Source organism: Streptomyces sp. NPDC043896 (assembly GCF_056435605.1).
In genome coordinates this window covers 99,073-153,728 of sequence record NZ_JBWKEE010000013.1, presented here as the reverse complement: position 1 = coordinate 153,728, position 54,656 = coordinate 99,073, and the positions used below count along the sequence as shown (strand labels likewise).

56 protein-coding genes (1 of these 56 running past the window's edge) are annotated in these 54,656 nt (G+C 73.1%); 27 read left to right on the top strand and 29 right to left on the bottom strand.

The genetic code is table 11. The features are described 5' to 3' along the window. Window positions 1-638, bottom strand: the 5' portion of a protein-coding gene (locus tag AC069X_RS20590) for a menaquinone biosynthetic enzyme MqnA/MqnD family protein (RefSeq protein ID WP_478730041.1). It extends 226 nt beyond the left edge of the window; the window shows 638 of its 864 coding nt (coding positions 1-638); it begins with the start codon at window positions 636-638; the stop codon falls past the left edge of the window. 236 nt (window positions 639-874) lie between these two features. Between AC069X_RS20590 and AC069X_RS20585 the strand changes: the two genes are divergently transcribed. Both AC069X_RS20585 and AC069X_RS20580 read left to right on the top strand, forming a co-directional pair. Further along, window positions 875-1,078 (top strand): cold-shock protein, encoded by a 204-nt coding sequence (locus AC069X_RS20585; protein ID WP_007265804.1) that lies wholly within the window; start codon window positions 875-877, stop codon window positions 1,076-1,078. Between the two features lie 239 nt (window positions 1,079-1,317). Next, entirely contained in the window at window positions 1,318-1,800 is a 483-nt protein-coding gene (locus AC069X_RS20580) for a hypothetical protein (RefSeq protein WP_478730040.1), read from the top strand. 99 nt (window positions 1,801-1,899) lie between these two features. Here AC069X_RS20580 and AC069X_RS20575 read toward each other — a convergent pair whose 3' ends face one another. Beyond that, window positions 1,900-3,612 carry a lytic transglycosylase domain-containing protein gene (locus tag AC069X_RS20575; protein WP_478730039.1) on the bottom strand — a complete coding sequence of 571 codons (1,713 nt, stop codon included), beginning with the start codon at window positions 3,610-3,612 and terminating at the stop codon, window positions 1,900-1,902. A 267-nt stretch (window positions 3,613-3,879) separates the two neighbouring features. Between AC069X_RS20575 and AC069X_RS20570 the strand changes: the two genes are divergently transcribed. The 4 genes from AC069X_RS20570 to AC069X_RS20555 all read left to right on the top strand — a co-directional run bounded on the left by AC069X_RS20570 (window position 3,880) and on the right by AC069X_RS20555 (window position 9,040). Then, a complete protein-coding gene (locus AC069X_RS20570; RefSeq protein WP_478730038.1) occupies window positions 3,880-4,683 on the top strand; it encodes a thioredoxin domain-containing protein in 804 nt (267 codons plus the stop codon). A 189-nt stretch (window positions 4,684-4,872) separates the two neighbouring features. Continuing rightward, window positions 4,873-5,535 carry a hypothetical protein gene (locus tag AC069X_RS20565; RefSeq protein WP_478730037.1) on the top strand — a complete coding sequence of 221 codons (663 nt, stop codon included), beginning with the start codon at window positions 4,873-4,875 and terminating at the stop codon, window positions 5,533-5,535. Between the two features lie 105 nt (window positions 5,536-5,640). Further along, a complete protein-coding gene (locus AC069X_RS20560; protein WP_478730036.1) occupies window positions 5,641-6,423 on the top strand; it encodes an SDR family oxidoreductase in 783 nt (260 codons plus the stop codon). 40 nt (window positions 6,424-6,463) lie between these two features. Continuing rightward, complete coding sequence (locus AC069X_RS20555; RefSeq protein WP_478730035.1) at window positions 6,464-9,040, top strand: bifunctional FO biosynthesis protein CofGH; 2,577 nt, start codon at window positions 6,464-6,466, stop codon at window positions 9,038-9,040. A gap of 57 nt (window positions 9,041-9,097) precedes the next feature. On the opposite strand, the gene AC069X_RS20550 is transcribed toward AC069X_RS20555, so the two are convergent. Further along, complete coding sequence (locus tag AC069X_RS20550) at window positions 9,098-10,180, bottom strand: tyrosine-protein phosphatase (protein ID WP_478730034.1); 1,083 nt, start codon at window positions 10,178-10,180, stop codon at window positions 9,098-9,100. 579 nt (window positions 10,181-10,759) lie between these two features. Here AC069X_RS20550 and AC069X_RS20545 point away from each other — a divergent pair. Next, window positions 10,760-11,791 carry an ADP-ribosylglycohydrolase family protein gene (locus AC069X_RS20545; protein ID WP_478730033.1) on the top strand — a complete coding sequence of 344 codons (1,032 nt, stop codon included), beginning with the start codon at window positions 10,760-10,762 and terminating at the stop codon, window positions 11,789-11,791. A 296-nt stretch (window positions 11,792-12,087) separates the two neighbouring features. Here the strand turns inward: AC069X_RS20545 and AC069X_RS20540 are convergent, their stop codons facing one another. Continuing rightward, window positions 12,088-12,873 carry a hypothetical protein gene (locus AC069X_RS20540; RefSeq protein ID WP_478730032.1) on the bottom strand — a complete coding sequence of 262 codons (786 nt, stop codon included), beginning with the start codon at window positions 12,871-12,873 and terminating at the stop codon, window positions 12,088-12,090. 114 nt (window positions 12,874-12,987) lie between these two features. Here AC069X_RS20540 and AC069X_RS20535 point away from each other — a divergent pair, with 114 nt between their 5' ends. Further along, complete coding sequence (locus AC069X_RS20535; RefSeq protein WP_478730031.1) at window positions 12,988-13,848, top strand: LLM class F420-dependent oxidoreductase; 861 nt, start codon at window positions 12,988-12,990, stop codon at window positions 13,846-13,848. Window positions 13,849-13,976: 128 nt separating this feature from the next. Further along, window positions 13,977-14,459 (top strand): hypothetical protein, encoded by a 483-nt coding sequence (locus AC069X_RS20530; protein WP_478730030.1) that lies wholly within the window; start codon window positions 13,977-13,979, stop codon window positions 14,457-14,459. 50 nt (window positions 14,460-14,509) lie between these two features. Here AC069X_RS20530 and AC069X_RS20525 read toward each other — a convergent pair whose 3' ends face one another. The 3 genes from AC069X_RS20525 to AC069X_RS20515 all read right to left on the bottom strand — a co-directional run bounded on the left by AC069X_RS20525 (window position 14,510) and on the right by AC069X_RS20515 (window position 17,490). Beyond that, window positions 14,510-15,691, bottom strand: a complete 1,182-nt coding sequence (locus AC069X_RS20525) for a DUF4241 domain-containing protein (protein WP_478730029.1) — start codon at window positions 15,689-15,691, stop codon at window positions 14,510-14,512. A gap of 10 nt (window positions 15,692-15,701) precedes the next feature. Further along, window positions 15,702-16,991 carry a DUF4241 domain-containing protein gene (locus tag AC069X_RS20520; protein ID WP_478730028.1) on the bottom strand — a complete coding sequence of 430 codons (1,290 nt, stop codon included), beginning with the start codon at window positions 16,989-16,991 and terminating at the stop codon, window positions 15,702-15,704. Between the two features lie 61 nt (window positions 16,992-17,052). Then, window positions 17,053-17,490, bottom strand: coding sequence for an ATP-binding protein (locus tag AC069X_RS20515; protein ID WP_478730027.1), 438 nt, complete (start codon window positions 17,488-17,490; stop codon window positions 17,053-17,055). A gap of 128 nt (window positions 17,491-17,618) precedes the next feature. On the opposite strand from AC069X_RS20515, the gene AC069X_RS20510 reads away from it, so the two are divergent. Both AC069X_RS20510 and AC069X_RS20505 read left to right on the top strand, forming a co-directional pair. Next, a complete protein-coding gene (locus AC069X_RS20510) occupies window positions 17,619-18,458 on the top strand; it encodes a helix-turn-helix domain-containing protein (protein ID WP_478730026.1) in 840 nt (279 codons plus the stop codon). Then, window positions 18,455-18,697 carry a DUF397 domain-containing protein gene (locus tag AC069X_RS20505; RefSeq protein ID WP_478730025.1) on the top strand — a complete coding sequence of 81 codons (243 nt, stop codon included), beginning with the start codon at window positions 18,455-18,457 and terminating at the stop codon, window positions 18,695-18,697. The genes AC069X_RS20510 and AC069X_RS20505 overlap by 4 nt, the downstream gene beginning before the upstream one ends. Here the strand turns inward: AC069X_RS20505 and AC069X_RS20500 are convergent. From AC069X_RS20500 to AC069X_RS20490, 3 genes are read right to left on the bottom strand one after another with little or no spacing between them, the layout of a single operon-like run. Continuing rightward, window positions 18,694-19,029, bottom strand: coding sequence for a hypothetical protein (locus AC069X_RS20500; RefSeq protein WP_478730024.1), 336 nt, complete (start codon window positions 19,027-19,029; stop codon window positions 18,694-18,696). The genes AC069X_RS20505 and AC069X_RS20500 overlap by 4 nt on opposite strands. Window positions 19,030-19,082: 53 nt before the next feature. After that, window positions 19,083-20,168: a serine hydrolase domain-containing protein gene (locus AC069X_RS20495; RefSeq protein WP_478730023.1), complete on the bottom strand. Its 1,086-nt coding sequence runs from the start codon at window positions 20,166-20,168 to the stop codon at window positions 19,083-19,085. A gap of 54 nt (window positions 20,169-20,222) precedes the next feature. Then, entirely contained in the window at window positions 20,223-20,888 is a 666-nt protein-coding gene (locus AC069X_RS20490) for a DUF4097 family beta strand repeat-containing protein (RefSeq protein WP_478730022.1), read from the bottom strand. Between the two features lie 239 nt (window positions 20,889-21,127). Between AC069X_RS20490 and AC069X_RS20485 the strand changes: the two genes are divergently transcribed. From AC069X_RS20485 to AC069X_RS20475, 3 genes are all read left to right on the top strand, one after another. Then, a complete protein-coding gene (locus AC069X_RS20485; RefSeq protein ID WP_478730021.1) occupies window positions 21,128-21,853 on the top strand; it encodes a helix-turn-helix domain-containing protein in 726 nt (241 codons plus the stop codon). An 88-nt stretch (window positions 21,854-21,941) separates the two neighbouring features. Then, window positions 21,942-22,589: a dihydrofolate reductase family protein gene (locus AC069X_RS20480; protein WP_478730100.1), complete on the top strand. Its 648-nt coding sequence runs from the start codon at window positions 21,942-21,944 to the stop codon at window positions 22,587-22,589. A 54-nt stretch (window positions 22,590-22,643) separates the two neighbouring features. Further along, complete coding sequence (locus AC069X_RS20475; protein WP_478730020.1) at window positions 22,644-23,027, top strand: VOC family protein; 384 nt, start codon at window positions 22,644-22,646, stop codon at window positions 23,025-23,027. Here AC069X_RS20475 and AC069X_RS20470 read toward each other — a convergent pair. After that, the gene (locus AC069X_RS20470; protein WP_478730019.1) at window positions 23,024-23,752 is read right to left on the bottom strand and encodes an ArsR/SmtB family transcription factor; all 729 of its coding nucleotides are present in this window, start codon (window positions 23,750-23,752) and stop codon (window positions 23,024-23,026) included. The genes AC069X_RS20475 and AC069X_RS20470 overlap by 4 nt on opposite strands. A 68-nt stretch (window positions 23,753-23,820) precedes the next feature. Here AC069X_RS20470 and AC069X_RS20465 point away from each other — a divergent pair, with 68 nt between their 5' ends. Then, on the top strand, window positions 23,821-24,489 hold the full coding sequence (locus tag AC069X_RS20465; RefSeq protein ID WP_478730018.1) for a flavin reductase family protein: 669 nt from the start codon (window positions 23,821-23,823) through the stop codon (window positions 24,487-24,489). Here the strand turns inward: AC069X_RS20465 and AC069X_RS20460 are convergent. Then, window positions 24,486-25,001 (bottom strand): GNAT family N-acetyltransferase, encoded by a 516-nt coding sequence (locus AC069X_RS20460; RefSeq protein ID WP_478730017.1) that lies wholly within the window; start codon window positions 24,999-25,001, stop codon window positions 24,486-24,488. The genes AC069X_RS20465 and AC069X_RS20460 overlap by 4 nt on opposite strands. A gap of 78 nt (window positions 25,002-25,079) precedes the next feature. Here AC069X_RS20460 and AC069X_RS20455 point away from each other — a divergent pair, with 78 nt between their 5' ends. Further along, complete coding sequence (locus tag AC069X_RS20455) at window positions 25,080-25,478, top strand: VOC family protein (protein WP_478730016.1); 399 nt, start codon at window positions 25,080-25,082, stop codon at window positions 25,476-25,478. Here the strand turns inward: AC069X_RS20455 and AC069X_RS20450 are convergent. Then, the gene (locus AC069X_RS20450) at window positions 25,442-25,864 is read right to left on the bottom strand and encodes a winged helix-turn-helix transcriptional regulator (protein WP_478730015.1); all 423 of its coding nucleotides are present in this window, start codon (window positions 25,862-25,864) and stop codon (window positions 25,442-25,444) included. The two genes, AC069X_RS20455 and AC069X_RS20450, sit on opposite strands and share 37 nt — an antisense overlap. A 59-nt stretch (window positions 25,865-25,923) precedes the next feature. On the opposite strand from AC069X_RS20450, the gene AC069X_RS20445 reads away from it, so the two are divergent. Then, complete coding sequence (locus tag AC069X_RS20445) at window positions 25,924-26,079, top strand: hypothetical protein (protein WP_478730014.1); 156 nt, start codon at window positions 25,924-25,926, stop codon at window positions 26,077-26,079. After that, a complete protein-coding gene (locus tag AC069X_RS20440; RefSeq protein WP_478730013.1) occupies window positions 26,076-26,510 on the top strand; it encodes a nitroreductase/quinone reductase family protein in 435 nt (144 codons plus the stop codon). The genes AC069X_RS20445 and AC069X_RS20440 overlap by 4 nt, the downstream gene beginning before the upstream one ends. Window positions 26,511-26,514: 4 nt before the next feature. Here AC069X_RS20440 and AC069X_RS20435 read toward each other — a convergent pair whose 3' ends face one another. From AC069X_RS20435 to AC069X_RS20405, 7 genes are all read right to left on the bottom strand, one after another. Beyond that, the gene (locus AC069X_RS20435; protein WP_478730012.1) at window positions 26,515-26,817 is read right to left on the bottom strand and encodes a hypothetical protein; all 303 of its coding nucleotides are present in this window, start codon (window positions 26,815-26,817) and stop codon (window positions 26,515-26,517) included. Window positions 26,818-27,041: 224 nt separating this feature from the next. Next, a complete protein-coding gene (locus tag AC069X_RS20430; RefSeq protein WP_478730011.1) occupies window positions 27,042-28,619 on the bottom strand; it encodes an APC family permease in 1,578 nt (525 codons plus the stop codon). Between the two features lie 2,235 nt (window positions 28,620-30,854). Then, entirely contained in the window at window positions 30,855-32,324 is a 1,470-nt protein-coding gene (locus AC069X_RS20425; protein ID WP_478730010.1) for an aldehyde dehydrogenase family protein, read from the bottom strand. Then, window positions 32,321-34,057 carry an N-acyl-D-amino-acid deacylase family protein gene (locus AC069X_RS20420; RefSeq protein ID WP_478730009.1) on the bottom strand — a complete coding sequence of 579 codons (1,737 nt, stop codon included), beginning with the start codon at window positions 34,055-34,057 and terminating at the stop codon, window positions 32,321-32,323. Before AC069X_RS20420 ends, AC069X_RS20425 begins: the two co-directional genes overlap by 4 nt. Window positions 34,058-34,609: 552 nt before the next feature. Then, window positions 34,610-35,740, bottom strand: a complete 1,131-nt coding sequence (locus tag AC069X_RS20415) for an LLM class flavin-dependent oxidoreductase (RefSeq protein ID WP_478730099.1) — start codon at window positions 35,738-35,740, stop codon at window positions 34,610-34,612. Window positions 35,741-35,851: 111 nt separating this feature from the next. Next, a complete protein-coding gene (locus AC069X_RS20410) occupies window positions 35,852-36,649 on the bottom strand; it encodes an SDR family NAD(P)-dependent oxidoreductase (protein ID WP_478730008.1) in 798 nt (265 codons plus the stop codon). Window positions 36,650-36,658: 9 nt separating this feature from the next. Then, complete coding sequence (locus AC069X_RS20405; protein WP_478730007.1) at window positions 36,659-37,606, bottom strand: LLM class F420-dependent oxidoreductase; 948 nt, start codon at window positions 37,604-37,606, stop codon at window positions 36,659-36,661. Window positions 37,607-37,783: 177 nt separating this feature from the next. On the opposite strand from AC069X_RS20405, the gene AC069X_RS20400 reads away from it, so the two are divergent. After that, window positions 37,784-38,041: a hypothetical protein gene (locus AC069X_RS20400; RefSeq protein WP_478730006.1), complete on the top strand. Its 258-nt coding sequence runs from the start codon at window positions 37,784-37,786 to the stop codon at window positions 38,039-38,041. Between the two features lie 8 nt (window positions 38,042-38,049). Beyond that, window positions 38,050-38,418 (top strand): PIN domain-containing protein, encoded by a 369-nt coding sequence (locus AC069X_RS20395; protein ID WP_478730098.1) that lies wholly within the window; start codon window positions 38,050-38,052, stop codon window positions 38,416-38,418. 75 nt (window positions 38,419-38,493) lie between these two features. On the opposite strand, the gene AC069X_RS20390 is transcribed toward AC069X_RS20395, so the two are convergent. Together AC069X_RS20390 and AC069X_RS20385 are read right to left on the bottom strand one after the other, a co-directional pair. Beyond that, window positions 38,494-39,423 carry a L,D-transpeptidase family protein gene (locus AC069X_RS20390; protein ID WP_478730005.1) on the bottom strand — a complete coding sequence of 310 codons (930 nt, stop codon included), beginning with the start codon at window positions 39,421-39,423 and terminating at the stop codon, window positions 38,494-38,496. Between the two features lie 23 nt (window positions 39,424-39,446). After that, window positions 39,447-39,848 (bottom strand): sensor histidine kinase, encoded by a 402-nt coding sequence (locus tag AC069X_RS20385; protein ID WP_478730004.1) that lies wholly within the window; start codon window positions 39,846-39,848, stop codon window positions 39,447-39,449. Window positions 39,849-39,899: 51 nt separating this feature from the next. On the opposite strand from AC069X_RS20385, the gene AC069X_RS20380 reads away from it, so the two are divergent. The 3 genes from AC069X_RS20380 to AC069X_RS20370 all read left to right on the top strand — a co-directional run bounded on the left by AC069X_RS20380 (window position 39,900) and on the right by AC069X_RS20370 (window position 42,771). Further along, window positions 39,900-41,129, top strand: coding sequence for an ABC transporter permease (locus AC069X_RS20380; RefSeq protein WP_478730097.1), 1,230 nt, complete (start codon window positions 39,900-39,902; stop codon window positions 41,127-41,129). A 74-nt stretch (window positions 41,130-41,203) separates the two neighbouring features. Then, entirely contained in the window at window positions 41,204-41,644 is a 441-nt protein-coding gene (locus AC069X_RS20375; RefSeq protein ID WP_478730003.1) for an NUDIX hydrolase, read from the top strand. Window positions 41,645-41,847: 203 nt separating this feature from the next. Next, window positions 41,848-42,771, top strand: a complete 924-nt coding sequence (locus AC069X_RS20370; RefSeq protein ID WP_478730002.1) for a hypothetical protein — start codon at window positions 41,848-41,850, stop codon at window positions 42,769-42,771. 9 nt (window positions 42,772-42,780) lie between these two features. Here AC069X_RS20370 and AC069X_RS20365 read toward each other — a convergent pair whose 3' ends face one another. Further along, complete coding sequence (locus AC069X_RS20365; RefSeq protein ID WP_478730001.1) at window positions 42,781-43,704, bottom strand: EamA family transporter; 924 nt, start codon at window positions 43,702-43,704, stop codon at window positions 42,781-42,783. A gap of 69 nt (window positions 43,705-43,773) precedes the next feature. Here AC069X_RS20365 and AC069X_RS20360 point away from each other — a divergent pair, with 69 nt between their 5' ends. Beyond that, window positions 43,774-44,640 carry a LysR family transcriptional regulator gene (locus AC069X_RS20360; protein ID WP_478730000.1) on the top strand — a complete coding sequence of 289 codons (867 nt, stop codon included), beginning with the start codon at window positions 43,774-43,776 and terminating at the stop codon, window positions 44,638-44,640. A gap of 17 nt (window positions 44,641-44,657) precedes the next feature. Here the strand turns inward: AC069X_RS20360 and AC069X_RS20355 are convergent, their stop codons facing one another. Beyond that, on the bottom strand, window positions 44,658-45,494 hold the full coding sequence (locus AC069X_RS20355) for a trypsin-like serine peptidase (RefSeq protein ID WP_478729999.1): 837 nt from the start codon (window positions 45,492-45,494) through the stop codon (window positions 44,658-44,660). Window positions 45,495-46,111: 617 nt separating this feature from the next. Between AC069X_RS20355 and AC069X_RS20350 the strand changes: the two genes are divergently transcribed. Then, window positions 46,112-46,438 (top strand): hypothetical protein, encoded by a 327-nt coding sequence (locus tag AC069X_RS20350; RefSeq protein WP_478729998.1) that lies wholly within the window; start codon window positions 46,112-46,114, stop codon window positions 46,436-46,438. A 529-nt stretch (window positions 46,439-46,967) separates the two neighbouring features. Here AC069X_RS20350 and AC069X_RS20345 read toward each other — a convergent pair. Together AC069X_RS20345 and AC069X_RS20340 are read right to left on the bottom strand one after the other, a co-directional pair. Next, a complete protein-coding gene (locus AC069X_RS20345) occupies window positions 46,968-47,210 on the bottom strand; it encodes a DUF397 domain-containing protein (protein ID WP_478729997.1) in 243 nt (80 codons plus the stop codon). Continuing rightward, window positions 47,207-48,052: a helix-turn-helix domain-containing protein gene (locus AC069X_RS20340; protein ID WP_478729996.1), complete on the bottom strand. Its 846-nt coding sequence runs from the start codon at window positions 48,050-48,052 to the stop codon at window positions 47,207-47,209. The genes AC069X_RS20345 and AC069X_RS20340 overlap by 4 nt, the downstream gene beginning before the upstream one ends. A gap of 211 nt (window positions 48,053-48,263) precedes the next feature. On the opposite strand from AC069X_RS20340, the gene AC069X_RS20335 reads away from it, so the two are divergent. After that, window positions 48,264-49,364, top strand: coding sequence for an alpha/beta fold hydrolase (locus AC069X_RS20335; RefSeq protein WP_478729995.1), 1,101 nt, complete (start codon window positions 48,264-48,266; stop codon window positions 49,362-49,364). A 12-nt stretch (window positions 49,365-49,376) separates the two neighbouring features. Here the strand turns inward: AC069X_RS20335 and AC069X_RS20330 are convergent, their stop codons facing one another. The 3 genes from AC069X_RS20330 to AC069X_RS20320 all read right to left on the bottom strand — a co-directional run bounded on the left by AC069X_RS20330 (window position 49,377) and on the right by AC069X_RS20320 (window position 51,399). Further along, window positions 49,377-49,793 carry a PIN domain-containing protein gene (locus tag AC069X_RS20330; RefSeq protein ID WP_478729994.1) on the bottom strand — a complete coding sequence of 139 codons (417 nt, stop codon included), beginning with the start codon at window positions 49,791-49,793 and terminating at the stop codon, window positions 49,377-49,379. Then, entirely contained in the window at window positions 49,790-50,044 is a 255-nt protein-coding gene (locus AC069X_RS20325) for a type II toxin-antitoxin system VapB family antitoxin (protein ID WP_478729993.1), read from the bottom strand. The genes AC069X_RS20330 and AC069X_RS20325 overlap by 4 nt, the downstream gene beginning before the upstream one ends. A gap of 134 nt (window positions 50,045-50,178) precedes the next feature. Beyond that, on the bottom strand, window positions 50,179-51,399 hold the full coding sequence (locus AC069X_RS20320) for an amidohydrolase family protein (RefSeq protein WP_478729992.1): 1,221 nt from the start codon (window positions 51,397-51,399) through the stop codon (window positions 50,179-50,181). A gap of 154 nt (window positions 51,400-51,553) precedes the next feature. Here AC069X_RS20320 and afsR point away from each other — a divergent pair, with 154 nt between their 5' ends. Beyond that, complete coding sequence (gene afsR / locus AC069X_RS20315; protein WP_478729991.1) at window positions 51,554-54,631, top strand: SARP-family global regulator AfsR; 3,078 nt, start codon at window positions 51,554-51,556, stop codon at window positions 54,629-54,631. Window positions 54,632-54,656: the final 25 nt, after the last annotated feature.

Genomic DNA, 54,656 nt, shown 5'->3' with positions numbered 1-54,656 from the left:
GAGGCGAGGAAGGCCTCGTGGATCTCCCGCACGAGGACGGGCTCGCGCTCCAGGTAGTCCTTGCGGGCGGCCCAGAGGGCGAAGACGAAGGGCAGTCCCGTCCAGTCCTTCCACATCTGGCCCAGGTCGTGCACGGCCAGCCCGAGGCGGGGCGCGTCGTGCAGCGAGGCGCGCAGCGCGGCGTCCCCGATCAGCACCGCCGCGTCGGCCTCCTGCATCATCAGCCCCAGGTCAGGGGGGCAGGTGAAGTAGTCGGGCCGCACGCCGTACCGCTCGGCGAGGAGCAGCTGGGCCAGGCGTACGGAGGTGCGGGAGGTCGAGCCGAGGGCGACGCGGGCGCCGTCCAGCCGCTCCAGCGGAACCTGCGAGACGATCACGCAGGACATGACGGGGCCGTCGCAGCCGACCGCCAGGTCGGGGAAGGCCACGAGCCGGTCGGCGTTGCGGAGGAACTCGACGAGGGTGATGGGGCCGATGTCGAGATCGCCCTGGACGAGCCGCTCGCTCAGCTTCTCGGGGGTGTCCTTGGTCAGCTCCATGTCCAGCAGCGTGCCGGTTCGGGCCAGCCCCCAGTAGAGGGGCAGGCAGTTCAGGAACTGGATGTGGCCGACACGGGGCCGGCTGCGATAGACGTCCACATCGCGAGACTAGCCGCGGTTCTCCGTCAGCGATCGAGCGGGCCTCAAACGTCCGGGTGACGTGATCTTTCCCTCTGGTCTCGGCCCGAGGGTGCGTGCTAGGCTCGACGCAAGTTGCAGTTTGGTTTCCCTTGCAGTACGAGGCCTGCGGAGCATGTAACCCGCAGGCTTTTGTAGTTTTCAGACTTCTTAGCAGGTTCTGGAGCAGGGCGACCCTTTGGCCCATAGGAGGGCTCATGGCTACCGGAACCGTGAAGTGGTTCAACGCTGAAAAGGGCTTCGGCTTCATCGCCCAGGACGGCGGCGGCCCGGATGTCTTCGTCCACTACTCCGCGATCAACGCCTCTGGCTTCCGCTCCCTCGAGGAGAACCAGCAGGTCAACTTCGACGTCACGCAGGGCCCGAAGGGTCCGCAGGCGGAGAACGTCACCCCGGCCTAGTCGCCAGGCCGACCGGATCGCGGTCGGATTCGCAGTACCCAAGGAGCCCTGCCCTCCTCCGTGCGAGCGGAGGGGGCGGGGCTCCTGCCTTTTTCCGTGCGGACCTCCGGCGGCAGCGCCGTTCGGGGCGTGCCGTTGGTCTCCCTGAGTGACCGTTCATCACGGTATGTGTGCATTTCGTCTGGCTCGGGGATGGTCGGTCCTGGTACGAGGCCGCCACGGGAAAGGACGCACAGCACATGAGGAAGCTCGCTTGGGCCGCACGAGGTATCTCCGCCGCTACGGGGGCCCTGCTCCTCGGAGCCCTGATGGTCCCGTCCGCGGCGGCCTCCGGTGGCCCGACCCCGGAGCCGGAGCACGGCAAGAAGAAGTGCGGGCCGGTCGCGCGGCACGTCGCCTCCGCCGCACCCGACTTCTCCTTCGCGCTCGGCACGGTGTTCCGCCTGGCGACCGACCGGGACGGGCACGCCTTCCTCAACGACAGCCGCAACCAGGGCGTGTGGATCGACCTGAAGGTGGTCCCGAACGCGCCGAAGTGCGTCGTGGACGTGGCCGTCTCCGTGGAGGAGAACAGCGGCGGCAGGCTCACGCTCTCCCTGCTCAGCAAGAGCGGGGTGATCTACGAGGCCCGCTGCACCACCAGCTCGACGGCCTTCAGCCCGACCAACCTGCCGGGTACCTGCGGCGTCGGCTTCCAGGCCCTCCAGGCCACCCCCGTCTGACGCCCCCCGTCCGACGCCCCCGTCGGACACCGCCGTACGCGACGCAGCGGCCGGCCGCGCCCAGCGCGGCCGGCCGTTCCGCGTCGGCGGGGACCCCGGTCAGGCCTGCGGGGCGGCGGCCGCGGTGATCTCGACGGCGACGATCAGCTCGACCCCGTCCGCCGTGCGCAGCCGCAGGTGGTACGTGCCCGCCGGGACGCCCGTGGTGAGCAGCTCGGGGAGGGCGGCCTTGCCGTCGGTGCCGGTCCTGGGCAGCGCCTTCGTGAAGAGCTTCTCCTCGGCCGTCGCCCCCTGGAACCAGGGACCCTTGGCGGTGGCCGGGTCGACGGGGGTCCAGGCGCCGCCCTTCTTCTCGACGAGCGCGGCGGTGATCTGGGCGCCCACCATCGGCTGGTCGCCCCGGGCGATGAGGTACTCCAGGCCCGTGACCGGGGTGCCCGCGGCCACCCGTACCGCCTTGGTGCCGGTGATCACGACCGGCTTCTCGGCCGGCTTCGCGGTGGTCTTGCCGTCCACGGCGACGGTGAACTGGCTCTTGGCGTCGTAGGCGGTGGCCCGCAGGGTGAAGGTGCCCGCCCGCGGTCCGGCCTTGAGCCGGGGTGCGGTGGCGATGCCCTGGGCGTCGGTACGGACGACCACGCTCGACTCGTTGCCGAAGACGAAGCCCGTGCCGCCGGTGGTGTCCTGCTCGACGGCGACGACGACGGCCTGGCCGGCGGCCGGCTTGCCGTCGCTGAGGAACGCCTTGAAGCTGACGCCGTCCGCGAAGAGGCTGCCGGCCTCGGCCTCCAGCTTCGCGCTGCCGACACGCTCCAGCTTGGCCAGCGTGGCGGGTGCCGGGGTCGGCTTGGAGGGCTCGGGCGTGGGCGTCGGCTTCGAGGGTTCCGGCTTCGGGTTCGGGGTCTGGTTGCCGGGGTTGCCGGGGTTGCTCGGGTTGCCCGGGTTGGACGGCTTCGTGGCCGGCGGCTGCGGGGTGGGGACGCGCGGGGTGGGGATGGTCGGCGTGGGCGGCGTCGGGTAGGTGCCGACGGGCGGGTTCGGGATCCCGGCGGTGCCGTCCTGCTGGTACTGGCGCATGTAGCCGAGGACGGAGTTCACGTACTCGCGCGACTGGTTGTAGCTGAGGATCGCCCGGTCGAGGTCGGCGGCGTTCGAGAGGTCCTTGCCGCCGGAGCAGAGGTAGAGGCCCGCGCCGAGCGCCGCGTCGTAGATGTTGTTCGCGTCGCGCTTGCCGTCGCCGTTTCCGTCGGCCTTCCAGGTGGCCCAGGTGGAGGGGATGAACTGGAGGGGGCCGAAGGCCCGGTCGAACTCGGTGTCGCCGTCGAACTCGCCCTTGTCGGTGTCGAGGATCTTCGCGAAGCCGTTGCCGTCCAGGCGCGGGCCGCGGATCTGCTTCTCCGTGGTGCCGTCGGACTTGAGTCCGTAGCCGGAGGCGTGCACCGACTCGACGCGGCCGATGGCGGCGACCAGCTGCCAGGGCAGCTTGCACTTGGGCAGGGCGGCGGCCACGGCCACCTCGGTGCGCTTGTAGGCGTCGAGGGCGGTCGCGGGTATGCCGGAGGCCCCCTCGGCCGTCGTACCGCCGGCGCCGGCGGCGGGCGGGACCACCGGGTCCGCGAGCTGACCCGGCAGGTCGAGGCGGGCGTCACCGCGGTCGGCGGCCTGCGGGCTGTCGGGGGTGGGCTCGGCCTCTCCGGCGCCGGCGACCGGGGTGTTGGTCACGACGGCGGCGGTGGTCAGGCTGGCCGCGAGGGCGGCCGTGCACAGGACCTTGCGCGAGGTGTTGACTACATGGCGGTGAAGCGGCTTCACGGTGCGGCGATCCCCCCAAGGCGGCCGTCAAAGGCGTGCGGCCGGTCGGGCCGCGATTGTTCTGTCTATCAGGTATTCCGATACGACTCACCCCCGCCCCCGCAGATATGACGCACCATTCGTCTCGGCTTCACCCGCCTGTGACCCAGGACGTCCAGCCCTGTTCCGGCGGCCTTGCGGCCCGGCCCGGGAGGGGACCTTCGACCTTGCCCGCAATACCCCAAAGGCCCGTACTGGCCCGGCTCGTTGCTCTTTATCCTGGTTGTCATGGCGAGCAGCAGCAAGAAGGACCACCGCCGCGAGGCCCGGGAGCGGCTCCGGGCGGAGCGGGAGGCCGAGGCCCGGCGGGCACGGCTGCGCGGACGGCTGCTCGTCGGGGGCGCGCTGGCGGCGGTGCTGGCGGTCGCGGCCGGCGTGGGCGTGTACGCGGCGGGGCGGTCCGGCCCGGGGGTGAGCGAGGCGGCCGGGAAGCCCTTCGTGCGGCCCGCGCACACCAGCGGCGAGGACGGGGTGGTGGTCCCGTACGGCAGGGCGGACGCGAAGGACGTGGTGTCCGTGTGGCTGGATCCGCGCTGTCCTTTCTGCGCCAACGTGGAGACGGGGCTCGGCCCGGCCCTGAAGGAGCAGGCGGACGCCGGGACCTACCGGGTCGAGTACCACTTCGCGACCTTCCTGGACGGGGGCCTGGGCGGCAAGGGCTCCAAGCGCGCGCTGAACGCGCTGGGCGCGGCGGTGAACGAGGGCCCCGGGAAGTTCGTGGACTACCTCCGGGTGCTCTACGGAAACCATCCGCGCGAGGAGACAGACGACAGGTTCGGCTCGACGGCCACCCTGCTGGACCTGGCCGGGCAGGTGCCGGGGCTGCGGACGCCGGACTTCGACCGGGCGGTCGAGGAGCTCTCGTACATGCCGTGGGTGGACAAGGTGTCGAAGGCCTTCGGCGAGAGCGGCAAGAAGGGCACCCCGGTGGTGGAGGTCAACGGCAAGGAGGTGGCGGCGCTGTCGGGCCGGGGCGAGGCGGTCTCCCCGGAGGTCTTCGCCCAACTGGTCGCGGCGAACCGGAAGTCCTGAAACGTAACAAGGGCTGTCACAAGGGCCTGGTACGTTTCAGGCCAATCGAGCGCACTGGTGTTCGGCACCCCTCTTCCGTGGGACCTTCCGTGAGAACGCCCGGAAGCGGAAACGGAACCGGAACCGGAACCGGTCCGGGGGGCCCGCCGGTCGCCGCTGCCTGCCGCCGCCGATCCCGAAGGCCCTTCCATGAGCACTCCGCCGCCGAACCCCTACTCCGGAGCCCCCGTTCCGCCCGGCCCGCACCCCGGCGCCCCGGCCGGGCAGAACCCGTACGGGCAGCCTCCGGCGGGGCAGAACCCGTACGGCCAGAACCCGTACGGCCCGCAGGGCGCGGGCGGTTACCCCGCCCACCCGGCCCCGGGCCACCCCGCCCCGGGCCACCCCGCCCCCGGCTACCCACAGCAGGCGCAGCACCCGCAGTACGCCGCCCCGTACCCGCACGCGCAGGCGCCGGGCTGCCGCCAGTGCGGGGCTCCGGAGACGGCGAACTTCGCGGTGCGCGCGCACGTCGGCGTACTGATCCTGATGCGCTTCCACACCCTCAACGGCCCCTTCTGTCGCCGCTGCGCCCGGTCGCTGATCCGCACCATGACCACCAAGACCCTGTGCCAGGGCTGGTGGAGCCCCTTCTCCCTGGTGATCTTCACGCCGTTCACGCTGCTGTGGAACCTGTTCGCGGCGATGAAGTACGCCAAGCTCCCGCAGCCGACCCCCGCGCCGGGCCGCCGGCCGCTGGAGGAGGGGCCGCCGGTGCACACGCGCCCGCTGGCCTACGTGGCGATCATCCCGCTGCTCTGGGCGACCTGGGTCGCCGTGAACATCTTCCTGGACGTGAGCGGCCGCCGCTGAGATCGCCGGCGCTCCCCCGGCCCCGCACCCCTTCCCACCGGCGCCCCGCACCCCTACCCTGACGGACCGTCAGATCTGTTGGTCCGAGCCGCCAGGGGGCGCGTGATGCTGCTGCGAGGGAAGACCGTCGTCGTCTCCGGTGTGGGGGCCGGGCTCGGCCACCAGGTGGCCGCCGCCGTCGTGCGCGACGGCGGCAACGCCGTCCTCGGGGCGCGCACCGAGGCCAACCTGGCCAAGACCGCCGCCGAGATCGACCCCGACGGCGCCCACACCGCCCACCTGCCCACCGACATCTCCGACGAGCGGCAGTGCGAGGCCCTCGCCGCGCTCGCCGCCGAGCGCTTCGGCGGCATCGACGCCGTCGTGCACGTCGCCGCCTGGGACTCGTACTTCGGCGGCCTGGAGGACGCCGACTTCGGGACCTGGCAGCAGATCCTCGACGTCAACCTCCTCGGCACCCTGCGCATGACCCGCGCCTGCCTGCCCGGCCTCAAGGCGGGCGGCGGCTCCGTCGTCTTCATCGGCACCCAGTCCGCCGTCGCCGCGCCCAACGAGGTCCGCCAGGCCGCCTACGCCGCCTCCAAAGGCGCGCTGACCTCCGCCATGTACTCCCTGGCCCGCGAGCTCGGCCCGCACCGGATCCGCGTCAACACCGTGCTGCCCGGCTGGATGTGGGGCCCGCCCGTCCAGGCCTTCGTCACCTTCACCGCCCACACCGAGGGCGTCCCCGAGTCCGAGGTCCACCAGCGCCTCACCGAGCGGATGGCCCTGCCCGACCTCGCCACCGACGGGGACGTCGCCGACGCCGCCGTCTTCCTCGCCTCCGACCGGGCCCGGGCGATAACCGGCCAGTCTCTGCTGGTCAACGCCGGTGAGCTGATGCGATGACGCCCTCCACCCGTGTCCGGGCGGATCGTATGCTCGCCACATGACCACTCCGAGTGACGCCCCGACCGACAACGCGATGCGCCGTGCGCTGCGGCGGGCCCGCGACGGCGTCGCGCTCGACGCCGCCGAGGCGGCCGTGCTCCTCCAGGCCCGCGGCGCGGCCCTGGAGGACCTGACCGCCTCCGCCGCCCGGGTCCGCGACGCGGGCCTGGAAGCCGCGGGCCGGCCGGGCGTGATCACGTACTCGAAGAGCGTGTTCATCCCCCTGACCCGGCTGTGCCGCGACAAGTGCCACTACTGCACCTTCGCCACCGTCCCCGGCAAGCTGCGCCGCGCCGGGCACGGGATGTACATGTCCCCGGACGAGGTCCTCGACATCGCCCGCCGCGGTGCGGCCCTCGGCTGCAAGGAAGCCCTCATCACCCTCGGGGACAAGCCCGAGGACCGCTGGCCCGAGGCCCGCGAGTGGCTGGAGGCACAGGGCTACGACGACACGATCTCCTACGTGCGGGCCATCTCCATCCGCATCCTGGAGGAGACCGGGCTGCTGCCCCACCTCAACCCCGGCGTGATGACCTGGTCCGACTTCCAGCGGCTCAAGCCCGTCGCCCCCTCCATGGGGATGATGCTGGAGACCACCGCCACCCGCCTGTGGTCGGAGCCCGGCGGCCCGCACCACGGCTCCCCCGACAAGGAGCCCGCCGTCCGGCTGCGCGTCCTGGAGGACGCCGGCCGCTCCTCGGTCCCCTTCACCTCCGGGCTGCTGATCGGCATCGGCGAGACGTACGAGGAGCGCGCCGAGTCGCTCTTCGCGCTGCGCCGGATCTCCCGGGCCTACCACGGGATCCAGGAGCTGATCATCCAGAACTTCCGCGCCAAGCCGGACACGGCGATGCGCGGCATGCCGGACGCCGAGCTGGACGACCTCGTCGCCACCGTCGCCGTCGCACGGCACATCATGGGCCCCTCGGCCTGCCTCCAGGCCCCGCCCAACCTGGTCGACGGGGAGTACGCCCGGCTGATCGGCGCCGGCGTCGACGACTGGGGCGGCGTCTCCCCGCTCACCCCCGACCACGTGAACCCCGAGCGGCCCTGGCCCCAGATCGACCTGCTGGCCGAGCGGTCGGCGGCGGCCGGTTTCGAGCTCCGCGAACGGCTCTGCGTCTACCCGGAGTTCGTGCAGCGGGGCGAACCGTGGCTGGACCCCCGGCTGCTGCCGCACGTACGGGCCCTCGCGGACCCGGAGACGGGGCTCGCCGCCCCGGACGCCGTCGTCGAGGGGCACCCGTGGCAGGAGCCGGACGACTCCTTCGCCTCCTACGGGCGCACCGACCTGCACACCGCCATCGACTCCGAGGGCCGCACCGGCGACCGCCGCGAGGACTTCGACCACGTCTACGGCGACTGGGAGGCCCTGCGCGAGGCGGCGGCCCCCGGCATGGTCCCCGAGCGCATCGACACCGACGTACGGGCCGCCCTGGCGCAGGCCGCCGACGACCCGGAGAAGCTCACCGACGACCAGGCCCTGGCCCTGCTGCACGCGGACGGGCCGGCCCTGGACGCGCTGTGCCGGATCGCGGACGACCTGCGCCGGTCGGTGGTGGGCGACGACGTCACGTACGTCGTCACGCGGAACATCAACTTCACCAACGTCTGCTACACCGGCTGCCGCTTCTGCGCCTTCGCGCAGCGCCGCACCGACGCCGACGCCTACACCCTGTCCCTGGAACAGGTCGCCGACCGCGCGGCCCAGGCCTGGGACGTCGGCGCGGTCGAGGTGTGCATGCAGGGCGGCATCCACCCGGACCTGCCGGGGACGGCGTACTTCGACATCGCGCGGGCCGTGAAGGAGCGGGTCCCGGGGATGCACGTGCACGCCTTCTCCCCGATGGAGGTCGTCAACGGCGCCACCCGCACCGGGATGTCCGTACGGGACTGGCTGACGGCCGCCAAGGAGGCCGGGCTGGACTCCATCCCGGGTACGGCGGCGGAGATCCTCGACGACGAGGTCCGCTGGGTGCTGACCAAGGGCAAGCTGCCGACGGCCGACTGGATCGAGGTCGTCACGACGGCCCACGAGCTGGGCATCCGCTCCTCCTCCACCATGATGTACGGGCACGTGGACCAGCCCCGGCACTGGCTCGGCCACTTCCGCACCCTCTCCCGCATCCAGCAGCGGACGGGGGGCTTCACGGAGTTCGTGACGCTGCCCTTCATCCACACCAACGCCCCCGTCTACCTGGCGGGCATCGCCCGGCCCGGGCCGACGGTCCGCGACAACCGGGCGGTCACGGCGATGGCCCGGCTGCTGCTCCACCCGCACATCCCCAACATCCAGACGAGCTGGGTGAAGCTGGGCGCGGAGGGCGCTGCCGAGATGCTCCGCTCCGGGGCCAACGACCTGGGCGGGACCCTGATGGAGGAGACCATCTCCCGCATGGCCGGGTCGAGTTACGGCTCGTACAAGTCCGTCCGGGACCTGGTCGCGGTCGCGGAGGCGGCGGGCCGGCCCGCGAAGGCCCGCACCACGCTGTACGGGGAGGTGCCGCAGGAGCGCCAGGACGCGGCCCGCGCCTCGGACGGCCACCTGCCGGAGCTGCTGCCGGTGGTGGAGTGAGAACGGGAGCGGGGCCCGTCCGCGCGGGGGCCCCGCTCGTGTTCCTCCTGCTCGGTGTCAGCCGACGAGGAGGTCCTTCTTCAGCTCGCGCAGTTCGCGGGGGTCGAGGCCGAGACCGTCCTTGAGGTAGCGGTCGAAGGAGCCGTACTCCGCCTTCACCTCGTCGTAGCCCGCGTTCAGGTACTCGGGGCGGACGTCGAGCAGCGGCTTGTAGACGGCCGCCTGCTGGGCGGGGAGGCGGGAGAGGATCGCGTCGTTGGCGGCCTTGCGGTAGTCGTTGCTGGCCAGGTAGTCGGCCATGACCGTCTCCTGGGGCACGCCGAGGGCGGTGAGCAGCGCGGCGTTCGCCCAGCCCGTGCGGTCCTTGCCGGCGGTGCAGTGGAAGAGCGCGACGCGGCCGCGGTCGCCGCGGATGCCGTCGAGTACCTGCGTGTACGCCTTCTTGCCGCCCTCGCCGCTGACCATGGCCTTCTCCGCGTCGACCATGGCCTTGACGGCCTCGTCGGGGGACTTGGGCAGGGTCTGGAAGGAGCCGGAGCCGGCGAAGACGTCGGCGACGACGTAGGCGGCGCCGGCCGGGACCTTGTCGGCGTCCTTGGTGCGCTCGTCCTGCATGCGCAGGTCGAAGACGGTGCGCACGCGCAGCCGCTCCAGTTTGGCCAGGTCGTTGGCGGTGAGCTTGTTCAGGGCGTCCGAGCGGTAGACCTCGCCCATCTTGACCCACTGGCCGGTGGTGGTGCGGTAGCCGCCCGCGTCGCGGAAGTTGGCGGTGCCCTCCAGCTTGACCAGCCGGTCGGCGAGGCGCAGGCCCTGGCCGTGGTCCGGCTGGAAGTCGAACCACTGGCGGTCGGCGGCGGGCAGCCCGGTGACCACGGCCTGGCCCTTGGCCCCGCCCTTGGCGACGACCTTGCCGTTGGCCTTGACGGTGACGCGCTTGGTGCCCTTGGTGTTCCACTTCAGGCTGTACGAGCCGTCGGCGGCGGCGGTGACGGTGGCCTCGGTGAAGGGGATGGCCGTGCGGTCCCGGTGGCTGCCGAACCACTCCCGGTCGGAGGCGGAGGCGGAGGCGGTGGGGACGACGACCAGGGAGGCGGCGAGAGCGGAGGCGACGGCGGTCGCGGCGAGGAGGGCCTTCTTCATGTCCCCGAGGCTGTGGGCGGCCGGAGAACGCCGGATGAACGAGGTGTGGCCGAAAACGACCGGGGCGAAGGCGAGTGGCAAAACGTGCCACCTATGGGGTGCGGGTGGCCGGAACCATTCGCATTCCGGCCGTTCTCCGGTCACTTACGGGCGACCCGACCGAGCCCTTCCGAATACGACCGGAACTGTCCACTACAGTGCGCGTCCTGAGCCTGGGGGGACGGCATGGACACGACGACGAGCACGGCGGACACCACGACGCACGGCGGCACACCCACACCGGTACCACCCCCGCCCGGTCCACCCACACCGGGCACGCCCCCGCCGGGCACGCCCGCCTTCGAAGCACCCGAGCCGGGGACGCCCGAGCCGGGCACAGCCGAGCCGGGCGCAGCCGGCCCCGGCACGCACGCCCCGGTGCCACCGCCGTTCCGGACGCCCGCGCCGGGGACGCCCGCGTTCGGGACGCCCGAACCCGGCGCACCCTTGCCCGGCCCCCCGGCGCCGGGCGGGCCCGTGCCGGGGTCGGCCTCCGCCGGGGCATCCGCCGCCGCCACTCCCGCATCCGGGACGCTCACGTTGCGCACGCCCGCCGGCGGGCCGCCCGCGCCGCGGGCGGCCGGTGCCGCGTTGTGGGGGCGGGTCGAGCAGCAGGACTTCCGGAGCCGGGTGCGCGGCGCGCTCCTCGGCTCCGCAATCGGCGACGCCCACGGCCGCAGCGGTGCCGTCACCGCCGCCACGCAGCTGACCCTGTTCACCGTCGACGGCCTGATACGGGCCCACGTGCGCCGGGACACCGGCGGCTGGCACCCGCCGACCGACGTCCACCGCGCCTACCGCCGCTGGCACGCCACCCAGCACGACTGGGGCCCCGACGAGCGGCGCCCGGACAACGGCTGGCTCGGCAACGAGGAGTGGCTCTACGTCCGCCGCGAGCCCGCCCGGGCCTGCCTGACCGGCTTCGGCGACGACACCCTCGCCACCCTCGACCAGCCGAAGAACCCCACCGCCCGGGACGCGGCCGCCGCCGTCCGCTCGGCCCCGTTCGGGCTGCTGGTCGGCTGGGAACCCTCGCTGGTCCTCCAGCTCGCCGTCGAGTGCGCCGTCCAGAGCCACGGCCACCCCGCCGCCTACCTGTCCGCCGGAGCCTTCGCCGTGATCGTGCACGGCCTGACCCGGGGCGACTCCCTCGACACCGCCGTACGGCGGACCCTCCCCCTGCTCACCGCCCGCCCCGGCCACGAACCCGTCACCGAGGCCCTGCACCGGGCCCTCGCGGCCGCCACCCGGGGCGAGCCCGGTGCCGACGGCGGAGGCCGTACCGCCGAGGACGCCCTCGCCGTCGCCGTCCAGTGCGCCCTGGTCGCCGAGGACGTCCCGCACGGGCTGCGCCTGGCCGCCACCGGCCACGGCGCCGCCCTGTGCGGGGCCCTCCTCGGCGCCCTGCACGGCGAGACGGCCCTCCCGGCGGCCGGGCTGGCCGGAATGGAGGGCCGGGCCACCCTGCTGGAGCTGGCCGACGACTTCGCCCTGGAGCTGACCCAGGGCGCGGCCCTGCACGGCCCCGCGCTCACCGACTCGGCCTGGCTGACCCGCTACCCCCGCGGCTGACCCCACACCCCCAACCCCGCCGGCGTCCGAACCACGGGGCCCGGGGCGGACCCCACACCCCCAACCCCGCCGACGTCCGAACCACGGGGCCCGGGGCGGAGCCCACACCCCAGCCCCGCCGGCGTCCGAACCACGGGGTCAGGGGCGGAGCCCACACCCCAGCCCCGCCGGCGTTTGAGGCGCGGGGTCAGGGGCGGAGCCCCTGGGAACGGAGGAAGGGCGGGGCGGGGAGCAGCGCCGCAGGCATCCCGCACCCCGCACAGCGGCAGCGGCAGCGGCACCCGCACCGGCACCGCTCACACCGCGGACCGCGGCCACACCCACAGCGCCTCGGCGACCGCCCACACCTCCCCCGCCCCGGTGGCCAGCGCCGTCCCCACCCGGCACTTGCGCCCCTCGACCCCGAGCAGCCACGCGTACGACACCAGCCCCGACGCCGCCGGCACGGCCCCCCGCACCCGCCCGGTCAGCGCCGCGGTCACGGCACCCGCCGGCCCTCCCGCCAGCAGCCGCCCCGCCGCGTTGCCCGGGCAGTCCAGCGCCCCCCACGCCAGCTCCGGCGGCAACAGCCCGTCGCCGTCGAGGAGTCCGGCGTCCGGGGTCCAGGCCGTGGCGACGAGGTCCCGCCCGGGCACCGGCCCGCAGTGCAGCCGCAGCCCCGTCGCCGGGGTCCGGTCCAGCCCGCAGCCGAAGCAGTCGACCTGCCCGTCCGGCGGGTCCGCCCGGTAGGCGTCGGCGGCCTTCGACGCCTCCGCCCAGGAGGGCGCCCGCGGTACCTCCCCGCCCGGCGCGGCCACCGCCGACGCGGCGGCGAGCAGCGCCCCGTCCGCCCCGAGCAGCACGGCCCCGCCGCCCTCGGCGTCCGGATCCAGCCGCACCGCCGTCCCGGTCGGCACGGGCCGCCGGAAGTCCACCCGCACGGCCCCGCCGGCCCCGCCGGCCCCGCCGGCCCCCGCGCCCCCCGCGCCCCCGGCGCTCCCGGGCAGCCGCCCCGCGAGCAGCCCCGCCACGTATCCGCCGAAGGCCACCCCGGGGTAGCCGTGCAAAGCCTCCGGAACGGTGATCGTCTCCACAGAGTCCATGCCGCCCACCCCATCACACCTCACACCCGCCGCGCGGGAGTCCCGTACGCTCTGCCGTCCTCACGCGCGAGCCCGTACCTTGGCCCTCCCGACGTCTCGGAGGTGCCCTCGCCCATGCGGATCGCCACGACCATCTTCCTCACCGACCGCACCGTCTCCCCCACCCGTCTCGCCCGCTCCCTGGAGGAGCGCGGCTTCTCCGGCCTCTACCTCCCCGAGCACACCCACATCCCCGTCAGCCGCGACACCGACGCCCCCATGGGCGGCGAACTCCCCGCCCAGTACGGCCGCACCCTCGACCCCTTCGTCGCCCTCGGCCAGGCCGCCGCCGTCACCGAACGCCTCCGCCTCGGCACCGGGATCACCCTCGTCGCCCAGCACGACCCCATCGGCCTCGCCAAGCAGGTGGCCACCGTGGACCACCTCAGCGGCGGCCGCCTCACCCTCGGCATCGGCTACGGCTGGAACGTGGAGGAGGCAGCCGACCACGGCGTCGACTGGCCCACCCGGCGCGAACGCGTACGGGACCACATGGCGCTGATGCGCGCCCTCTGGTCGCCGGAGCCGACCGCGCACGAAGGCCCGTACGCCTCCGTCCGCGCGAGCTCCGCGTACCCCAAGCCGGTCCAGGCCCCGCGCGAACTCGCCCCCGGAAAGCCCCTGTACGGCCCGCGCACCCTCATCGGCGGGGCCGCCGGCCCGAAGCTCTTCGCCGCGATCGCCGACCACGCCGACGGCTGGCTCCCCATCGGCGGAGGCGGCCTCACCGAGTCCCTGCCGACGCTGCGCCGGGTCTGGGAGGACGCCGGACGCGATCCGAAGGCCCTGCGGGTCGTCCCGTACGCCGTCCAGCCGACGCCCGGCAAGCTCGGCCACTACGCCGAACTGGGCATCGAGGAGGTCGTCCTCCAGCTCCCCTCCGCGCGGGAGGCGGAAGTACTGCGCACCCTGGACGGGTTCGCCCAGTACCTCTGACACGGACGGAACAGCCCCGCACGGAACCGGATCACCCCACCCCGGCGTGTCTGCGGGTGGCCGCCACCTGCCCGGTCGGCTGCTACGTTGGCCCGTCTTTCGATCGATTCGCCCCAGGGGGACTTCCCGTGCACAGCAACCTGCGTATCTCCGTCGCCACCACAGCCGGAGTCGCGGCCCTGCTCACCCTGACCGCCTGCGGCAGCGACAGCAAGCCGACCGACGCCAAGAAGCCGGAAACCGCCGCCTCCGCCCCGTCGGCGGCCACCCCGGCCGCCACCCCCTCCGCGGGCGGCGGCGCGGCGGCGGGCTCGGGCAGCCTCGACGGCGGCTGGATCGCCATGGCGACGCCGGGCAAGGGCGTGGTGCTCACCGTCAAGGGCCAGCGGGCGTTCGTGGTCGAGGCCGCCACCGGCCTGACCTGCGACGGCACCACCAACGGCTCGACCTTCGACCTGAAGTGCCCGACGGGCGCGACCCGTTCGAAGGGCAAGGTCGACTCGCTCGACGCCACCACCCTGAAGGTCACGTGGGAGGGCGCCGGCCAGGACACCTTCCAGAAGAGCGAGCCGGGCAAGCTCCCCTCGCTGCCGGCGCTGCCGAAGTCGTAGTACGCGCGGGCCGGTCCGCCTCCCCACACCCGGGAGGCGGACCGGCCCGGTCAGGCTTCGAGGTCGAGTTCGAAGGCCGTCTGCACGGCCACGCGGACGACCTCCCCGGACGCCGACCGCCCCACCCACACCGGGTACACCCCGTCGCCGCCCGTCGCGAAGACGGCCAGGTCCGCGCCGAGGCTCCCGCCGTCCAGGTGCACGCCGGCGAGGGAATCGGAGAGCCGGCCGTGCTCCGGCGACCCCTGCCACCGGGCCCGCTCCAGCAGGTCCCGCAGCTCCTCCCACGCCCCGGCGTCGCCGAAGGCCCCGCTCGCCGCGTCCGTGCCGAAGCCGAAGGCCTCGCCCTTCCGGAGCCGGATCGTGTCGTCACCCGGCCCGAGCGCCATCTCCCACACGGCCACGGGGTCGTCGCCGATCCGCAGCCGCACGGCCGCCACGTCCTGGTACGACCCCCAGTGCTCCTCCGCCACCTCGACCGAGGCCGCCTCGACCGGGTACGTGCCCGGCGGCACCTCCACCGTGATCCCGGACAGCCCGGCCCCGGTGGCCGGGCAGGCCACGGCCAGCACCCCGCTCGGCACGCGCACGCTCCCGCACGGCACCGGGTCGAGCACCGTCAGCCCGGGGATCTCCGTCCCCGCCCGGAACACCCGGTCGAAGTCGGCGGGCCCGCACAGCCGCGAGGGCTCCCGCCGCCAGCCGGCCGCCTCCGCGTCCGGCAGCGCGCCGGCCCAGTCCGGGAGCGCGTCCGCCACGGGCAGCTCCGGCCAGTCGTCGAAGCCCGGGCGGACCGCCCGGAGGTCCGCGTCGGCCAGCTCCACCTCGGCCTCCAGGGAGTCGCCGCGCATCCCCGCGGGCTGGTGCGAGACCCGCGCCGTGCCGTCGGCGGAGACCACCACCGCCGTCCGGGGGACGTCCACCGCGTACTCCGCCGTGCCCGCGTCCGGATACCGCCGCACGAACAGCCGCCGGACCAGCAGCCGGCCCCCGTCGTCCCGCAGCCGCTGCTCCGCTTCGGCGGTCCCCCGGCCGTGCTCGTCGTACGCCCAGGCGTCGACGAAGCCCGCCTGCCACGCCACCAGCCGCACCCCGAGCGGGACTTCGCGCCCCGGCGCGCGGTACAGCACCGCGTACGGGAGGCCGGCCGTGTCCCGCGCACGCGCCTCGTCGCCGGACAGCTCCCGGCCGGCGGTACGGGACGCCGGGTCCCAGGACTCGGCGTAGGTCACGTACATCCCCTCAGACACCGGCGGCGTCCCCGTCCCGCTCCGGGAGGATCTCGGGCATCCCCTCGACCAGCACCACGACCGCCACCACGTCACCGGCCCCGGAGCGCCCCACCCACACGGGGTAGGTACCGTCCCCGCACGTCGCGAAGGCCATCAGCTCACCGCCGGTGGCCGTGTCCCACGTGCGCTGCATGAACATGGAACCGTCGCCGAGGTCCTCGAACCCGTCGAGGTCGGGCTCTCCCTTGATCAGCCCGCGCTCGAAGAGCCCGATGAGCGCCTCGAAGGCGCCGGCGTCGGCGAAGCAGCCCGTGGCGCCGTCGGTGACGAAGCCCGCTATCTGCCTCTCGATGAAGATCCGGAGGTCGTCGTCCGCGCCGAGGGCCATCTCCCAGGACGCGGCGGGGGTCTCGCTGACGAGCAGCCGGACGGCCGTGGCGGCCGTGGACGTCACCTCTTGGTTCCGCCACTCGCAGTGGTATCGGAACCGGACCCGCGCCTCGTCGAGTACGTACTCCCCCGGCGGTACGGGAACGGTGATCGCCGGGCCCTCGTGGCCGGCGTCGGGACCGGAGACGGCCAGCAGCCCGCTGGGCACCCGCAGGGTGCCGACGCGTTGCGGCTCCACGACGGTCTGCTCGGGGTGGTACCCGTCGGTGACCCGCACCCCGGGCCGGAACAGCTCACCGATCGGCCCGGGCTGCGCGGGCCGCGGGGGCCGCCAGCACCCGGCGGGGGCGTCACCGTGGCCGCCCTCACCCGCCGGCTCGACCACCTCGAACACCGGCGGCTCCGCGAACCCGTGCACCTGCGCCGACAGCAGCGGCCACTCCCCGAAGGCGGGCCGGTCCATCCAGCGCTCGTCCTCCCGGAGCCGGGGCGAGGTCACGTACGAACCCCCGCCCTCACCGCGGCTCTCCTCCGTCCGCCGCCCCCGCCCGTCGGGGAAGAGGTCGACGGTGACGCGCGGGCACTCCCGGTCGAATTCCGCCATCTCCGGGCCGGTGTAGTTCCAGGCGACCGAGTACCGGCGCAGCAGCCGCCCCGGGTCGTCCAGCAGCCGCATGTCCAGGTCGTGGGTGCGGCGGCCCTGGGCGTCGTACACCCACACCCCGACGTAGTGGTCCCGCCAGGAGACGAGCCGGACCTCAAGCGGCGCCTCCCGGCCCGCCGTCCGGTACACCACCACGTACGGCAACCCGGCCGCGTCCCGCTCGCGGGCCTCCCCGGCGGACAGCGGCCGCCAGGGCGCGCACGCCTCCGGGTCCCACGCCTGCGCGTACCCCACCTCGACGACCACGGCGGCTCCTTCTTCGTGTCCTGTTGCCTGTGCAAGGTAGCCGCCCCCTGTGACAGGGGCTCTACCGGGCCAGCTCCGCCCAGACGGTCTTGCCGATGACCCGGTCCATGACGCCCCAGTCCGTCGCGAGGCCTTCCACGATGCGCAGCCCGTACCCCGACTCGGCCTGGTACGCCGGCGGCTGCACGGCGGGCCGGCGGTCCCGGCGGGGGTCGGACACCTCCAGGCGCAGCACGCCGCCGTGGGGGTCGCCGTCCAGCAGGGTCATGCGCAGCTCGAAGTCCCGCCCGATGACGCGGCCGTGGCTGACGGCGTTGGAGGCGAGCTCGGCGACGAGGAGCCCGGCGTCGTCGGAGAGCCGCGTCCCTTCCGGGACACCCCAGTCGTGCAGCGATACGAGGGCCAGCTGCCGGGCGAGGCGGGCGCCGCGGGGGGTGCAGCTGAAACGCTGAGTGAACACGCGTACGAAGGCCTGGGGGTGGCCGGAGGGTGCCGTCATGGCTAGAACGTCCCGCGTGGGCTGGGGAGTTCCCAGCAACGGGACTACTACTGTTGAACTGTAGTAGTCCAGTGACTGGACAAGCGCAGTCACCGACCGTGAGCATGAGTAATCGGGAGGTGACCGTGATGACGGCTGGCGAGGGCGGCGACGGTGACAAGCAGGTGGAACCCGATCCCGACCTGAAGAACTTCGGGGACATGCTCAAGGCGTCCCGCAAACGCGCCGCTCTGACCCAGGAACAGTTCGGGCCGCGGGTCGGCTACTCGGTGCAGTACGTGGCGTCCGTGGAGCAGGGCCGCCGACATCCGTCTGCGAAGTTCGTGAACAAGGCGGAGGAGGTGCTGAACACCTTCGGGGTCATCCAGATCGCGGCGAAACAGATGACGCGGAGGCGCGGGCTGGCCTCGTGGTTCAGGCGGTGGGCGGAGCTGGAAGAGACGGCGGTCGCCCTCAACACGTACGAGTGCAGGTCGATTCCGGGGCTGTTGCAGACCGAGGCCTACGCGCGGGCGCAGATCGAGAACGTCCCGCCCAGGCCCACGGCCCAGGACGCCGAAGACCGGATCACCCTGCGCATGAACCGACAGAAGGTGCTGACGCGTACGCCGTACACGACCTTCAGCTTCATCATCGAGCAGACGGTCATCGAGCGGCAGACGGGCGGCCCGGAGGTGACGCGCAGGCTCATCGACCACTTGCTGAACTGCGCCCAACTGCCCAATGTGGACATCCAGCTCATGCCGACGGTCAGCCCGGAGCACGCCGGCACCGATGGCCCCTTCCGACTCCTCGAATCCGAGGAACACCAGTGGTGGGGGTACACCGAAGGCCAGAAGGCGGGCCAGGTCATCTCCGACCCGAAAGCGGTAAGCGACTTCCACCAGCAGTATGCGAAGCTTCGCATCCAGGCCCTCAACCCTGCGGACAGCACGGGCCTGTTGATGCGATTGCGAGGACTCCTGTGAACAGCTCCCAGCTCCGGTGGTTCAAGAGCAGCTACAGCAGCAGCCAGGGGGACAACTGCGTCGAGGTCGCCCTCTCCTGGCACAAGTCCACCTACAGCAGCAGCCAGGGCGACGACTGCGTCGAGGTCGCCGCCTGCGCCGACACCGTCCACGTCCGGGACTCGAAGCTCACCGCGAGCCCGGAACTGGCGGTCAGCCCCGCCACCTGGACCGCGTTCCTCGGCGGGGTCACCCGCTAGGGCGGCGGGATCGGGCCCGGCGCCGCCACGCCCGGGGCCGGACGCCAGAAGCGCCCGTCAGGCAGGGCCTGGCGGGCGCCGAGGAAGTAGTCGGAGTCGCGCTGGAACCGGACACCCGGCACGGCGCTGCGTACGTGCGCCCAGATCCCCGGTGCCACGCGGTACTCGCCGCACACCATCCAGGGGTCGTCGCCCAGCGCGAAGAGGTGCCTGATCTTCAGGAACTGGTCCCGGGAGAGGGAGACGGACTCGACTATCTCTTCGTCCGTTCCGAATCCGGTCAGATCCCAGACGAGGTTGTACCCGTCCGCGAATGGATAGTCGCTGCTCATCCACATCAAGCTAGGCGGCCCCGACGGGCCGCCGCACCTGCTTTTACGGGGGCTCAGGCGCCGAACACCGCGTCGATCAGCGCGTTCTGGGTCTTCGTGAAGGCCTCGGCCGTCTGCATCAGGTCGAGCTGCGCGTCACTGGCGGTGAGCGAGGCGGTGAGGGTCGTCCTGCCGTCCGCCGAGCTGTACATCAGGGCGCCCCAGCCCCAGAAGCCGCCGTTGTGCGTGTACAGCGTGCCGTGTTCGGTCTCCTGGACGATCAGGCCGAGGCCGTAGGCGAACTTGCTGTGCGGGCTGCGCATCTCGGCGAGGAGTTCGGAGGGCAGGAGCTCGCCGCCCATCAGGGCGGAGAAGAAGGTGTGCAGGTCCCCGGTCGTGGAGATCATGTCGCCGGCCGCGGAGATCCAGGAGGGGTTGGCGCGGGTGACGTCGGCGGTCTTCCACTCCTCGCCGTCCTGGTAGGTGTAGTAGCCGTGGGCGTGCGGCTCGGGGATCTCCGGCGAGGACTCCGGGAGGAAGGTGCCGGTCAGGCCCAGTGGGGTCAGGAGGCGGGCCCGCATTTCCTCGGCGAAGGGGCGGCCGGCGACCTTCTCGACGAGGAGGCGCAGGAGGACGTAGTTGGTGTTGGCGTAGCTCCAGTCCGTTCCCGGCTCGAAGCGGGCCGGCCTGGCCAGGGCGAAGCGGACGAGTTCGTCGGGCGTGTAGGTGTGGAGGAGCTTGTCCACCCATTCCTGTCCCTGCCAGTCGATGCCCGGGGCGATGGTGCCGTCGTCGTAGTACTCGCCGGTGAAGTTGAAGAGGCCGCTGGTGTGCTGGAGCAGCATCCGGACGGTGATGCGGCGGTCGAGGCCGTACTCGGGGAGGTGGTCGTCGGCGGGGGCGTCCAGGGCGATCCTGCCTTCGGCGACCAGCTGGAGGACGAGGGTGGCGGTGAAGGTCTTGGTGTTGCTGCCGATCCGGAAGTGGCCGTCGGCCTGCGGGGCGGCGTCCTGGCCGAGCTCGCGCACGCCGGCGGCGCCGGCCCACTCGCCGTGCCGGTCGTTGACGCGGACGAGCACCCCGGCCCAGGCGTCGGACGCGGCGATCTCCTCGATGGCCTTCCGCAGTTCCGGGCGGTCGGTGTTCGGCGTGACGGACATGGGGTGTGCTCCTTCGGGTCGGTGTGCGTGCGGGGCGGCGGGGTGGGCGGGTGGTCAGGCGGTGCGGGCGTTGATGTCGCCGTAGGAGGTGGTGGCGTGGATGGTGAGGGAGGCGCCGTCACCGGTGTTCCGGAGGGCGTTGCCGATGCGGCCGTAGGAGGTGCCGGCGTCGAGGGAGGCGGCGGTGCCGCGGGCGGCGGTGACGGAGATGTCACCGTGCTCGGTGGCCAGGGTGAGGACGCCGCCGGTGGCCTCGGCGATGGTCAGGTCGCCCTTCTGGAGGCGGATGTCGGCGGAGCCGGCCAGGCGGCCGATGGTGACGTCGCCGGCGGCGAGGGCGAGGCGGACGCCGGCGGTCTCGTCGAGGCTGACGGTGCCGTGGGCGCTGTCGAGGGTGACGTCGCCGAGGCGGCCGGTGGCACGGAAGTCGGCGCTGGCGGTCTTGGCCTCGATGTGCGAGCCGGCGGGCAGGTGGACGGTGACCGCGACGGAGCCGGAGGCGCCGAGGGCCTCGTTCTTGGAGGGGGTCAGGATCCGCAGGACACCGTTCCGGAGGTCGACGGTGGTGCGCTCGGCGGCCTTCACGTCGCGGCTCTTGCCGGCGTCGGCGGGGAGGACCTCGACCGTGGTGTCGGCGCGGTCGGCGGCGATGAAGCGGAGGGTGCCGGCGGGGACGTCGAGGACGGCGGCGATCGCGGCGGGGGTGGCGAAGTTCGGCATCGTTTCGTTCCTTCGGGTTCGTTGCTCGCTGTTTCCGATGACCTGAACGCTACGTCGCGTTCAAGAGTTGGGCAACGCATTCGTTGCGCACAATCGCCATACATGCAGGTCAGACACTGGATATCGTTGCACCGCGCCTGAATCTAACGCAACGCCAGCTACGAAAACGTTGCAACGGATTGAATCTGAACGCTACGCTGGGGCCACAGCGAACAACGGGACGCACGAAGGAGACCGCGATGCCGGGAGGCAGGCTCACCCCGCAGGAACGCCAGCAGATCGCGCTGGGAGTGGCCGACGGCCTCGCCTACGCCGAGATCGCCAGGCGGCTCGACCGCCCCACCTCGACGATCACGCGCGAGGTGATGCGCAACGGCGGACCCGCCGGCTACCGCGCCGACCTCGCACAGCGCGCCACCGAACACCGCACCCACCGCCGCAAGCCGGCCACCGCGCCCCGCGGCCCGCAGACGGCCCCCCAGGTCCACGGCCGCGACCCGGAGGCGGTGCGCGCGTACGAGGAGATGTTCACGACCGTCCTCATGCAGTCGGGCCTGCCCAAGATGACCGCCCGCGTGCTGGTCTGCCTCTACACCGCCGACACCGGCACCCTCACCGCGTCCGAACTCGTCCAGCGCCTCCAGGTCAGCCCGGGCTCCGTCTCGAAGGCGGTCGCCCTGCTCGAAGGCCAGGGCCTCATCCGCCGGGAACGCGACGAACGCCGCCGCGAGCGCTACATCGTCGACGACGACGTCTGGTACGAGTCGATGATGGCCAGCGCCCGGTCCACGGCCCTGCTCGCCGAGACCGCGCGCAAGGGCGTCGGCGTCCTCGGCCGCAACACCCCGGCCGCCACCCGCCTGGAGAACATCGGCCGGTTCGTCGACTTCGTCTCCGAAAGCATCATCCGCGCGGCCGACCAGGCCCGCGAGGTCCTCCACACGAAGCCCGGACCGATGCCGTAAGGGCGAACGGCCCGGCCGGCGGGCGATGAGTCTCCCGGCCGGGGGCAGTCTCCATCGTCGTAGGACGACAGCGGAGGAGGAAACCGTGGTGCAGCAGCTGCTGAGAGTGCAGAACTTCAACGTCTCGCGGGACGGCTTCGGCGCCGGTGACGGCCAGAGCCTGGAACGGCCCTTCGGGCACGCCGACCCGGGGACGATGTTCGCCTGGGCCGGCGCCACCGCCAACTGGCCCAACCGCACCGACCCCGGCGGCAGCCGCGGCCTCGACGACTACTTCACCCGGGACTTCGCGAACAACATCGGTGCCGAGATCATGGGCCGCAACAAGTTCGGCCCCCAGCGCGGCCCCTGGCAGGACCACGACTGGCAGGGCTGGTGGGGCGAGGAGCCGCCGTTCCACACCCCGGTGTTCGTGATGACCCACCACGAACGGCCCTCCTTCACCCTCTCCGACACGACGTTCCACTTCGTCTCCGCCGACCCGGCCACGGTCCTCGCGCGGGCGAAGGAGGCGGCGCGGGGCAAGGACGTACGCCTCGGCGGGGGAGCCGCCACCATCCGGGAGTTCCTCGACGCCGGACTCGTCGACACCCTGCACGTGGCGGTCTCGCCCCACGTCGAGCTCGGCTCCGGTTCACGGCTGTGGAAGTCCCCGGACGAGCTGCTCGACCGGTTCCGCCTGGAGGTCGTCCCCAGCGCGAGCGGAGTGGTCCACCACCTCTTCTGGCGCAGGTGACTTCTCCGGGCGGGCGTCGTGGACACCGGCCGGGCCGTGATCGATAGTGCGGCCATGGCTTCTCTCGTACGACACGTGACCATCGACTGCTCCGACCCCTACGACCTGGCCCGGTTCTGGATCGCCGCACTCGACGGCAAGCTCGGCGAAGACGACTTCCCCGGCGACCCCGAGGTGCTCGTCGAAACCGACGGTGCCGGGCTGCTGTTCATCCGCGTGCCCGAGGGCAAGACGGTGAAGAACCGGGTGCACCTGGACCTCCAGCCGCAGGACCGCACCCGGGACGAGGAGGTGGAACGCCTCGTCGCACTCGGCGCCACCATCGCCGGCGACCACCGCAAGCCCGACGGCACGGGCTGGGTGACCATGGCCGACCCGGAAGGCAACGAGTTCTGCGTGGAACGCAGCGCGGCCGAGCGGGGCGGGGCCGAGGCCTAGGGGGGTGGGTCGGTAACGGACCAGTCGTCGGACGGGCCGAGGTGGTCCCGGAGGGCGCGCCGGCCGGTGTCGGTGAGAACGACGGCGCGGCCGGTGCCGATCCGAGTGATCCAGTCGGAGTCGAAGGCATGCCGGCACACGGCGGCACCGACGGTGCCGGCCAGGTGGGGGCGGCGTTCCGTCCAGTCCAGGCATGAGCGGACAGGCGGACGTCGCTTGTCGGGCGGAAGGGTGATGCCGAGCTCGTCCAGCCAGGCGGTCCCGTTGCCGGTGAGCGTCAGTCCACGCTCCCAGTCGAGTAGTCCCCGATCGGTCATGGCCGTGGTGATCGCGACCCCGAGGGCGCCGGCGAGGTGGTCGTAGCAAGTGCGGGCGCGGGCCAGCGCCCGGCTGCGGTTGACAGCCGGCAGTGAGTGGGGCGGGGTGGCTCGTAGAGGCGCCATCGAGGCAAGGTTCTCGACCAGTTCCGCCGTGGCGGGATCGGCCAGGCGAACGTAGCGATGACGGCCCTGACGCTCCTGTGCCAGCAATCCTCCGGCGACAAGGAGGTTCAAGTGCTCAGTCGCGGTCGAGGCGGCCACCCCGGCATGGCGGGCCAACTCGGTCGCGGTCCAGGCCCGGCCGTCCAGCAGCGCGAGGCAGAACCCTGCGCGGGTGTTGTCGGCCAGGAGACCGGCCAGGGCGGCCAGGTCCGGGCCTTCGGCATGGGCGTCACGGTTGTTCATCACCGTCCATCATCCACCGGGGATCCTTCGGCGCGCGCCGAAGCTTCTCCGCCCTACCGTCGGGTCCCGTGAACACCCTGACGCCGGACAGCGCGCCCGCCGACACCTTGGCGGACCATGTGACCATCACACCGAGCATCCTGTACTTCGGAACACCCGTCGTGCTGCTCTCCACGGAGAACGAGGACGGCTCCTTCAATCTCGCGCCGATCTCCTCGGCCTGGGCACTGGGCCAGGTGGTCGTCCTGGGTGTGGGGGTCGAGGGGCAGACCGCGCACAACCTCCGCAGCCGGCCCGAGCTCGTGATCAACCTGCCCGCGCCGACCCAGTGGCCGGCGGTGGAACAGCTCGCGCCGCTCACCGGGCGCACCCCCGTGCCCGTGGACAAGCAGGGCGCCTTCCGATCCGAGCGGGACAAGTTCGCGGCCGCCGGGCTGCGGCCTGAGCCCTCCGCGCTGGTCCGGCCGCCCCGGGTCGCCGAATGCCCCCTGCAACTGGAGGCCCGTGCCGCCCGGGTCCAGCCCGACGTCTCCGGCGTGTTCCTCATCGTCGAAGCCCAGGTGCTCAAGGTCCACGCCGATCCGCGCATCGTCGTCCCCGGCTCTCAGCACGTCGACCCGGCCAGGTGGAGCCCGCTGATCTACAACTTCCGCCACTACCACGGACTCGGCCCCGAGCTCGGCCACAGCTTCCGTTCCCGGACACCCCGCTCACCCGTTACCAGGACACGCTCCTAGTCCCGCAGCTCCCACCGGACCTCGCCGTCCTGGTACCGGTCGGTGGGGGCCAGGCCGGCCGCGGCGGCGACGGCGGCCGACGCCCGGTGGCCGGGGTGGACGTGCGCGACCACCGTCCGCGCCCGGTCCTCGCGCAGCCAGGCGACGAGTCCTGCGGCCGCCTCGCTCGCGATCCCCCGGCCCTGCCAGGGGGTCCCCACCACCCAGGACACCTCGGCGGTGCCGTCGCCGACCGTCGCCTGGACGGTGCCTGCCAGGCAGCCGGTCTCCCGCAGCCGCACCACCCAGTTGCACCAGGAGACGGCCGGATCAGGCGATCCGGCGGCCCAGCGCACGTACCGCGCGCGCAGCTCCGCGACGGACTCGGGGGCACCGCCGGTGAAGGCGTGCAGGGCGGGATCGGCCAGCACGACGGCCATTTCCTCGGCGTGCTCCACCCTCAGGGGCAGCAGGTCGAGCCGGTCGGTACGGATGCTCTCGGGGATGATCACCCTGCCGAGTATGCCGAGCATGCCGAGCGGGCCGAGTGCGCGGGGACCGGGGCGAGGCGGACATGGCCCGCCCGCACCGTACACACGTACGCTCCCCCCATGATCAACTCACAGACCCACATCCGCGTCGCCCGTCCCTCCCGCGACCTGGCGGCCGTCGAGCGGTTCTACGTCGACGGGCTCGGCCTCGACGTCCTGTGGCGGAGCCGGAAGGACGGGCCCGGGGAGCACGACCTGCTGATGGTCGGTCCGGCCGACGGCGGCTGGCACTTCGAGCTGACCCTCGACCCCGACAACCCGGTCGAGCCCTCCCCCACCGTCGACGACCTGTTCGTCGTCTACCTCGGGCAGACCCCCGACGAGGAGTTCGTACGCCGCCTCGTCGACTGCGGCGGGACCCGGGTGCCCTCGCACAACCCGTACTGGGACGAGTTCGGCGTCACGGTCGCCGACCCCGACGGCTACCGGCTCGTGCTCTGCTCCCGCACCTGGGGCTGAGCCGGCCCGGCCTGCGACGCCCGGGCGGCCGCCATGCCCGCTTCCCGGGCGTCGATCAGCTCGTCCCAGTGCTCCCGCGTCCACTCGCACGCCGCGTCCAACGGCCCCAGCAGGCCGCGGCCGAGCGGGGTGAGGGCGTAGCCGCCCGGCTCCGCCCGTACGACGAAGCCGTCGCGCTCCAGCCCGCGCAGGGACTGCGTCAGGGACTTGGCGGTGATCCCCCGCAGCGGGACCTTGAGCTCCGAGAAGCGGCGTGGACCGCCCTCCAGGCAGCGCAGGATCAGCGCGGCCCACTTGTCGCCGACGCGGAACGGCGCCAGCGTCGAGGGGCAGACGGGGTCGAACATCTCGGGGTCCAGGGGCGGCTGCGGCTGCGGCTGCGTCATGATCGCCACCGTAGGCCGGTATCCGATCGGTAACCAGCCCCTTCCCTACGCTCACCGGCATGACGACCAGCAACACGAACGACTCCCGCCTCATCGTCTTCGGCGCCGCCGGCCGCGTCGGCCGCGCCGTGGTCGCCGCGGCCGTCCTCGACGAGATCACGGCACCGACCCTGCACGGCGTCCACGCGGGCGTCGCCGGGACGGAGGCCGCGTGAGCGCCGAGCCGGTGACCGACAGCCCGGCCCCCTGGGTGGCGGAGCATATCCGCCGCTTCGAGGAGACCGCCGGCCGGCCGCGCCCCGGGGTGTCGGACCTGCTGCTGACCACCCGGGGCCGCCGGTCGGGCCTGCTGCGCCGGACGGCGCTGGCGTACGTACGGGACGGGGACGCCTATGTCCTGACGGCCTCGAACGCGGGCGGGGACCGCCATCCGGCCTGGTACCTGAACCTGACCGCCGATCCGGCCGTCACCCTCCAGGTCGGCGCGGGGTCCTTCCCGGCGCTCGCCCGTCGCGCGAGCCCGGCGGAGGCGGAGCGGCTGTGGCCGGTGGTGGTGGCCGCGATGCCCTCGTACGCGGCCTACCGCGCGGCGGCCGCCCGGGAGATCCCGCTGGTGCTGGTCACTCCGGCGGTCGGGGCCGGCTGAGCCGTCACTTCACCTTCGGCGCGTCCGGCACTCCGGAGTCGAGGGCGCCGCCGGCGCCGGCGAGGGAGCTGTTGGTGGAGTTGGTGGCGCTGCCGACGGCGGCGCCGGTGATGGCGACGGCGGTCTTGGTGTCCTTCACGGCCTGGCCGGGGTGGTCGACGATGTCGACGACGCGCTTGACCGGGGGCTGCCCGGCGAGGGTGGCGCCTTCGCCTCCGTCGGCCGCGTGGGCGGTGAGGGGGGTGAGTGCGAGTGCGGCTCCGCCGGTGAGGGCGAGGGCGGACAGGGTGCGCTTCAGTGCCTTCATGCCCCGCCCAACGACCCCCGGCACCCCGGGTCACCGCCCGTCCGGCCCGTTCCGCGCATCGGATGACCCGGGCCCGGGCACGCCGACGGCCCCGGACCGGGGGATCGGTCCGGGGCCGCGGGCCATGACACGGCGGGACGGAGGACGCGGGGCGGGAGACCCGGGAAGCGGAGACCCGGGCCGGAGACCCGGTACGGGGCCCGGGCCGCCCCGGCGTCAGCCGGTCAGTCCTCGACCACCAGCGCCGGGGTGGACTTCGTCAGGACCTCGCCGCGGAAGAAGGCGGGGCTGCGGCGTCCGGTGACGAACATGACGACCAGGCCGAGGGCGAGCAGTCCGACGCCGATGACGAAGACGCTGCCGATGCCGAGGACGTCGGATCCGGAGCCGTAGGAGGGGTCCCACGCGTCGGCCAGGGTCTTGAAGAAGACCGCGGCGAGCAGCAGGCCGCCCAGGACCGGGAAGACGCCCTTGAAGAACAGGTCGCGGGCGGAGCGGCGCAGGTCGGCGCGGAAGTACCAGGCGCAGGCGAACGCGGTCAGCGAGTAGTAGAAGCAGATCATCAGGCCGAGCGCGAAGATCGTGTCGGTGAGGACGTTCTCGCTGACCAGGGTCATGACGGTGTAGAAGGCGCCGGTGGCGACGCCCGCCATGACGGTGGCGCGGCCCGGGGTCTTGAACTTCGGGTGGACCTTGGCGTAGGCGGGCGGCAGGGCTTCGTACGTGGACATGGCCAGCACGGTGCGCGCGACCGGGATGAAGGTGGTCTGCAGCGAGGCGGCGGCGGAGGCGAGTACGGCGACGAAGAGCAGGATGCCGAGGACCGGGCCCATCACGGGGCCGGCGAGGGCGGCGAAGACGTTGCCGGAGGTCTCCTCGTTGCCGAGGCCGAGTCCCTCGCCGCCGGAGCCGACGGCCATCTGGGCGGCGATGCCGGTGGCCAGGTAGGAGCCGACGAGGACGACCATCGCGATGAGCGAGGCGCGGCCGGGGGTCTTGGCGGAGCCGGTGGTCTCCTCGTTGGTGGCCAGGCAGGCGTCCCAGCCCCAGTACATGAAGATCGAGAGCGAGAGTCCGGCGGTGAAGGCCGCCATGGACTCGACCGCGAAGGGGTTCATCCACTGCCAGGAGAAGTCCAGGCCGGTGTCGAAGGTGCCGGCGGAGGCCTTCTGGAAGGCCATGGCGACGAAGATCGCGAGGACGACGAGCTGGAGGCCGACGAGGGCGTACTGGACGCCCTTGGTGGCGGTCATGCCGCGGTAGCTGATGGCGGTGGCGACGGCGATGAGCGTCAGGCAGGTGGCGATGTGGACGAGCTTGTTCTCGTCGAGGGCGGCGACCGAGTCGCTGCCGGTGATCTCTCCTGCCAGCAGCCAGAAGTAGGAGGTGGCGACGCCGGCGAGGTTGGAGAGCACGATGATCGTGGCGATCACCAGGCCCCAGCCGCACATCCAGCCGATCCGCGGGCCGAAGGCCTTGACGGTCCAGGTGAAGGAGGTGCCGCAGTCCGGCATGGCCTTGTTGAGCTCGCGGTAGGCGAAGGCCACCAGGAGCATGGGGAGGAACCCGGCGAGGAAGACCGCCGGCATCTGGACCCCCACCTCGCCGGCGGTGGAGCCGAGGGTGGAGGTCAGGCAGTAGACGGGGGCGACGGTGGAGATGCCGATGACGGCGCTGCCCAGCAGGCCCACGGAGCCCTTGCCGAGGCCCTTGCCCCGGACGTCGGTCCCGCTTCCGGCGTCGCCCTCGGCGACGCCGCTTACCGTGTCTCCGACCTGAGGCCGCGCGTCCAGCTGTGTCATGGGTCAGGACGGTAGATGCTGCGGTTTCCTGATCCGGAAGACTTAAGTCCGGTAATTCACAGGGCTAAATTCCTTGGATTACGAAGATCGGAACCATTCACGAACTGGTAATACAAGGTTCACCGACGCACCCATCCACGGTTCGCGAGGCGTCGAGACCGAGGTTCCGGAATGCGGAAACCGCAGGAGTACCCCAAATGTCCGTTTCAAAACTTTCCCGTGCCAATTTTCGGGCCCTCCGGAACCCACCCAGGACCGGCAAACGACTGCGCCCCGTGAAAACCGCTGGACGGCCCGTGACCACCCCTGGCAGGCTGCCCGCATGACCTACGGAATCGAGTCCCACCCCGCCCGGTGAGCGCCCGCGACGAGCGGACGCCGCTCACTCCCGGCACCTCCCTGTACGACTACGCCCTGTTCCGCCAGGGCATCGAACCCGTCGGCGCCTTCCCGCGCCGCGGCTACCCGATCCCCGCCGGCCCCACCCCCCTCCCGCCCCCGCCTCGACTGGAACCGGGCGCAGGAGGAAGTCACCGCCGCCCTCGCCGGGCCGCTGGCCGACCCGGACCCCGTCCGGGCCGCCGAGGCCGTCCACCACGCCGTCGGCGGACTCCTCATGCCGGACAGCACCGTCCGCGCGGTGGTCACCCGGCTCCCGCTGGCCGACGAGGCCGCGGCACGCCTCACCGCCCGCCGGCTGACCCGGACCGGAACCAGCCCCGCCGCCGTCGGCGTCGGCGTGGCCCTCCTGATCCGCCTCGGGGAACCCGAGGACGTGCCCTGCCTCAAGGCCCTCGGCCGGCTGCGCGGACTGGGCAGGGCGGCCGCGGCCGCCCTCGACCCCCTCGACCGGCAGGCGGCCGCCCTGCTGCTGCTGGGCCACCGCAGACACGGCCTGGAGCTGGACCCGTTCGTCGAGGCGCTCTCGGCCCACGCATCCGGTGACACCGGCACCGACGCGGTACGGGACGCCCTCGTCGCCCTCCTCGGCTCCCCGGACGGCCCCGCCGCGGCCCTCTGGATCGGCCGGCGCATCGCCGAAGCCACCCGTCTCGACGAGCTCCTGCGCGCACGCCCCGACGACACCGCACTGGTCACCGCCGCCGGACGGCTGCTGCACGCCATGTGCGGCGACCGCCACGCCCGGGCCGACCTGCCCGACTACGGCCCGGCGGTGGAGACGTACCGGATGGTGATCGCCCGCGCGGGCCTCCCCGCCCGGACCCTCGGCCACCAGGTCCTCCTCCTGAACCTCGCCTTCGACCTGCACAGCGGCGTGGGAGCGCTGCTCGACTGGCCGGCCGGGGAACGGGAGGCGCTGCTCGCCCGCCTCGACCGGCTCCTGGGCACCGCACCCGCCGGGGACGAGGACCCCCGCCGGGCCGCCTGGCTCCGGCGCAACCGCCCCCGCCCCTTCCGGGGCCCCACCCCGCCCGCGCCCCTGCGCATCGAGGTGGCCGTGGACGACGACCCCGGATCCCCCTGCGTCGAGACGCGGATCCTCGTCGACGGGAGACCCCTGGTCCCGGCCCTGTTCACCAACGGCCCCGCCCACCCTCCCGAGAGCCTCCTCGACAACGACGTCCTGCTCGCCGGGCCCGAGCCGCGCGAGGTGCAGCTCGCCGAGGCAGGCTGCACCGAGGGGTGCTGCGGCGCCCTCCACGTGACCGTCCGCCGCGACGGGGACGAGGTCGTCTGGGACGGCTGGCGCGGGGCGGCCGGCCCGCCCCCGCCGGAGCTGCGCTTCGACGCCGCCGCGTACGAGGCCGAGCTCCGGCGCGCCCGGGACGACGAGTCCTGGTCCTGGCCGGCCCGGCGCACCGCCCGGCGGATCACCGCGGCCCTGCGGGAACGGCCGGAGCTGCGGACCCGCTGGGACCTCGACTGGATCCGGGCCGGCACGGACTGGCAGGACCCGGACAGCGTGATCGTGGACTTCGGCCACCGGCCCGCCCCGGCCACCGCACCGCAGCCGGCGGGGGACGGCGACCCCGGTCCTGATGTTCGCCTGGCGGCTGCCCGACGACGGCCGCCCGCCCGAGGTCCGGGCCGCGGCGGCGGTGGCGCTCCTGGAGACCACCGATCCGAAGACGTACGCCGTCGTGGCCGGCGGGAACCGCGAACTGGCCGAGTCCCTCGGCTACGCCGTGCCGCCGCGGGAACAGCGGACACAACGGAAACGACGGCAGGAGTAGGAGAGGGGCCCCGGGGGCGGAACACCCCCGGGGCCCTCCGTCACGTCGTCCAGACCAGCGACTGCACCTCGCTGTACGCGTGCAGCGCGTACGAGCCCACGTCCCGGCCGACACCCGACCGTTTGAAACCGCCGAACGGGGCCTCCATGTTGCGGCCGATCGTGTTGACCCCGACCCCGCCCGAGCGCAGCCGGCGCGCCACCCGGAAGGCACGGGCGACGTCCCCGGACCACACGTAGCTGATCAGCCCGAAGTCGCTGTCGTTCGCCAGCCGGACGGCCTCCTCCTCGTCCCCGTCGAAGGGGACCACGACCACCACCGGCCCGAAGATCTCCTCCCGCACCACCCGCATGTCGTTCGTGCAGTCCACCAGCAGGGTCGGCGCCACGTAGAAGCCGCGGCCGCCGCCGACGACCGGGCGTTCGCCGCCGTACGCGATCCGCGCGCCCTCCTTGCGGCCCAGCTCAACGTACGACTCCACCCGGTCGCGGTGCGCCGCCGAGATCACCGGGCCGACCACCGTGCCCCGCTCGCCCGGGTCACCGACCTTCATGAACGCCAGATAGCCGCGCAGCTTCTCCACCAGCGGCCCGTACACCGACCGGTGGACGATCACCCGGGTGGGCGCGGTGCAGATCTGGCCGCTGTAGAAGGAGAAGGTGGTGCCGATCCCCCTCACCGCCGCGTCCAGGTCGGCGTCCTCGAAGACGACCGCCGCGCCCTTGCCGCCCAGCTCCATCAGCTGCCGCTTCATGGAGCGCCCGCACACCTCGGCGATGCGCTGCCCGACGCCCGTGGAGCCGGTGAAGGAGACCATGTCCACGTACGGGGAGTCCACCGCCGCCTCGCCGACCTCCACCGAGGCGCCCGAGACGACGTTCACCACACCCGCCGGGACCCCCGCCTCGTGCAGCGCCTCGGCCATCCGGAACACCGACAGCGGGTCCTGCGGGGCCGGCTTGACCACCACCGTGTTCCCCATGGCCAGGGCGGGGGCGACCTTGCCTGCCGGATTCGCCCACGGGTTGTTGTACGAGGTGACGCAGGTGACCACGCCGACCGGCTGGCGCACCTCCAGCGCACCCAGGACGGACGCCTTCCCCATCGGGCCGGCCTCGGTGATCTGCGGCGGGAGCCCCTTCTCCACCGGCTCCAGGGCGCCCTTCGCGTACCGCCGGAAGCGGGACACGCCCACACCGACCTGCATCCCGCGCGCGATGCCCGTCGGGGCGCCCGTCTCGGCCCGCGCGAGCGCCGCCCACGGTTCGAACTCGCGCTCCATCACGTCCGCGGCCCGGTCGAGGATCGCGGCGCGCTCCTCGGGGGCCGTACGGGACCACGTGCCGAAGGCCTCGGCGGCGGCGCGGGCCGCCTCCTCGACCTGGGCGCGGGAGGCCTCGGGGGCCAGGCCCACCACGGACTCGTCGGCCGGGTTGACCACCTCGTAGTGGCCGCCGTCGGGCTCGACCCACTCGCCGCCGATGTAGAGCCGCTGCGTGCCCCCGCTCATCGGGTGCTCACCGTCCTCGTGTCGCGGCCGGATCGGAGCACGATCCCCGGGACCGCGCCCGTCACCTCGTCGTCGCGGATGGTCTCGACGCCGTTGACGCGTACGGAGACCACGCCGATCGCCCGCGCGTCCAGCCGCGGGCTGTCGCCGGGCAGGTCGTGGACGAGGGTCGCCGGGCCCGCGTCGATCCGCTCGGGGTCGAAGAGGACCAGGTCCGCGTGGTAGCCCTCGGCGATCCGGCCGCGTTCGCGCAGCCCGAACAGGCGGGCCGGGTCGTCGGTGAGCATCCGTACCGCCTGCTCCAGCGGCACGAGCCTGCGGCCGCGCAGGCAGTCGCCGAGGAACCGGGTCGTGTACGGGGCCCCGCACATCCGGTCCAGGTGCGCACCGGCGTCGGAGCCGCCGAGCATGACGTCCTCGTGCTGCCAGGTCTCGGCGCGCAGGGCCCAGGAGGCCGGGTCGTTGTCGGTGGGCATGGGCCACAGGACGGTGCGCAGGTCGTCGTTGGCGCAGATCTCGACGAGGCACTGGAAGGCGTCCTGGCCGCGCTCGGCGGCGATGTCGTTCACGACGCGGCCGGAGAGGCCCTCGTTCTCCTTGCTGTACGTGTCGCCGATGACGTACCGGCCGAAGTGGGCGAGGCGCCGGAAGACGCCGGCCTCCCTGCTGTCGGCGCGGCGCAGCATCTCGGCGCGGACGTCCGGGTCGCTGAGCTTCGCGATGCGCTCGGGGACGGGGAGTGCGAGGACCTCGCCCCAGCCGGGGATGAGGTTGAGGGCGCAGAACGTGCCGAGGGACATGTTCATGGGGGTGAGGATCGGCATGGTCAGCGCCACGATCCGGCCCCCGGCCCTGCGGGCGCGCTCGCTGGGGACCAGCTGGCGCGGGACGCGTTCGGGGACGGCGGCGTCGATGGTGAGGACGTTCCAGTTGAGGGGCCGGCCGGCGGCGGCGCTCATGTCGACGAAGAGGTCGATCTCCTCGTCGCTGAACTGGTCGAGGCAGCCGGCGACGATGGCTTCGAGCTGGGTGCCCTCGTGTTCGCCGACGGCGCGGGAGAGCGCGAGGAGTTCGGCGGGGCCGGCGTGCCGGGAGGCGACGGGGGCGCCGTCGCCGTCGGAGTGGGTCGAGGACTGGGTGGTGGACAGCCCCCAGGCACCGGCGTCCATGGCCTCGTGGAGGAGCGTCAGCATCCGGTCCAGCTGCGCGGGGGTGGGCTGTCCTCCGACGGCGTCCTCGCCCATGACGTGGCGGCGCAGGGCGCAGTGGCCGACCATGAACCCGGCGTTGACGGCGATGCGGCCTTCGAGGGCGTCGAGGTACTCGCCGAAGGTGGACCAGGTCCAGTCGACGCCTTCTTCGAGGGCGGCGAGGGCCATGCCCTCGACCTTGCTCATCATGCGCCGCGTGTAGTCGGCGTCCTCGGGGCGGGCCGGGTTGAGGGGGGCCAGGGTGAAGCCGCAGTTGCCGCCGGCGACGGTGGTGACGCCGTGGTTCATGGAGGGGGTGGCGTAGGGGTCCCAGAAGAGCTGGGCGTCGTAGTGGGTGTGCGGGTCGATGAACCCGGGGGTGAGGACGAGGCCGGCGGCGTCCTCGGCCGTACGGGCTTCCGCCGTGGTGCCGGGCTCCGCGACGAGGGCGATGCGGCCGTCCTTGATGCCGATGTCCGCGGTGTACGCGGGGGCGCCGGTGCCGTCGACGACGGTCGCTCCGCGGATGAGGTGGTCGAGCATGCGGTCCCCTCCTGGGTGGTTCCGTGGTCCTTGCCGTTGCCCTGGCCGGGCGTGTGCGTCCCCTGCCGGGGTGTTCCCCCACCGCGCCGGGCGGTGCCGCGCCGGGCGGTGCCGTACCGGGCGGTGCCGCGGCGGTGCGGTGCGTCGGCCCTGCGGGGCTGTCCCCTCCCCGCCCTTCACCCGTTCTCGCCTCAGACGCCGGCGCGGCTGGGAGGGCCCGGGCTGCGCCCGGACCCCTGCTGGTGCTGCGCCCCGGACCACGCGCCTCGAACGCCGGCCGGCGTGTGAGGCGACGGGCGCGGAGCGCCCGTACCGGGGTCAGGGGCGGAGCCCCTGGGAACGGTGGAAGGGCGGGGAGGGGCCGGCTCCGCGCAGCGGCCCACCACCCGCACACGCCCCCCGGCACCGGCCACGGGCACCGGCACACGCACCGGCCCCGCCCCGCACCCGCCGGACGGAGTCCGGCGCGGCGGCGCGAAGCCGGAGAGGCGCCCGGGCGCGGCGGCGCGAAGCCGGTCAGGCGTCCCGGCGCCGGACCGCGCGAGCGGCTCGTCAGGAAGAGGAGGCGGCTTGGCGGAAGCGGGTCGTGCGGTGGACCGGGTCCGTGTCGATGTGCGGGATGACGTGCTCGCCGATCAGCTTGATCGTCGTCATCGTGTCCTCGTACGAGACACCGGTCGGCAGTCCGAAGGACAGCTGGTCCGCCCCCGCCTGCTCCCAGCGCTTGCACTGGGCCCGCACCTCCGACGGGTCGCCGCAGATCAGCAGCTCCTCCGCGATGAGCAGTTCGATGATCTCCGCGTTGTACTCCGGCAGGGTCTCGGGCCACTGCGGGATCGCCTCCGGCCGCGGGAAGGTGTCGTGGTAGCGGAAGACCAGCGACTGGAAGCGGTTCATGTGCGCGTTGACCGCGATCTCCACCGCCTTCTCGTGCGTCTCCGCACAGATCGCGGTCGACGTGACCATCACGTTGTCGTTCACGAAGGCGCCGATGGCCTTCGCCTCCTGGATGGCCGTCTTGTACTGCTCCAGGACCCACTCCATGTCGGAGACCTTCTGGACGCTGAAGCCGAGGACCCCGAGGCCCTTCTTCGCCGCCATGGCGTACGAGGAGGGGGAGCCGGCGGCGTACCACATGGCCGGGTGGGCCTTGCCGTACGGCTTGGGGAAGACCTTGCGCGGGGGCAGCGACCAGTGCTTGCCCTGGAACCCCTCGTACTCCTCCTGGAGGAACATCTTGGGGAATTCCGCGATGGTCTCCTCCCAGATCTCCTTGGTGTGGTTCATGTCCGTGATGCCGGGCAGGAAGCCGAGGATCTCGTGGCTGCCGGCGCCGCGCCCGGTGCCGAACTCGAAGCGGCCCTTGGAGAGGTGGTCGAGCATGGTGACCTTCTCGGCCACCTTCACCGGATGGTTGACCGGGGCGAGCGGGTTGAAGATGCCGGAGCCGAGGTGGATGCGTTCGGTGGCGGCGGCGAGGTAGCCGAGGAAGACCTCGTTGGCGGAGAGGTGGGAGTACTCCTCCAGGAAGTGGTGCTCCGAGGCCCAGGCGTACTTGAAGCCGGACTTGTCGGCCTGGATGACGTACTGGGTCTCCTCGAGCAGCGCCTTGTGCTCCGCCTCGGGGTCGACCTTGGACCGCGCCTCGGGCACGTATCCCTGCACGAAGAGCCCGAATTCCAAGGGGTTCACCGTCCTTAGGTTTCTGACGTTGCGTCAGATTCGATGGGTCCGACTGTTCCACCGCCGGGGCGGGACCGTCAAGAGAGCCGTAACGCCTTGTCTGACGAACCGTCAGAGAATGCTGACGCCCGCCATCCAGCCGCCGTCCACCACGAACGGCTGGCCGGTGATGTACGAGGAGTCCTCGCCGGTCAGGAACAGGGCCAGCTTCGCGATCTCCTCCGGCCGCCCGACCCGCCCCAGCGGGACCACCCGCTTGTACAGCCCGTCCATCGCGTCCCGGGCCTCGTCCGTCATCCCCGCCGGGTCGAGCAGCCCCGGGTTGGCCATGGGGGTGTCCACCGCGCCCGGGCACATCGCGTTGACCCGGATGTTCCGCGCGGCCAGCTCCAGCGCCGCCACCCGCGTCAGCCCGAGGATCGCCGCCTTCGTCGCGGCGTACGCGCCCACGTACGCCATGCCCGTCAGACCCGTGTAGGAGGAGGTGTTGACGATGGTTCCGCCGCCCGCCGCCGCGATCTCCGGGGCGGCGGCCTTGATGCCGAGGAAGGCGCCGATCTGGTTGACCTCGACCACCTGCCGGAACTCCTCCAGCGGGGTCGAGGCCAGCTCGTTGAAGCGCAGGATGCCGGCGTTGTTGACCAGCCCGTCCACCCGGCCGAAGGCCTCCTTCGCGGCGGCCATCGCGGCCGCCCAGTCCTCCTCCCGGCTCACGTCCAGCCGTACGTACCGCACCCGGTCCGCGCCCGCCTCCGCCGCGATCTCCTCGGCGACGGCCGCGCCCTGCTCGTCCAGTACGTCGCCCAGCAGCACCCGCGCGCCCTCGGCGGCGAAGAGGCGGGCCTCCTGCTCGCCCTGGCCGCGTGCCGCGCCGGTGATGACGACGACCCGCCCGTCCAGCTTGCCCATGCCGTACTCCTAGTCGTTGAGGAGCGGGGCCACCTCGGCCCCGAAAGCGGTGATCTGGTCGACGAGTTCGGCGCGGTCGCGATTGCGGAAGCGGACCTGGATCTGGTCCACGCCCAGCGCCGCGTACTCCCGCAGGGACTCGGCGAGCGCCTCCGCCTTGCCGGTCAGGGTCCGCCGGCCGGTGTCCCAGCCGGGCTCGCCGACGTACAGCGGCTCGGTGATCGCGCCGACCTCGAACGGGCCCTCCACCCCGGCCGCCTCCCGCAGCTCGCGGATCCGGGCCACCTGCCCCGGGATCCGCTCGCGCGGGTCCCCCTGCGGGAGCCAGCCGTCGCCGCGCACGGCGGCCCGGCGGACGGCGGCGGGCGAGGAGCCGCCGACCCAGACCGGGATCCGCTCCTGCGCGGGCCGGGGCAGCTGCCCGAGGTCCCGGAAGGAGAACCGCTCCCCCTGGAACTCCGGGTACTCCTCCGGTCCCAGCGCCGCGCGCAGCGCGTCCAGGCCCTCGTCGAGGACGGACCCGCGCCGCTCGAAGTCGACGCCGAGCGCCTCGAACTCCTCCCGCACGTGCCCGGCCCCGACCCCGAGGACCAGCCGGCCCCCGGAGAGGTGGTCGAGGGTCGCGTACTGCTTGGCGGTGACCAGCGGGTGGCGCAGCCCGACGATCGCGACGTGGCTCAGCAGCCGCACCCGCTCGGTGATCCCGGCCAGGAAGGCCAGGGTGGCCACCGGGTCGTACCAGACGGTGCCCATGGGGCCGGCGAGGCGGCGCGGGATCGCCACGTGGTCACAGGTGGCCACGTACCCGAAGCCGGCCCGGTCGGCGGCGCGGGCCACCTCGGCGAGGTCGGCCGCGCCGGCCGAGGCCTCCCAGGGCTCGGCGTAGATGGTGCTCTGCGACTGGACGGGGAGCTGCATCCCGTACACCAGCCGGCCTTCCGGAAACACGCGTCCCATGCCGGGCCCGCCTCGCCTTCGTATGCCGATTCGTCGTGCGGTGCCGGGCCATCGTCGTAGCTGACGGTCCGTCAGGCAAGGGGGTGGCCAGGGGCCCGATCGGGTGAGCACCGGGTGAAGGCGGGTACGGGTACGGGTACGCACCCGTACCCTGCGGGCACGGGAAGGAGCACGATGATGCCCGACGCGAACATCCGTATCCCCGAGGCGGCCAAGGAGAGACTCGCCGCCATAGCGGCCGCCGAGGGCCTGTCACTCCGCGCCTACCTGGCCCGCCTGGCCGAGACCCTGCTCACCCCAGCCGAACGCGCCGAACGCGCCGAACGCGCCCGCGTCCTGCTGCGCGACTGGAACGGCTACGCACCGACGGCATCCGAGCAGGAGAAGCTGGACGACGAGCTGGACCGCCGACTGCGGGGGGAGGGGCATCCGTGACCGAGCCCATGCACATCGTGCTGGACGAGACGGCGATGACCGCCGCCGGCCGGGGGAACATCCTGGTCTCGCGCCTCATCCACCGTGCCCACGCCGAGTCCGGCTGGTTCCTCTACGCCCCCTCCTGCGCCCTGGTCGAGGCCGACCGGCTCCGGCCCGGTACCGCCGAACACCTCGCGGCCCTGCCGGGCGTGACCGTCCTCGACCTGGACCTGCCCGCCGCTCTGGCCGTCGCACGCCAGGAGACCTGGGCCGCCGCCCATTGCCTCCACGCCGCCCGGCCCACCCCCGACCGGCCGGCCGGCGCGCGGGTCGCGACCACGGAGCCCAAGCGGTGGGCCGGTGAGCGGGTCCGGATCCTCGACCTCGCCCCGTAGCGCCGGGGTCCGCCGGGCGGTCCGCGGCACTCATCGGGCTGCTCGTCCTGCGGCCCCCGGAGGGGGCCGGCGTGCTCAGAAGCCCGCCGGGCCCATCGCGATGACCGGCTTCGCCGCCGGGTCCAGGGTGCGGAGCAGGTGCTCCATCGCCGGCCTGGGGAGGCCGACGCAGCCCTGGGAGGGGCCGTCGTGGTCCACGTGGAGCCAGATGTTGCCGCCCTTGTCCTCGCCCTCCGGCATGGCGGGGTCGAGCGGGGAGGCCCCCTTGCGGCGGTTGTAGTCGATCGCCACGACGTAGTCGAAGGAGCCGTCCAGCGACTCGCCGTTCACGCCCCGGCCCGACGGGACGAACCCCTGGTCCTGGTCGTACGGGAGCTTCGTGCCCGCCGGGGGCGGCAGCAGGCCGCCCGCGTCGGTGAGGGAGAACACGCCCTGCGGGGACGTCAGGTCCCCGTACTCGCGCTCGGCGGACCAGCCCTTGGCGCCGTTGCGGGCCGGCCACTGCCCGGCCGCCTTCCAGTCGGCGCCCGCCGCGGGACGGGTGAAGAAGGTGACGGTGGACTCCGAGGAGTCCTGCGCCTTCCCCGTCACCAGCACCAGCTGGCGCGCGCTCGCCGGGATCCCGGCACGGGTCGCCGCGCTGAGGGAGGACGGGAGCCCCTGGAGGGGGTCGGCGCGCGGGGTGCGGCGCGTGGCGTGGCCCGGGGCGCCCTGGGCCTGCGGCCCGCCCGCCCCCTGGGCCTGACCCGGCCTCGGGGTGGGGCTCTGGGCCTGGGGCCGGGCGTCCGAACGGGCCGCCGGGACGGGTGCGCCGGGCTGCTCGTGCAGGGCGTGCACCCAGCCCGCGGCGAAGGTCAGCAGGCCGAGGGCGGCCACGGCGATCAGCGCCTTCGGCGGGCGGCCGGCGGAACCGGAACGCCGGCGGTCGGCCGCGCGGGGGCCCGTACGGGACTGCGTACGGCCGCCGGCGCCGAAGCGGGAGCGGGCTCGGGCGTGCTTGCTCATCCCCCCGAAGGTACATCAGGTGATCATCGTTCCCCGCGAACGCCGGTCCCCCGCGACCCGTGCGGCGCGGGAAAGCGGACGCGGACGGTCAGCCCGCCGTCGGGCTCCGGGTTCGCCTCGGCCAGCAGCTCCGCGCCGTGGGCCCGGGCGATGGAGGCGACGATGGAGAGGCCGAGACCGGCGCCCTCACCTGCGGTGTGGCGGCGTTCCGCGCGGCGGCGGAAGGGCTCCAGCAGGCGCGGCACGTCGTCGGGGGCGATCACCGGACCGGTGTTGGACACCGTCAGCACCCCGTCGGCGGAGGTCGCCACGCGCACCCGGCCGCCGGGGCGGTTGTGCCGCGCGGCGTTGGCGAGGAGGTTGCGGACGAGGTGCCCGAGGAGGGTGGCGTCACCGTCGACGGTCAGCGGCGCGAGGTCCCGCACGACGGCGGGCGGGGCCGGCGCCGCGCCCCGAACCGGAACCGGATCCGGGACCTGACGCGGGCCGGCAGGCGGGACGGTAAACGGGCCGGTACGCGGCTCAGGCCGCCCGGGCTCACCCCGCGCGACGTCCTGCACGCCGGGTCGGCGGGGCTGCGCTCGCGGCCGGTGCGGGTGTTCCTGTCGGCCCTCGGGATCGCCATCGGCATCGCGACGATGATCGCGGTGGTCGGGATCTCCTCCTCCAGCCAGGCCAAGCTCCTGCGGGAGCTCGACAAGCTGGGCACGAACATGCTGGTGGCCACCCCGGCCCCCGCGATGTTCTCGGGACAGGACACGAAGCTGCCGAAGGAAGCCCCGGGCATGGTCTCGCGCATCGAGGGGGTCGAGTCGGTCGGAACCACGGGCGACGTCGGGGAGTCCGTCCGCCGGTCGGAGAACATCCCGCCGGAGGAGACCGGCGGCATCGCGCTCAAGGCCGCCAAGGACGACCTGCTGGGCACCCTGCGGGCCTCCGTGGCCCGGGGCGGCTGGCTGAACGGAGCCACCGGCCGCTACCCGTCGGTGGTGCTCGGGCACGTCTCGGCCCGGCGGCTGGGCATCACGGATCCGGGGCAGCAAGTGTTCATCGGCGGACGCCACTTCACGGTCACCGGCATCCTGGCGCCGGTCCCGCTGGCCCCGGAGATCGAACGCTCGGCGCTGGTCGGCTGGGAGGCGGCCGAACGGCTGCTGGGCTTCGACGGCCACCCGACGGCGGTCTACGAACGCTCGGCGGACGACCGGGTCGCCGCGGTCCGCTCCCTGATCGCGCAGACGGCCAACCCCCGCACCCCGAGCGCGGTGTCGGTGACCGACCCCTCGGCCGCGCTCCAGGCGAAGGCGGCCACGGAGGGCGCGTTCAGCACCCTCCTGCTCGGTCTGGGCGGGATCGCCCTCCTGGTGGGCGGGGTCGGCGTCGCCAACACCATGATCATCTCGGTGCTGGAGCGCCGCCACGAGATCGGCCTGCGCCGCTCGCTCGGCGCCACGAAGGGGCAGATCCGGATCCAGTTCGTCACCGAATCCCTGCTCCTGTCCGGCCTCGGGGGCCTGGCGGGCATCGCCCTGGGCGCGGCCGCCACGGGCGTCTACGCCCGGGCCGGCGACCTCCCCTGGGTGGTCCCCCCGTGGGCCGTCACGGGCGGCTTCGCGGCCACCCTCGCCATCGGCACCCTGGCGGGCCTCTACCCCGCCCTCCGCGCCGCCCGCCTGAGCCCGACCCTGGCGCTCCAGGCGGCGTAGGGCGGGGTCGGCGGCGCCCCGAGGAGTGCCGCCGACCCCTCCCGTCCCGGTACCCCCCGACTTACCCTGATCTGATGAGAACTCCGCGTCAGGCAGCCCGCATTGTCGTCCTCTCCCCCAGCGGATCGGTGTTCCTGTTCCGCGAGAACAACGTAGAAGTCGGCATCCACTGGCTGCCCCCGGGCGGCGGGATCGACCCGGGCGAGACCCCCGAGGAGTGCGTGCGGCGCGAGTTGCGCGAGGAGACCGGCTGGACCGACCTGGAGCCGCAGCGGCTGCTGTGCACCTGGGAGCACGACTTCACCCACCAGGGCGTCCCGGTCCGCCAGCACGAGCACATCTACGTCACCACCGGCCCCCACCGCGAGCCGGTGCTCGAAGCCCCGGACATCCACTGGCAGTGGCTCTCCCCGGAGCGGCTGGCCGGCCTCGGCGAACCCCTCTGGCCCCCGCGCCTGCCGGACCTCCTCGCCCGCACCCCCGCCGAGCCGGTGCACCTGGGCCTGATCGCCTGAGCGGTGCCGAGATGCGGGGCGGCCGCGCGCGGCGCAGCATGAACGGGGACGTTCGAGCGGCGGCGACGGCCGATGCCGCGGGGGGCGGGCAAGGGCCCGGCCGGTCCGCGCGTACACGCGTCCTCCTCCAGATCCGCACCGCTGCGGCGCGCGCCCCCGACGGGCGGCCGCACGCGCCCCCGTGCCAGGAAAGGGGAGCACCCATGAGGAAGTCCCTGCCCATGCGGAAGTCGCTGGTGGCCGCACTCGCCACCGTCACGTCCGCGACGGCCGTCCTGCTGGCCGGCCCGGTCACGCCCGCGAGCGCCGCGTCCCCGTACTGCAACCAGACGACACCGAACAACTCGATCCTGTTCTACAAGGCGAGTACCGGCGAAGCCGGCACCGGCACGCTCACCGGCGGCCGCTGGCAGTACAAGGGGGCGCTGCGCCTCCCGGCCGGCTACACGCACGCCGCGGCCAGCCGCGATTCGCTGGTGCTCTACAACAAGAACACCGGCGCCGGGGAGACCGGCACCTTCACGGACGGCACGTACACCCGCAGCGAGACCTACGACGACTTCTCCACGGGCTGGACCTTCGTCGAGGCGTCCGGCGACTCCGTGCTCTTCTACAAGAGCGACGGCAACGGCGTCACCGGCACCCTCAAGGGCGGCCTGTACCGGGAGTCCCGCGTCTACGAGAACTTCAGCTCGAACTGGGGGACCATGGCCGCCTCCTGCGACACCCTGGTCGCGGCGGCCCGGCACGGGTCGACCGAGTTCCCCTGGAGCAACGTGGGTTACGGGACCCTCTCCGGCGGCGTCTACACCGACAAGGGCAGCATCCCGCGGGACGACTTCCTCGGGGAGCTGACCGCGACCAAGGACTCCGTGCTGTCGTGGGCGAGGGCCGGCGGCCAGCTGGAGTTCCGGGTGTCCAAGGCGGCCGACGGCGGCGGCATATCGTTCCGCAAGATCGGCACCAGTGGTATCTGGGACAAAGTGGGCCGGACCTCCGACAGCCTGTTCTTCTACAAGAACGACGGCACCGCCTGGACCTCGACCCTTGTGAACGGCAGCTACACCAACGTCGGTCCACTGCCGCAGGTCTCCTCGGGCTGGACCCTCATCGAGGGCGGTGTGTAGGCCCGCCGATCAGCGGCGGCCGCCCCCGCCCGTACGCACCGCGCCCGCGCTCGCCGTCACGACCAGCGCGATCGCCGCGCACTGGACCGGGGACAGCCCCTGGTCCAGCACCAGGTAGCCGGCCACCGCCGCGACGGCCGGCGACAGGCTGGCCAGGACCGCGAAGGTGGCCGCGGGCAGCCTGCGCAGGGCGAGCAGCTCCAGGGTGTACGGGACGCCGGAGCTCATCACCGCGATCGCCAGGCCGAGGAGCAGCACGCCCGGCTCCAGCAGGGTCGCGCCCGCCGATCCGATGCCGAACGGCAGGCTGACCAGGGCGGCGACGGCCATCGCGATCGCGAGGCCGTCCAGGCGCGGGAAGCGGGCGCCCGCGCGGGCGCTGAGGACGATGTACGCCGCCCACATGGCGCCGGCGCCGAGCGCGAACGCCACTCCGGCCGCGCCCAGTCCGGCGAACCCGCCCCGGCCCAGCAGGAACACCCCGGCCAGGGCGAGCGCCGCCCACAGCAGGCTCGCCGCGCGGCGCGAGACGGCCACCGACAGCAGCAGCGGCCCGAGCACTTCGAGGGTGACGGCCGCGCCCAGCGGGATGCGGTCGATGGCCTGGTAGAAGAGCAGGTTCATCCCGCCGAGGGCCAGGCCGAAGCCCGCGGCCACCGCCCAGTCCCCGCGGGAGTACCCGCGCAGCCGCGGCCGGGCGACGGCCAGCAGCAGCACCGCGGCGAAGGCCACCCGCAGCGCGACGGTGCCCAGGGCACCGGCCCGGGAGAACAGCAGCGCGGCGAAGGCCGACCCGAACTGGACGGAGAGCGTCCCGGCGAGCACCAGCCCGACCCCGCCGAGGGTGCCGCGGCCGGCGGGGTGGCGGTGGAGGGCGGGGGTCGTGGGGGCGGGCGCTGAGGCCGTGGAGGCCCTGGACGAGGGGGAAGTCATGCGTTCCACGCTAGGAACCGGGCGGCGCCGTGTGAAATGCCGAGTGGCGCCCGGTTATGCTCCCCAGGCATGACCATCGAGCTGCGGCACCTGCGCGCCTTCCTCGCCATCGCCGACGAGGGCACCATCACCCGCGCCGCCGCCCGCCTCCACCTGAGCCAGCCCGCACTGTCCCGCACCCTGCGCCGGCTGGAGGAGCACCTCGGGACCCGCCTCGTGGACCGCTCCACCCACCACCTCGAACTCACCGCCCAGGGCCGCACCTTCCGCGACAAGGCCCGCGCCGCCCTCGCCGCCGTCGACGCGGCCCTCGACCCCGGCGGACTGCGGAGCTGGCCGCTGCGCCTCGGCCACACCTGGGCGGCGCTCGGCGACCACACGGTCCCCCTGCTGCGGCGCTGGGACGAGTCCCGCCCGGACGTCCCGCTGGAGCTGCTCCGCGTCGACGACCCCACGGCCGGCCTCACCCAGGGCAAGGTGGACGCGGCCCTGCTGCGCGGCGCGGTCACCGCACCCGGGCTCCGAACGGAGCTGCTGCTGACCGAGCGACGGGTGGTGGTCATGCCGGCCGACAGCCCGCTGGCCGCACTCCCCCGCGTCACCCTGGCGGACCTCGCGGGCCGCCCCATCGTCCTCAACACCGTCTCCGGCACCACGACCCTCGACCTGTGGCCCGCGACGGCCCGTCCCACACCGGTGATCGAGGTGACCAACACCGACGAGTGGCTCATGGCCATCGCCGCCGGCCGCGCCCTGGGCGTCACCACCTCGGCCACGCCCAGCAACCACGCGCACCCGTCGCTGCTCTACCGCCCCCTCGCCGACGCCCCGCCGGTCCCGGTCGTCCTCGCCTGGCGCGAGGGCCCGGGCCACCCGGCCGTCCCGGACCTGCTCGCGCTGGCGCACGGGATCCTGGGCGGGGAGGTCACGGGCTGACGTCGGCGCGGACGGAATCAGCGCTGGCCGGTCGCCCGCGCGTAGAGCCTGCCCGCGTAGTCGCCGAGCACCGTGCTCGTGGAGACGTCGTCGGTGTCGCCGCCCGTCAGGATGCCGATGATCTTCCCGTCGCGGCCGATCCAGGCGCTGCCGCTGGTGCCGCCCGGGAAATCGGAGCAGTCGAAGCGCTGCTGCCGCTCGCCGGTGCGCACGGCGACGGCCGTGCAGGTACGCGGAACCTTGCGGTCGGCGGGGTAGCCCGTCACCGTGACCTCCTCGCCCGCGCGCCCGGAGGTGTCCAGCGGCGCGCCGCCGGTGACCTCCTCGACGGTACGGCCCTTGGCGTCGGGGGCGAGGCGGGCGAAGGCGAGGTCGTAGTCGTCGTCGGTGCCCTCGGCCCAGCGCTCGTCCTCGAAGACCTCTTCGAGCTTCCAGACCCCGTACGGGGCGGCCCCGTTCGCGTACCCGGGTACGAAGACGGCGCCCTTGCCGGTCGGCTTGCCCTCCATCAGGCAGTGGCCGGCGGTGACGATCATGTTCTTGCCGGGGCTGCGCACGACGGTGGCGGTGCAGAAGTGCTCACCGTCGAGGCCGCCGGTGAACAGCGCCCCGGTGAACGCGGCGGGCCCACCGGGCTGCGGGTTCGCGACGACCGGCGGGGGCGTGGCGAGCAGCGGCTTCGAGGCCTGCGAACGCGCCGGCCCGGTCGGCGAAGCCGAGGGCGCGGCGGACTTGGCACGCACCGGAGCGGCCCCCTCCGGCGGCGGCGCCAACTCGGCAACCGCCGCAGACGCACCCAGCGCCGCCAACGCGCACAGCACCCCTGTCACCACGGACCGCTTGTCCACCGCCATGATCCCTCCCGCTCGCCCTGGCGAGCATGCCCCGTGGGCATGCCAAGGTGCAAGGCCGGACGGTCGGGCGGGGCCGGGTTGGCGGGATTCAACCTGGCCGAATCAGGGAGGGTATGGGGGTTTCCCGTCAGTCCCATCGTCCTTCCGTGTCGTGCCGGTCCCTCAAGGGCGCTCCCTTCGGTCGCGTCGCTACGCGATCGCCTTCGGCGACCCTTGACCGACCGGCCCGCCCCGGAAAGCCGAAAGACTGCCGGGAAACCCCCAAAAGAACGGTCACGGGGCAAGAGCAGGAGGAGCGGCCCCGTCAGCGAGGGGCGAGGGGCCGGGCGCCGCCCCGCCGGGCATCCGGGGCCCCAGAAGTCGAGAGCCGGGACCTGTGGGGCTCTACCCGCACGAAAGGACGACAGGAGCACCCTGCGGACCACCCAGGCGCAGCAGATCGCTACGCGCTCCTCTTTTCTCAGCGTCCGAAGACCGTCCGGGGCTGATACCCGCAGGAGAGGACGAACAGATCGACCTGGGGAGCCGGCGGACGCTACAGATCGCTACGCGCTCCTCCCGGCCAAGCGTCCGGCGGCCGTCTTGGGCTGATACCCGCATGGGAGGACAATGAGCACGTGAGCGGGGAGTACGCGGACCTGGACGGCGTCCTGGGCATCGGCCAGGACACCGAAGGGGTGCCCTTCTACCTGCGCATCACTGCGGGCGAGCTCAGCCACGACCGGAGTGGGGAGGTCTTCGACCACATCCAGGTCATCCGCTTCCAGACGGCTGCGCCCGGCCGTCCGGCGGACGCGAACGACATGTTCGAGACCGACGAGCTGGACCACCTGGCCACCGAGCTGCGTAGCGGCATCCTCGACTGGTACGGCGAGCGCCTGGAGTTCCGCCTCCCCACCCCCGAGGAGCGCGACCTGATCCGCGCAACCACGGGCTGGACCTGAGCGTCAGGTCTCCTGTCGCCCACGGAACCGCACCCGATGCCTCGGACATCGACCTCTGGTGCGGCCATCAGCCCAAGACGCCCGCCGGACGCTTGGCCATGAGGAGCGCGTAGCGATCTGTCGCGCCTGTCGGCTTCCCAGGCTGCTCTGTTCGTCCTCTCCTGCAGGTATCAGCCCCGGACGGTCGCCGGACGCCGGGACGAGAGGAGCGCGTAGCGATCCACGGCGCCCCGGGCCCCCGTCCCGGGAGGCATGGGTCGGGGGCCCGGATGCCCGGCACGCCGGCGCCCGGCCCCTCGTCTCGTCCCTGACACGGCCGCCCCTTCTCCTCTGGACCGTGCCGTTCTTTTGGGGGTTTCCCGGCAGTCTTCGTTTTTCCGCGGCGGGACGGCCTGTCAAGGGTGGCCGAAGGCCATCGCGCAGCGACGCGACGAAGGAGCGCCCTTGACTGGCCGGCCCGACGCGGAAGGACGATGGGACTGACGGGAAAGCCCCATACCTTCTCTGAGACCGCCCCGCCGGAACCCCGTCAGCCGGTGACGCCGCCGAGGAAGGCCGTCCAGGCCTCGGGGGCCAAGGCCAGCTCGGGGCCGGCCGCCACCTTGGAGTCCCGGACGTGGACGGCCTGCGGGCAGGCGGCCACCTCGACACAGTTGTCGCCGTCGCTGCCGCTGTACGTCGACTTGTGCCAGGAGAGGGCTACTTCGACGCAGTTGTCGTTGTCGCTGCTGCTGTAGCTGCTCTTGAACCAGTGCAGATCAACATTGCTCATGGCGTCCCTCGCGTTCTCTCCAACAGGCCCAAGGAGTCAGCCGGGTTGAGAGCCTGCGAACGCAGTTTGGCATATCGCCGCTGGAGGATGCTGACCTCTCTGGGGTCCGAGATGAGGACGCCGGTGCGCTGGCCTTCGCTGTAACCGAACCACTGATGGTCGGGGGTCTCCAGGAGGCAGATGGGGCCAGCGTGACCGGCATGCTCCGACTGATCCCTCGGCATGACCTGAATCGTGACATTGCGCAGCCGACCCATCGCGATGATGTGCTCGATCTGCTCCCTTATGGCCCCATCCCCTCCAAACCTGCGATCGAAGACCGCCTGCTCGACGATGAAGCTGAACGAGGAGTTGGGCAGGTCAAGGAAGATACGTTGACGATCGAGCCGAGACGCCACCTGACTCGCCATCTCTTCGTCCTCCAGGGGCGGAACTCGCTCCGCCATCATTCCCCGCGCATACCCCTCCGTCTGCAACAACCCCGGCACCATCCGGCACTCGTACGTGTACAGGCTCAGCGCCGTCGGCTCCAGCAGCGCCCACTTGCGGAACCACGACGCCACCCGCCGCGGCCGGGTCAGGTACTGGGCCGCGCCCTTGACCGCCCCGAAGCAGTCGAGCTGCTCCTCCACCAGCTCCACGAACCGTTCACTCGGGTAGCGGCGGGTCTGCTCCACCGAGCCGACGTACTGCGCGGAGTAGCCGATCAGCTCGCCCAGGCCCTCCTGGGTCAGGCGGGCGCGTTTTCGGAAGGCCTTGAGGACCGCCGCGAAGCTGCGGAGGGCCCCGTTCGGGTCCTCGAAGCCCTCTTCCTCTTCGGTCTCACAGCCGGCGTCGTCCACACGCTCCACCTCTGACACCCCCAACTCACGCACCTCCGCGCCATGTTCAGGGCAGCCCCTCCCCCCGGACCAGTACCTCCACTCGTACAACGCGGCCAGTAGCAGCAGCTCGGTCGAATCCGACCACCCTCGATCACCAACGGCCTTTACAAACCACCGCTTTCACGTAAGCTCCCCCTCAACAGCCAAACAGTGTCCGGGGGAAACAGTAATGCTGATCACGACCACCATCGCCACCACCACCATCGCCACCGCCGCCGCCCTCACCGCCCCCCTCGCCGCCCTCCTCGCCCACCGCGCCCTCCGCCGCGCCGCCAACGCGCGCCTGATGCGCATCGAGACCCCGAACGGCATCGACGAGCAGGGGTTCATCCGCATCGGCGGGATCGACCAGTGGATCTCCATCCGGGGCGAGGACCGGGCCAACCCGGTGCTGCTGGAGATCCACGGTGGTCCCGGTGCGGCCAACTCCCCCTACGGCGCCCGCACCCGGTCCTGGGAGCGGCACTTCACCCTCGTCCGGTGGGACATGCGCGGCGCCGGCCTCACCTTCGCCAACGGCGGCGCGCCCGCGCAGGGCGGGGAGGCCACCTTCGAGCGGCTGTACTCCGACGCCCTCGAAGTCACCCACCACGTCCGCGAGCGCCTCGGCGTGGACCGGGTCGTGCTCCTCCCGAGCTCCTTCGGCACCGTCTTCGGGCTCCGCCTGGCCCGCAACCACCCCGAGCTCTACTCGGCGTACGTCGGCACGGACCAGAACGTCCTGGAGGCGGGCCGGGGCACCACCGCGTACGACGCCACCCTCGGCCGGCTCCGGGCGGCGGGCAAGACCAAGGACCTCGCGACCGTCGAGGCCATGGGCCCGGACCCGCGCCGGTGGACCCCGGAGCAGCGGACGGCGTACGACAAGCTGTGCGCGGGCAGCGACCCGCTGACGCTGGAGACCGTGAAGAAGGTGGTCCTGGGTTCGATGTGGCTGTCGCCGCTGTACCGCCTGCGCACGATCGCGGCGTACTTCAGGGCGCAGTCCTTCTCGGAGTCCGTCACCCCCGGCTCCCACGACATCGACGTCTGGGCCGACGGAACCCGCTTCGACGTCCCGTTCTTCGTCTTCCAGGGCGCCCAGGACGTGATCACCCCGGCAGCCCGCGCGAAGGCGTACTTCGACGCGGTCGAGGCCCCGGTCAAGGCGTTCGCGCTGATCGAGGACGCGAGCCACTTCGCGGCCCTGCGCCACCCGGACCGCTTCCTCGACCTCCTCCTGACCCACGTCCACCCGGCCGTGACGGCGACCCGCGCATCCACCGCCTGACCGCCGGGTGCGTCAGTCGGCCGTGCCGCGCGGGACGACCCACCGCATCGGCTGGCCCGTGACGGCGGCGATCATGTCGTAGTCGCCGTCGTAGTGCAGGACGGTCGCACCGTGCATTTCCGCGGTCGCCGCAATGACCAGATCCGGCACGGACACCGCCTTCCAGGTCCCCGCCTCGATCAGCAGAGCCTGCACCTCCATGGCCCGGCCCCAGGCTTCGTCGTATGTGGCGAGCCAATCGAATCCGCGCAGCTCTTCACGGATCTCCCGAGCCTCGGCCGCTCCCCGCGCGCTGTACAGCACCTCAAGCTCGATGGCGCCACAGAGGGCGAGGAGACCCTGGACATGCAGGGGCTCGACCACCTTCCGGACAGCCGGTTTCGGATAGCGGGCCAGCGCGGACTTGTCGATGAGGAATCGCGTGCTCATGCAGCCTTGTCCTGCATCGCCGGGGCCGCGGGTTCGGCAGGGGCGACTTCGGGCTCTTCCGGACGCTCGACCGGGCCGGTGAGGTCGGGCAGCCGCCCCTCGGCCAGGCGGGTGAAGAACGCCTCTCGCTTACGACGCTTGACCACGTCTTCAAGTGCCGCGTTGACCGTCGCGACCTTCGTCTTCGTGCCGAAGATCTCGGCGGCCTCCGCCAGCAGGGCGTCGTCCACGTCGATGACGGTTCTGGCCATGATGACCTCCTCGGCGCGCGGGGCGACCTGCCTCCGCTCTACTCAAACGATATCAAGATCGCCATCATGAGATATCGTTTCCGCAGCCGCAGGCAGGCGACCCCTCCCCCACCCCTACGCACCCCTACACCCCCCTACGCCCCCGCCCAGAGCCCCTCCGCCGTGAGCCCCAGCAGGTCGATGGCGTTGCCGCGCACGATGCGGTCCACCGTCTCCGGGTCCAGGTGGCCCATCTGGGCCTCGCCGACCTCCCTCGACTTCGGCCAGGTGGAGTCCGAGTGCGGGTAGTCCGTCTCGTAGAGGACGTTGCCCACCCCGATGGCGTCCAGGTTGCGCAGCCCGAACGCGTCGTCGAAGAAGCAGCCGAAGACGTGCTCCGCGAAGAGCTCGGACGGCGGGCGGTGCACCTTGTCGGCGACTCCGCCCCAGCCGCGGTTCTCCTCCCAGACCACGTTCGCGCGCTCCAGAATGTAGGGGATCCACCCGATCTGGCCCTCGGCGTACATGATCCTCAGGTTCGGGAAGCGTTCGAACTTGCCGCTCATCAGCCAGTCGACCATCGAGAAGCAGCAGTTGGCGAAGGTGATGGTGGACCCGACGGCCGGCGGGGCGTCCGCCGAGGTGGAGGGCATGCGGGACGAGGAGCCGATGTGCATGGCGATGACCGTGCCGGTCTCGTCGCAGGCCTCCAGGAACGGGTCCCACTCGTCGGTGTGGATCGACGGCAGCCCCAGGTGCGGGGGTATCTCGGAGAAGGCGACCGCGCGCACGCCCCGGGCGGCGTTGCGGCGCACCTCCGCCGCGGCCAGGCGCGCGTCCCACAGCGGGATCAGGGTCAGGGGGATGAGGCGGCCGCCCGCCTCGGGCCCGCACCACTCCTCCACCATCCAGTCGTTGTAGGCGCGTACGCCGAGCAGCCCGAGCTCGCGGTCCTTGGCCTCGGTGAAGGTCTGACCGCAGAAGCGCGGGAAGGTGGGGAAGCAGAGGGCGGACTGGACGTGATTGACGTCCATGTCGGCGAGGCGGTCGGGAACCGAGAAGGAGCCCGGACGCATCTGCTCGTAGGTGATGACTTCCAGCTTGATCTCGTCACGGTCGTACCCCACCGCGGTGTCGAGGCGGGTGAGCGGCCGGTGCAGGTCCTCGTACACCCACCAGTCGCCGATCGGGCCCTCGTCACCCTTGGCGCCCATGACCGGCGCGAACTTGCCCCCGAGGAAGGTCATTTCCTTCAGGGGGGCGCGGACGATCCGGGGGCCGGTGTCGCGGTACCTGGACGGGAGCCGGTCCCGCCAGACGTGGGGGGGCTCAACCGTGTGGTCATCCACCGAGATGATCTTGGGGAAGTTCTCCATGCGCTCCACCGTAGCGCTGAACTGACGAACCGTCAGCTATTCCCGCCGTAGTCGCACTTCGGCCAGGAGCGGATGGCTCCGCTGCGGGCTGACGTGTGCGCGCAACACAGGGCAGACTGACCCTTAAACCGACGGAAGGCAGGGGGGACGACAGATGGACGGCGACCCGCCCATCCCGCACCAGCGGAACCACCCCGTCGCGGCCCGGTCCCGCGACGGCGCCGGTACACCGCCGCCCGGCACCGCCGCGCCGCAGACCGCCGCGGCCGGCACCGCCACGCCCGCGACGCCCGGCACACCCCCCGCGCCCGCGCCCGGCACACTCCCCACCCCCACCCCCGCCGACAACCGCTTCGCCGTCCTCGGCCCCGTCCGCGCCTGGCGCGGCGGCGAGGCCCTGGCCTCCGGCAGCCCCCAGCAGCGCGCCCTGCTCGCCGTCCTGTTGCTGCGCGACGGCCGCACCGTCACCGCGCCCGAGCTGATCGACGCCATCTGGGGCGAGGAACCCCCGCAGCAGGCCCTCGCCACCATCCGCACCTACGCCTCCCGGCTGCGCAAGGTCCTCGAACCCGGGCTGCTCGTCAGCGACGCCGGCGGCTACGCCATCCGGCTGCGCCACCAGGAGGCCCTCGACCTCGGCATCGCCCGCAGCCTCGCCGCCGACGCCGACAAGGCCCGCGCCGCCGGGGACCGCGCCCTCGCCCGGACCCTGCTCGCCCGCGCCCTGGAGATGTGGGACGGCGAACCCCTCGCCGGGGTCCCCGGCCCCCACGCCGAGACCGAGCGCACCCGCCTGTCCGAATGGCGCCTCCAGCTGCTGGAGACCCGCCTCGACCTCGACCTGGAAGTCGGCCACCACGCCGAGGCCGTCTCCGAACTCACCGCCCTCACCGCCGCCCACCCCCTCCAGGAACGGCTGCGCGAGCTCTTGATGCTCGCCCTCTACCGCAGCGGCAGGCAGGCCGAGGCCCTCGCCGTGTACGCGGACACCCGCCGCCTCCTCGCCGAGGAGCTCGGCGTCGACCCGCGCCCCGAGCTCTCCGCCCTCCAGCAGCGCATCCTCAACGCCGACGCCGAACTGGCCCGCGCCGAGGACCCCGCCCCCGCCGCCGCGCCCGTCACCGTGAGGCCCGCCCAGTTGCCCGCCACCGTCCCCGACTTCACGGGCCGCGCCCCCTTCGTCGCCGAGCTCGGGGAGATCCTCGCGGGCGCCGACGGGCAGGTCATGGCCGTCTCCGCGCTCGCCGGCATCGGCGGCGTCGGCAAGACCACCCTCGCCGTGCACGTCGCCCACGCCGCCCGGCCGCACTTCCCCGACGGCCAGCTCTACGTCGACCTCCAGGGCACCGAACCCCGCCCCGCCCTCCCCGAAGCCGTCCTCGGCTCCTTCCTCCGCGCCCTCGGCACCCCCGACAGCTCCATCCCCGACTCCCCCGCCGACCGTGCCGCGCTCTACCGCTCCATCCTCGACGGCCGCCGCGTCCTGGTCCTGCTCGACAACGCCCGGGACGCCGCCCAGGTCCGCCCGCTGCTGCCCGGCACCGCCGGCTGCGCCGCCCTCGTCACCAGCCGGGTCCGGATGTCGGGCCTCGCCGGGGCCCATCTCGTCGACCTCGACGTGATGAGCCCCGAGGAGGCCCTGCAGCTGTTCACCCGCATCGTCGGGGCCGAACGGGTCGGCGCCGAACGGCAGGCCGCCCTCGACGTCGTCGGCGCCTGCGGCTTCCTGCCGCTCGCCATCCGCATCGCCGCGTCCCGGCTCGCCGCCCGCCGCACCTGGACCGTCTCCGTCCTCGCCGCCAAGCTCGCCGACGAACGCCGCCGCCTCGACGAGCTCCAGGCCGGCGACCTCGCCGTCAAGGCCACCTTCGAGCTCGGCTACGGCCAGCTGGAACCGGCCCAGCAGCGCGCCTTCCGCCTCCTCGGGCTCGCCGACGGCCCCGACGTCTCCCTCACCGCCGCGGCCGCCGTCCTCGACCTGCCCGAGCACGACACCGAGGACCTCCTGGAGGCTTTAGTCGACTGCTCCCTGCTGGAATCCGCCGCGCCCGGCCGCTACCGCTTCCACGACCTCGTACGCCTCTACGCGCGTGCGTGCGCCGAACGCGACGAGCAGGCCGGCGGCCGCGAGGACGCCCTCGACCGGCTCCTCGACTTCTACCTCGCCACCGCCGCCCGCGTGTACGCGGTGGAACGCCCCGGGGACCGGCTCCCCGCCCACCTCAGCGAAACCCGCCACCCCGGCCTCGTCCTCACCGAACCCCGCGCCGCCCTCGACTGGCTCTTCACCGAGGCCGACCCGCTGCTGGCCTGCGTACGCCAGTCCGCCGGCCGGCCGGGCGCCCTGCGCCGCGCCGTGGACCTGCTGTGGGCCGCCAAGGACCTCTCCGAGTCCGGCGCCAACTCCAAGCAGTACGAGTCGGCCGCGCTGACCCTGTGCGAGGCCGCGCGGGCCGCCCGGGACCCGCGTGCGGAGGGCCGGGCCCGCACCACCCTCACCATGGTCCACCTCTTCGCCGGCCGCTTCGCCGAGGCCGACGACCAGGCCCGCCAGGCCATGGCCCTGGCCCGCGAGGCCGGCGACCCGCTGCCCAGCTGCTGGGCACCCAACGACCGGGGCATCATCGCGCTCTACCAGAACCGCCACGAGGACGGCGAGCGCTACCTGCTGGAGGCCATAGAGAACTTCCGCGCCGACGACAACCACATCGGCGAGGCCAGCGCCCTGTGCAACCTCTCCCGCATCCACGTCGGCCTGGGCCGCCTCGGCAGCGCCATCGACCTCGCCCGGCAGGGCATCGCCGTCTACGACCGGATGGGCCTGACCCTGCGCCTGGCCAACGGCCGCTACGCGCTGGGCATCGCCCTCACCCAGGCGGGACGGCTCGGCGAGGCCCTGGACCAGCTCGGCGAGGCCCTGTCCCTGTTCCACGACAACCGCCAGCCGCTGTGGGAGGGCGTCACCCACTTCCGGCTCGCCGAGGCGCACCTGGCGGCGCTGCGGCCCACCCTGGCCGCCAAGCACGCCGAGCAGGCGATCGCGCTGCGCGGCATCGGCGGGGAGTGGCGCCGGGCCACGGTGCTGACGGTCCTGGGCAAGGCGCTGCGGCGGCTGGGCCAGCCGGACCGGGCGCGGGCCTGCTGGCGGGACGCGGAGACCGTCTTCGCGCAGCTCGGCTCGGCGGAACTGGCCGAGGTGCGTGCCCTGCTGGCGTCGGAACTGGCGGCCTGACCGGCGCAGGCCGCCCCTGACCTGG

Excerpts from the sequence above, each read along its gene's own strand:
- AC069X_RS20395 (WP_478730098.1), top strand. The coding sequence starts at position 38,050 with ATGCACATCGTGCTGGACGAGACGGCGATGACCGCCGCCGGCCGGGGG.
- AC069X_RS20365 (WP_478730001.1), bottom strand. The coding sequence starts at position 43,704 with ATGACTTCCCCCTCGTCCAGGGCCTCCACGGCCTCAGCGCCCGCCCCC.
- AC069X_RS20410 (WP_478730008.1), bottom strand. The coding sequence starts at position 36,649 with ATGGGCAAGCTGGACGGGCGGGTCGTCGTCATCACCGGCGCGGCACGC.
- AC069X_RS20565 (WP_478730037.1), top strand. The coding sequence starts at position 4,873 with ATGAGCACTCCGCCGCCGAACCCCTACTCCGGAGCCCCCGTTCCGCCC.
- afsR (WP_478729991.1), top strand. The coding sequence starts at position 51,554 with ATGGACGGCGACCCGCCCATCCCGCACCAGCGGAACCACCCCGTCGCG.
- AC069X_RS20335 (WP_478729995.1), top strand. The coding sequence starts at position 48,264 with ATGCTGATCACGACCACCATCGCCACCACCACCATCGCCACCGCCGCC.
- AC069X_RS20585 (WP_007265804.1), top strand. The coding sequence starts at position 875 with ATGGCTACCGGAACCGTGAAGTGGTTCAACGCTGAAAAGGGCTTCGGC.
- AC069X_RS20475 (WP_478730020.1), top strand. The coding sequence starts at position 22,644 with ATGGCTTCTCTCGTACGACACGTGACCATCGACTGCTCCGACCCCTAC.
- AC069X_RS20580 (WP_478730040.1), top strand. The coding sequence starts at position 1,318 with ATGAGGAAGCTCGCTTGGGCCGCACGAGGTATCTCCGCCGCTACGGGG.
- AC069X_RS20445 (WP_478730014.1), top strand. The coding sequence starts at position 25,924 with ATGACGACCAGCAACACGAACGACTCCCGCCTCATCGTCTTCGGCGCC.
- AC069X_RS20455 (WP_478730016.1), top strand. The coding sequence starts at position 25,080 with ATGATCAACTCACAGACCCACATCCGCGTCGCCCGTCCCTCCCGCGAC.
- AC069X_RS20540 (WP_478730032.1), bottom strand. The coding sequence starts at position 12,873 with ATGGACTCTGTGGAGACGATCACCGTTCCGGAGGCTTTGCACGGCTAC.
- AC069X_RS20470 (WP_478730019.1), bottom strand. The coding sequence starts at position 23,752 with ATGAACAACCGTGACGCCCATGCCGAAGGCCCGGACCTGGCCGCCCTG.
- AC069X_RS20535 (WP_478730031.1), top strand. The coding sequence starts at position 12,988 with ATGCGGATCGCCACGACCATCTTCCTCACCGACCGCACCGTCTCCCCC.
- AC069X_RS20510 (WP_478730026.1), top strand. The coding sequence starts at position 17,619 with ATGACGGCTGGCGAGGGCGGCGACGGTGACAAGCAGGTGGAACCCGAT.
- AC069X_RS20495 (WP_478730023.1), bottom strand. The coding sequence starts at position 20,168 with ATGTCCGTCACGCCGAACACCGACCGCCCGGAACTGCGGAAGGCCATC.
- AC069X_RS20330 (WP_478729994.1), bottom strand. The coding sequence starts at position 49,793 with ATGAGCACGCGATTCCTCATCGACAAGTCCGCGCTGGCCCGCTATCCG.
- AC069X_RS20450 (WP_478730015.1), bottom strand. The coding sequence starts at position 25,864 with ATGACGCAGCCGCAGCCGCAGCCGCCCCTGGACCCCGAGATGTTCGAC.
- AC069X_RS20360 (WP_478730000.1), top strand. The coding sequence starts at position 43,774 with ATGACCATCGAGCTGCGGCACCTGCGCGCCTTCCTCGCCATCGCCGAC.
- AC069X_RS20550 (WP_478730034.1), bottom strand. The coding sequence starts at position 10,180 with ATGAAGAAGGCCCTCCTCGCCGCGACCGCCGTCGCCTCCGCTCTCGCC.
- AC069X_RS20425 (WP_478730010.1), bottom strand. The coding sequence starts at position 32,324 with ATGAGCGGGGGCACGCAGCGGCTCTACATCGGCGGCGAGTGGGTCGAG.
- AC069X_RS20555 (WP_478730035.1), top strand. The coding sequence starts at position 6,464 with ATGACCACTCCGAGTGACGCCCCGACCGACAACGCGATGCGCCGTGCG.
- AC069X_RS20515 (WP_478730027.1), bottom strand. The coding sequence starts at position 17,490 with ATGACGGCACCCTCCGGCCACCCCCAGGCCTTCGTACGCGTGTTCACT.
- AC069X_RS20370 (WP_478730002.1), top strand. The coding sequence starts at position 41,848 with ATGAGGAAGTCCCTGCCCATGCGGAAGTCGCTGGTGGCCGCACTCGCC.
- AC069X_RS20460 (WP_478730017.1), bottom strand. The coding sequence starts at position 25,001 with ATGCTCGGCATACTCGGCAGGGTGATCATCCCCGAGAGCATCCGTACC.
- AC069X_RS20430 (WP_478730011.1), bottom strand. The coding sequence starts at position 28,619 with ATGACACAGCTGGACGCGCGGCCTCAGGTCGGAGACACGGTAAGCGGC.
- AC069X_RS20355 (WP_478729999.1), bottom strand. The coding sequence starts at position 45,494 with ATGGCGGTGGACAAGCGGTCCGTGGTGACAGGGGTGCTGTGCGCGTTG.
- AC069X_RS20345 (WP_478729997.1), bottom strand. The coding sequence starts at position 47,210 with ATGAGCAATGTTGATCTGCACTGGTTCAAGAGCAGCTACAGCAGCAGC.
- AC069X_RS20560 (WP_478730036.1), top strand. The coding sequence starts at position 5,641 with ATGCTGCTGCGAGGGAAGACCGTCGTCGTCTCCGGTGTGGGGGCCGGG.
- AC069X_RS20375 (WP_478730003.1), top strand. The coding sequence starts at position 41,204 with ATGAGAACTCCGCGTCAGGCAGCCCGCATTGTCGTCCTCTCCCCCAGC.
- AC069X_RS20485 (WP_478730021.1), top strand. The coding sequence starts at position 21,128 with ATGCCGGGAGGCAGGCTCACCCCGCAGGAACGCCAGCAGATCGCGCTG.
- AC069X_RS20500 (WP_478730024.1), bottom strand. The coding sequence starts at position 19,029 with ATGAGCAGCGACTATCCATTCGCGGACGGGTACAACCTCGTCTGGGAT.
- AC069X_RS20435 (WP_478730012.1), bottom strand. The coding sequence starts at position 26,817 with ATGAAGGCACTGAAGCGCACCCTGTCCGCCCTCGCCCTCACCGGCGGA.
- AC069X_RS20400 (WP_478730006.1), top strand. The coding sequence starts at position 37,784 with ATGCCCGACGCGAACATCCGTATCCCCGAGGCGGCCAAGGAGAGACTC.
- AC069X_RS20390 (WP_478730005.1), bottom strand. The coding sequence starts at position 39,423 with ATGAGCAAGCACGCCCGAGCCCGCTCCCGCTTCGGCGCCGGCGGCCGT.
- AC069X_RS20490 (WP_478730022.1), bottom strand. The coding sequence starts at position 20,888 with ATGCCGAACTTCGCCACCCCCGCCGCGATCGCCGCCGTCCTCGACGTC.
- AC069X_RS20420 (WP_478730009.1), bottom strand. The coding sequence starts at position 34,057 with ATGCTCGACCACCTCATCCGCGGAGCGACCGTCGTCGACGGCACCGGC.
- AC069X_RS20570 (WP_478730038.1), top strand. The coding sequence starts at position 3,880 with ATGGCGAGCAGCAGCAAGAAGGACCACCGCCGCGAGGCCCGGGAGCGG.
- AC069X_RS20405 (WP_478730007.1), bottom strand. The coding sequence starts at position 37,606 with ATGGGACGCGTGTTTCCGGAAGGCCGGCTGGTGTACGGGATGCAGCTC.
- AC069X_RS20325 (WP_478729993.1), bottom strand. The coding sequence starts at position 50,044 with ATGGCCAGAACCGTCATCGACGTGGACGACGCCCTGCTGGCGGAGGCC.
- AC069X_RS20320 (WP_478729992.1), bottom strand. The coding sequence starts at position 51,399 with ATGGAGAACTTCCCCAAGATCATCTCGGTGGATGACCACACGGTTGAG.